Raw genomic sequence first — 55,463 nt, 5'->3', positions numbered from 1 at the left:
ACGGTCTGCGCGCCGGCCGGCACAGCGGACGCCTTCGCGGTGACGGTCGTCCACTTCTGCCAGCCGCCGGTCCGGACGATCGGGAAGCTGGCCAGCAGTGGTCCGTTCTGCGCGCCGAGGCGCAACTCGACAGTGCCACCGGCGGCGTTGTGCGAGGCGACCCGGGCCGTCAGGTCGACGCCAGTTACCGACACGCCGTCGAAGCGCAGCCAGTCGCCGCCGGCGAGCCAGCCAACGTTACGGCCGCCGTCGGCGTCGCCGGTGCCCTCGGTCTGCGCCCCCGACTGTGCCGCGAAGGCCTCTGCCTGCACCCGGCCGGGCACGACGACCTCTTCGGCCTGGGCGCCGGCGATGTAGATGCCGCTGCCGGCCAGCGCGGCGACGACAGCGGAGGCGAGCGTGATACGAGTGAGGCGACGGCGCTTTCGTGCCCGATCCGGCGGTGCGACGTGCGCGGGGGGAGTCCGCATTACCAGTGGTTTCCTTCGAGTCGACGATAAAGCTCTGTTGGAAGGAGTATGTGCACGTCAGGGGCCTGCATCAACTCGCAGGGAAAGAATTAAGGAGGCCGGTCGACAGGTGCCCTGGCAGCCAGCGTGACGGCTCCGGATGACAATTTTTCGGTCGTACAGTCTTAAGTTTCCGTTAAGTCCCGTCGCCCCGTTCTGGTTCGATGATTACGAGTTTCGCGTAACGAATTGCTGTCGAATTCTCGACCTCAGTAGCTGACCGGTTCGACGCGGATGGTCGGCGACAGCGCGCGTAGGAAGTCGGCCGCGTCGAACATCTCACCGGCGGAGGCGACGCCGCTGGTCCTCGTCCGACCATCGAGGACGCGCCCGACCGCTTCCACGGCCAGGGGCGCGCTGACGGCGTAGATGTCGCGACCACTGGCCACGACGCGGCGGCGCGCGTCGCCGCGACGCACGATGACGTCGACAGTGAACGTCTGCGCTGACCGGCCCCGCCCGTCGACCGCGACCGGCGCCGCCGCGGCGGTCAGGTCGGTGGCGGCGTCGACGGTCATGTAGGTGCGGACCTCGGGGATGGCCAGGTGACGGGGGATGGTGACGACGTCGGCCATGGTGAACTCCCCGAGAACGGTGCGCCGGCCCAGCGGCGCGGGAAAGTCCCAGTCCAGCCTCGGCAGCTCCCCGCCGGACCGGTACTCCAACCGGCCGCCGGTGTAGCGGACCCGGTGGCCTGCGCGACGCTCGCGGGAGACGACACCCGCGGCGACCGTTCCGGCCGTCGGGTGCCAGCTGTTCAGTCCGTACGCGACGTGCGCCTCGTCGGCCGACGTCCAGTCGCCCATCGCCGTCGTCGCGAGCAGGTCACCGAGCCCGCCGAAGAAGGCCATCGCGGGGACCACCGCGACACCGGCCACCCGGGCGCGCTCGGTGAAATGGGTGAACGTGTCGAGGTTGGCCTCGATCTCGGCCGCCACGTCCACGTAAGGGATCCCGGCGCGCAGCGCGGCCTCGATCACACCGGCCGCGGTCGACGCGAACGGGCCGGCGCAGTTGATGACCGCGTCCACGCCGCTCAGCGCCGCGTCGAGCGAGGCCGGATCGTCGGCCGACGCCACCCGGTAGCCGAGCCCGAACGCCGCCAGCCGGCGCGGGTCACGGCCCACCGGCAGGGCTTCGAACCCGCGCTCGCTCAGCTCCGCCATCACGAACCGTCCAGTGTGCCCGTACGCTCCGAACACCGCCACGCTGTGGCCCATCGCTGCCTCCTCGAAGATCGACTGGACCCAGCCTCCCGCAGCGGCCGGCGACCAACCAGTGTCGGGAACGCCAACTCCCGTACAGTTTCGGACATGGCCCTTGTCGCGATCGCCGCCACCGACGGGATGCTGCACTTCGAGCTGGCCCTGGCCTGCGAGGTCTTCGCCCACGATCCCTCCGGCCTGGCCGACCCCTGGTACGACGTGGCGATCTGCGGTCCCGGCCCGGTCCGGATCGGCCGCTTCCTGCTGGCGCCCGACGACGGGTTGGACCGGCTCGCTCGCGCCGACACCGTGATCGTCCCGTCGGTCGAGGACGTCGACGCTGATGTACCCCCCGACCTGCTCGACGCGGTCCGCGCGGCCCACCGGGCGGGCGCCCGGATGGTCTCGCTGTGCACCGGCGCGTTCGTGCTGGCCGCCGCCGGAGTGCTCGACGGGCTGCGGGCCACCACACACTGGGCGCACACCGAGGCGCTGGCCGCCCGCTTTCCCCGGGTACGGGTCGACCCGGACGTGCTCTACGTCGACAACGGCAGCGTGCTCGCCTCCGCCGGGAAGGCCGCCGCGATCGACCTGTGCCTGCACCTGATCCGCCGCGACCACGGCTCGACCGTCGCCAACGCCGTCGCCCGCCGCCTGGTCGTGCCTCCGCACCGCGCCGGTGGTCAGGCCCAGTACGTCACCACCCCGGTGCCCGCCCGTGACGACCACCCGCTGGCCACCCTGTTTCCCTGGGCGCTGGCCCGCCTGGACCGGCCGCTGACCGTCGAGGACCTGGCCCGGCAGGCGAACATGAGCGCACGCAACCTGGCCCGCCACTTCCGTTCGGTCACCGGCACCACACCACTGCTGTGGCTGTCGACGCAACGGGTCCGCCACGCCCAGGAGCTGCTGGAACGGACCGACGACAGCATCGACGCCGTCGCCGAGGCGGCCGGCATGGGCACCGCCGCGACGCTGCGTCGACACTTCCACCGCACCGTCGGCGTGCCCCCGGACGCGTACCGGCGCACCTTCCGCAGCGCCTGAGCGCACAGCCTCCCCGGCCGTCCACAGGACTGGACGGCCGGGGGAGGCCACCGGCAGGCCGACGGAGGCTGAATCGCTCAGACGGCGGTGCGGCCACCGTCGGCGTCCAGAATCACGCCGGTGACGAACCGTGCCTCGTCGCTGACGAGGAACGCGATGACGGCCGCGATGTCCTCGGGATCGGCGATGAAACCCAGCGGGGCCTGGGCCGCGAGCTGTTCCAGACCCTCGCCCAGGGCTTCGGATCCCGGAGTGCGGGTCGGGCCGGGACGCACGGAGTTCACGCGCACTCCCTGCGGGCCGAACTCGGCTGCCCAGCTCTTGGTCAGCAGGTCCAGGGCGGCTTTGCTCGCGCCGTAGACCGACAGTCCCGGAAGGGCGACTTCGGCGGCGAGGGTGGAGACGTTGACGATCGCTCCACCGCCTCGTGCCGCCATCGCGGGCGCAAGGTTCGCGACCAGATAGAACGGCGCCTTCAGGTTCGTGCCCAGCACCGCGTCGAAGGTCGACTCTTCGGTGCCCGCGGTCGGTCCGCCGGCTCCGATCGCCGCGTTGTTGACGAGGATGTCGAGGGTTCCGCCTGCGGACTCGGCGGCCTGGGTGGCCTTGGCCGCGAGTTCTCCAGCGGATTGCGCGTCGCGGAGATCGGCGGCGACAAAGTCGGCGTTGCCTCCCTCAGCGTGGATCTGCTCCACCACTGTCAGTCCTCGTTCGGCATTGCGCCCGGAGACGATGACACGGACACCAGCGCGAGCGAGCGTGAGTGCGGTGGCGCGGCCGATTCCACTCGTCGAGCCGGTGACGAGAGCGGTAGTGGTTTTCATGGGAACTCCTTGCCGGGCGGTCTCAAATGGGCTTGATGGGGAGACGATGCGGATACGTACAACGTACGTAAGCGTGACTCGCGTACGCTGTACGTGTCAAGTGACGTCGGGCACGTCGTCGGAGGAGCCAGCATGAGAGCCCGTTTCACACTCACCGACATCCAGCAGCACGCGCTGGTGATCGTCGACCGGGATGGCCTGGCCGGACTCACCATGCGATCCCTCGCGGCGTCCCTGAAGACCGGCGCCATGACCCTCTACAACTACGTCGACAGCCGCGAAGCCCTCGAGGAACTCGTGGTCGACGCCGTCTCGTCCCGCGTCCAGATCCCGGAGCCAACCGACGATTGGCTGGCCGACACGCGAGCCGTGGCCACCGCCATGTGGAGGACCTTCCGCGCACACCCGGCGGTCATCCCGCTCATCCTCACCCGTCGCACGTCCTCGCGAGCCAGCCTCGCTCCAGCCGAGGCGCTCGCGGCAGCCCTCGCTCGCGGAGGTCTGGACGGCCTCGACCTGTTCGTCGCGTTCCGCGCCGTCTCGGCGTTTGTCACTGGCATCGCGCAGAACGAGCTAGCCGGCGCGCTCAGCCACGAGCAGGATCCCGCCTCCGCCGCCCGTCGCATCGAAGCGCTGGCGCAAGGTGCTCTACCGACGCTCGCTGAACTAGCCCCGGTCGGGGCTGAGTTCACCGGCCAGGAATTCGAGCGTGGACTCACGCTCGTCCTCAACGGCATCACGCACACTCCCCGCCCGTTCAGCCCTCACGATCAGGCAGGTCGTTGACGCCGATCTCCTGCTGGGCGGACGTCGTGGTGGGACGCCGGGGCGTCGCCGACGCACCTGCGCGCCGAGTGGGAGGCCGACGAGCTGTGGGTGACCTGGCTCGACTGGCTCCGGCAGACGCGTAACCGCTGCGGCTTCACCGTCAGTTGAGCGTCTCCCTAGCGCTGGTCGGGGCGTTGGCGGGCGAACGCGTCGCGCTTGCCCCAACGGCCGGGGATGTCCAGGAGCGCGATCCGTCCGAAGGTGGCGGGTAGCGCCGGGTCCACGGCCAGGTGGTCTTCGTGCGGGTTGATACCGAGCATGGTGCGGATCAGCAGCATGGTGGCGCCGCTGGACCACGCCTGCGGACTGCCGGCGGTCGGGTACCGGATCGGGAACCGGGTGGTGTCGCGGTCGAACCCGCCGAACGCCTCGGGTAACCGACCCTCGAAGTAGGTGGCGGCGGAGAGGATGCCCTCGGCGATGCGGGCCGCCTCGTTGCCGAACCCGTAACGGCGCAGACCCCAGGCGATGAATGAATTGTCGAACGGCCAGACCGTGCCGTTGTGGTAGCCGAGCGGGTTGTAGCGACGCTGCCCCTCGGCGAACGTCCGCACCCCCCAACCGGAGAAGAGCGCCGGCCCCATCAGGTGCTCGACCACCCGTTCAGCCCGCTCCGGAGGCACGATGCCGCTCCACAACAGATGCCCGATGTTGGACGACAGGCTGTCCACGGCAGTGCCATCGTGGTCGAGCGCGAGGGCGTAGAAGCCGCGGTCCTCAAGCCAGAAGTCCCGGTTGAACCGGTCGTACAGGGCCGCCGCCTCGCTCTCCAACCGCTCGGCGTAGGCAGTGTCGCCCCAGAAGGTACGGGCCAGTCGTGCCCCCCGGATCTTCGCGTCGTAGGCGTACCCCTGGGTTTCGCAGGTGGCCCTCGGGAAGCCCGGCAGCCGGCCGTCGGCGTAGGAGATGCTGTCCCAGGAGTCCTTCCAGCACTGGTTGTCCAGGCCGGTGGCGCGGTTGCGTCGCTGGTACCAGACGTAGCCGGTGGAGGTCAGGTCCGCGTACCTGTCGATCCAGGCCAGGGCCGCGCGGACCTCCTGCTCCAACTCCATCACCAGCGCGGTGTCGCCGCTCCACCGCTCGTACTCGTCGAGCAGCACCACGAACAACGGTGATGCGTCCACGGTGCCGTAGTAGGGGGAGTGCGGCTGCTCCTCGAACGCGGCCGACTCCCCGTAGCGCAACTCGTGCAGGATCCGGCCCGGGTCCTCCTCCAGCACGTCGTCGGTCCGGACGCCCTGCAACGACGCGAGGATCCGCAGTGTCGGTGGGGTCAGCGACGGGGTGACGGGCAGGGTCTGCAAGCAGGTCAGAATGCTGTCGCGGCCGAACAGGGTCATGAACCAGGGCAACCCGGCCGCGGGTACGCTCGCGCCGCTGAGCGATAGCGGGGCGAAGCGCAGCGCCGCCAGGTCCACCAGGCTGCGGTGGTAGACCTGCTGGAGGCCGACGCTCTCGGTGTCCAGGGTCGGGGCCGCCGCGACCCAGGCACGCACGCTCGCAGGCAGAGTGGAGTCGTCCGGCCGTTGGGCGCGCAGGGCGGCGCGCAGGTCGACGCCGTCCGGACGCAACGCCAGCATGACGGCCTGCAACCGGGTCGACCACTGCTGCTCGGGGCGCAGCCGGACCGCGAACCGGAGGCCGCCCGAGTCGAACTCCGCGGGCTCGCTCGCCGACACGACGACCTCACGTCGGTAGGTGCCGCGCCGGTAGCCCAGGCGCAACTCGTTCGGGCCGACGTGCGTGTAGTGCTCGCCGGACTTGTCGCCGACGTCGAACTTGATCTCGAAGATGTCGGCGAAGTCGGCGGCCACCTCCAGACGTACGTCGAGCGTCATGTCCCGCTCGCCGTAATTGAAGATCGTCAGCGACTCGGTGAGGTCCGGGCCGATGCGCCTGCGCCGAATGGCCGACACGTCGGCCTCCACGTAGTCCACCGCCGCGCCCGGAACCGCGAAGAACGTGACCTCGAAGTACTGGCTGTCGTCCACCGACAGCGCGGTCATGCACTCGCCGTTGACGGTGAGCCGCCAGCGGGACAGGAAGCGCGTGTCAGCGGCGAAGAGGCCGACCGGGGTGCTCGGGGACGACTGCACGTCGCCGCTGGCGTCGGACACCATGAAGGTGTTCCCGTCGATGCACGCCACCGTGCCCGCGATGTCCCTCATCGGTCACGTCCCACCGTCGGGATCCTCGCGCTGAAGCCGCCCGGGCTCTCGCGGAAACAGCCGCCCGATACGCAACGCCAGAGCGAGATCACCGTCGACCATGATCTCGCCACGGGTGATCGCCGCCAGCCCGTTGACCTCGCCCCGCGCCATCGCCTCCGCGAGCTGCGCGGACACCTGGATCACAGTGGTGGCGGGGCCACCGCTTCGGGTCACCCGCATCCGGCCATGATCGATGTCGAGCAGCCACTGCTCCAGGTTGCCGTCGTCGCGGATGTCGAATCGCACGCTGCCGCAGACCTTGCTGAACCGTGGATCCTGGCCAGCGACCGTCAACCGCTCGAAGAAGGCGCTGGTCTCCGACATCCCCACCTCCTCCGGGCGCTGGTAAGAGCGGATGCCGGCTACCCGCTGCCGCGCACTCCTAACGCCGGGTGGTGCCCCCTTGTTCACTTTCGAGCGAGAAGCGGGTCCAGCTGGTCGCGTCCGTGGTGACGAGGAAGTGGTCCGGCTCGCCCGTCGACCCGTCGTCACGCCCGAAGAGCCAGGCGTAGCCGGGCGCGACACTGACCGCGCCGACGAGCCGGCCGTGCTCCCGGGCGAGGGTGAAGGTCCGCCCGTCGTCCCGGCTGACCAACAGTTGCGCGCGGCGGTCGGCTTCGGTGCCCCCACCGGCGGTGATCGCCAGCAGGGACCGGTCCGACCCCACAGTGAGGTCGTAGTGCAGCTGATCCGGCAGGTCGACGCCGGTGTCCGTCCAGGTCTTCGCGCCGTCGGTGGTCCGCAGCAGCCGCACCTCGCCACCCGCCGCCGACGACTGGGTCAGCGCGTACCCTTCCCGGTCGTCGAGCCCGACCGCCGTGATCACGTCCCCGTCGTCGCCCGCCTTCCAGGCGGTCCAGGTCGCGCCTCGGTCGGCGCTGCGCGCGACGGTCGAACCCTCGCCGCCTCCCGTCCGGTACGTGGCCCAGATGCTGCCGTCCGCTGCCGGGTAGAGGCTGAACAGCGGAAGCAGGCTGGGTGCCGTGGCGGTGAGGCGGTACACCGTTCCGCTCGACGGGTCCACCGCCAGCGGCTCTAGCACCGGCGCACAGCCGAACCCGCACAGGACCGGTCGGGCCGTCGCCGGGAACGTGGGTACGGCGACGATCGCGGAGTCCGCGTCCCGCCAGGTGCGGCCGTAGTCGGTGGAGAGGTGAGCCAGCCCGGAGTCGGTGACCAGGTAGGACCGCTCACTGAGCACGGAGGAGCCCATGCCGCTGCCCGGTGTCCCGGCGGCGGTGTCGGCCGCACATCGAGTGCCCTGGAAGCGCGCCGCGTCCCAGTCCGACCAACTGCGGCCGCCGTCGCCGGTGTACGAGAAGCGCACCACGCAGCCGTCCCGCCGCACGTCGACTCCGGAGTTCGGCCCCGTCAGCGTGAACTGGCTGAACTGCGCACCCGACGGTGCCGGCGGGCCGGCCGGCGCGACCCGGTCCGGCTTTGCCAGCAGCGGTACGACCGCCAGCCCGGCCAGTGCGACCAGTGCGGTCGTCACCGTCGCGACCGACCGGCGCCGACGGGATCGGGCGGTGGTGCGCAGCTCGTCGAGGGGCGGCTGCGACACGGCCTCGGTGACGGTGTCGACGTCGAACCCGGAGAACTCACGACCGGACATCGATCCTCCCGGTTTCCGTGGCGTCGCTTTCGGCGAGCAGCGCCGCCAGAGCGACCCTGCCCCGCGACAACCGGGACTTCACCGTCCCGGACGAGACGCCCAGCGTGGCGGCGACCTCGTCCACCGGCAGGTCGACGAGGTAGTGCAGGGCCAGCGCTTGTCGCTGCCCCTCGGGCAGCAGGCGCAGCGCGGCGAGCAGGGCGAGGTGCTCCGGGGAGTGGTCGGCGACGGCCGGCGGCGGCCCGATGCGGCGCAGCAGCCCGTCGAGCACTCGACGGCGGCGGAACCGGCTGCGGGCCCAGTTCACCGCGACCCGACGCAACCAGGCCTCCGGGTTCTCCAGCCCGGCGAACCGCCCTGGCGCCATCAGTGCTCGGGTGAACGCCTCCTGGACCGCCTCCTGCGCCTCGGTCAGGTCGCCGGTCACCGCGTACAGCTGGACGACCAGGCGTCGGAAACAGCTGGCGTAGAGCTCGGAGATCGGATCGCCGTCGGACACCGTCACCCCCCTTCTCCACCACTCCCACCAACGGGCCCGGGAGAAGGTTCCGGTGACCGGCCAGAATCCGGTCAGTCGAGGTTGAAGTCCACCACGACCGGCGCCCGGCGGACCCGCACGGCAGTCGCGGCGTCGAAGCCGGCGGCGTCGTGGTGCCAGACCGACGGGGCGTACGCGCAGTCGCAGCGCAGCTTCACCCGCTGCCCGGGGAGCAGGCGCAGGGCGTAACCGTCACCCACGTCCGCCACGCCGGCCAGGTCCCCGGTGGCCGCGTCGAACGCGATCACCTGGCCGTAGGTGAGCAGCTCGTCGACCCGTACCGCCCCGGTGAGCGGTGTCCCGGCGGGCAGCGCCTGATTCAGCGTCGCCGTCTGCTGGGCGCGGACCCGCACCGGCCGCGCCTGCTGTCGAGCGCCCACCCCACCGGACCACACAGTGGCCAGCCCGGCGGCGACGAACTGCACCGGCCAGTGGTACGGGCCGAGGCCGGTGATCGTGTAACGGCCGTCCTCGTCGGTGGTCGGGCCGTGGTCGTCGTACTTCGGGTGTGGCACGTAGGGCACCACCATGACCAGCGCACGGGGGATCGGCGCGCCCGTCGCCGCGTTGGTCACCACTCCGACGACGGTGCCCGGCGGGTCGAGCCGGATGGTCGGCGCGCTGGTCACCACGCCCGGCCGCACCTGAACCACCTGTGCCCGCTCGCGTTCACCGGTGCCGCCGTGCCGGCCGACCCACTGCATGCCGTACGCCGCCCTGTCGTAGGGGCTCACCAGCAGCCGGTACCTCCCCGGGGCGACGTCCCCGGTCACCAGGACGCCCTGCTCGTCGGCGCAACCCCCGTACCGTCCGAGTTGGTCCTCACCGATGCCGACCGCCGACAACGCAGCGGCGTCCACCGGGACGAGCGCGGCGCAGGCCCGGGGGACCGGCGCGCCGGTGGCCGCGTCGCGCACCACGGTGCGGACGCCGCCGGGCGCGGTCGACCCGGGGGTACGCGCGGCGGCCGGCGCGGCGGCCTCCACGACGAGCAGTGCGACGGCGACGGTGGCGGTGAGATAGCGCAGGAGAGCCCGGCTCATGGGGGTGTCCTTCCGGCGGCGCGGCGGGTTGGGCCGACGGTAACGGTGTTCATGTGATCCAAATCGGTCAATGTCGCGATGCCGACCGTCACGGCACCGCGTTCCCGCCCACACCGGCCGCAACGGATGTTCTGCCCCGAACCCGGCGCATCTGGCACCGGTACGACATAGCGTCACGGGGGCGGGGACCACGGCCGCCCCCGTCGACGAACCGGGCGGCGACGCCCACCGGAAGGGACCGGACATGAGTCGTGTCGACACTGTGCTCCTGCCGGAGCTGGACGGGCCGGTGCCGGCGACGCTGCCGAGCGCGCTCGGCCTGCTGAGCCTGGCCCTGGGAGTGGGCGCGCTGGTCGCGCCCGGACCCATCGCCCGGATGGCGGGGGTGGACGACTCCCCGGCCGCGCGCTCCGTGCTTCCGGCCATCGGCCTGCGCGAGCTGGGCAGCGCCGCCGGCCTGCTCAGCGGCCGTCGCCCGGCCGGCTGGGTTTGGAGCCGGGTGGCCGGCGACGCCATGGACCTCACACTGCTCGGGCGGGCCCTCGCTGACCGCGGCGGTGAACGGCGCAGCCGGGTCGCGCTGACCACCCTCGCCATCGCCGGCATCACCGCCGTCGACGTGCTCGCCGCCGTACGCGTCGGGCGCGCTCGACGGGCCCGCGCCCGGGTGATCAGGATGCAGATCGCGGTGACGGTGAACCGCTCGCCCGCCGAGGCGTACCGGTTCTGGCGGGACATGGAGAACCTGCCCCGGTTCATGGCGCACCTGGAGTCCGTCCGCGCCGACGACCTGCGCCGCTCGCACTGGATCGCCCGTGGTCCGGCCGGACGCCGCGTCGAGTGGGACGCCGAAATCATCGACGACCAGCCGAACAAGTCGATCACCTGGCGATCGCTGCCGGGGACCCGGGTGCCCAACGCCGGCCGGGTCCGGTTCGTGCCCGCGCCCGGCGACCGGGGGACCGAGGTGCGGGTGGAGCTGCGCTACGCGCCGCCGGCCGGCGCGTTCGGCCGAGCGGTGGCGAAGCTCTTCGGTGAGGAACCCGAGCAGCAGGTCCGTGACGACCTGCGCCGGTTCAAGCAGGTGTTGGAGACCGGCGAGGTCGTTCGCTCCGAGGGCAGCCCCAACGGCATCTCCGTACGCCAACAGGCCATGCAGCGACCCGCCCAGCCGCTGCCGGCGTCCCGTCGCTGACCGTCCGAGCTCTCCGAAAGGGACCGAGAATGAAGGCCACCGCCTGGATGGGCGCCGACAGCGTCAAGGTCATCGACGTACCCGACCCGAAGATCATGAACGCCCGGGACGCGATCGTCCGGATCAGCACCACAGCGATCTGCGGCTCCGACCTGCACCTCTACCACGGCTACATCCCCGCGATGCGCAAGGGCGACATCCTCGGCCACGAGTTCATGGGCGAGGTGGTGGAGGTGGGCCCGCAGGTTCGCAACCTCGCTCCCGGCGACCGGGTGGTGGTGCCCTTCCCGATCGCCTGCGGGCACTGCTCGTCCTGCCAGCGCGGCCTCTACTCGGTCTGCGAGAACTCCAACCCGAACGCCGGCATCGCCGAGAAGATCATGGGGCACTCGCCGGCCGGCATCTTCGGCTACTCGCACCTGCTCGGCGGCTACGCCGGTGGCCAGGCCGAGTACGCCCGGGTGCCGTTCGCCGACGTCGGCCCGGTCAAGGTGCCCGACGAGATCAGCGACGACCAGGCGGTCATGCTGGCCGACGTCTTCCCGACCGGCTACATGGGCGCCGAGATGTGCGACATCAAACCCGGGCAGGTGATCGCCGTCTGGGGCGCCGGGCCGGTCGGGCTGCTCGCCGCGGCCAGCGCCCGGCTGCTCGGCGCGGAGCGGGTGATCGTCATCGACCGGTTCCCGTACCGGCTGCGGCTGGCCGAGGAGCACATCGACGCCGAGACGATCAACTACGAGGAAGCCGACGTGCTGGACACCCTCAACGAGATGACCGCCGGTCGGGGCCCCGACGCCTGCATCGACGCGGTGGGCCTGGAGGGCCACCACGGCAACACCGCAATGTACGCGTACGACAGGGCCAAGCAGGCCGCGCGCGTCGAGACGGAACGGCCGTTCGCGCTGCGGCAGGCGATCCTCGCCTGCCGCTCCGGCGGGGTGGTCTCGGTCGTCGGCGCGTACGGCGGCTTCGTCGACAAGTTCCCGATGGGCGCGTTCATGAACCGCTCGCTGATCATGCGGACCGGTCAGTGCCACGTCCAGCGCTACACCCGGCCGCTACTGGAGCGCATCCAGCGCGGCGAGATCGACCCGAGCTTCATCGTCAGCCACCGGATGCCGCTACGCGACGCGCCCAAGGGCTACAAGATCTTCCAGAAGAAGCAGGACGACTGCACGAAGGTGCTGCTCAAGGTGTGACTGGCGGCCAGGTCTGCCGGCGGGGGAGTGCGTCGCGCGCTGCCTGTGGAGTTGATGTCGCAAACGATTCAGCTCCACAGGAGCCGACCACCACCCCGGGTCGCACTGCGCGAGGGCGGCCTACCAGCCCGACCACCGTTGCGATCAATGCACTAGTCGGGACCAACCAGGAGGACGAAGGCGCGTGCCAGGCCGAAACGGTCGGTACGCGGCCAGTCCAGGGCGGCGAGCGCCGCGGCGGACGGTTCGTGCCGCTGGCCGTTGATCCGGACCTCACACTCGGTGGAGTCACCGCCCTGGCCGAGGAGCATGCGAACGCCATTGAGGTACGGGCGGTCGAGCCCGGCCGCGATCACCGGCGCCAGGGTGGACCACGGCATCGCCTCGGCGAACCACTCCTGCTTAGCCTGCGATCCGTCAACGGACCACCCGGTCGCGCTGCCGACTATCGCGTGCCAGCCGGCGAAGCCGCCCTGGTCACCGGACCTGAAGTGGTTCGCCAGTCGCCCTTGTTGCTCGATCATCTCCAGGACCGTCACCAGGCAGGTCTCAATCCACGCCTGGATCGCCTGACGGGCCGCCTCGACCGGATCAGCCGCGAGGCCAAGCGTGCAGTCGACGACCGTTGGCACGTCCGGCCGGTCGACGTTCAGCAGGATCTCCAGGTCCAGGTGGCGGTAATCGTCGCTGTCCGACGGAAGAACCCGGACACCCAACGATCCCGACCGCAGCATCGGCCCTTCGGTCAGCAACCACTCGCCACCGACCTCGGCAAGCATCGGCGCGGCAAGCTCCAGCACACGCTCGGCAGGGAGGGGCTGTGGGGTCGGCCGCTGGTCGATCATGGATGCACAGTACCGGGCCGGCCGCGGCCGGTTGCCGAGCCCGACCCGGCGCGACGGCTACCCGCACAGCCGGTTGCGCGACGACCCGCCCCCCGGGGACCCCACGCCGCTGGTCTGAGGCCTAGCGCGGGCGGACCCCCGGCTCCACCGTCAGGGTGCCTGCCGTGGCGTCGATAGTGGCGCGCGAGCCCAGCGGAACGGTGAGCTGCCCGTTGCCGTGCCCCAGCCGTAGCCCGCCCAGGACCGGCACGCCAAGGTCGTACAGGCGGTCCTTGAGCACCGCAGCCGCGTCCCACTCGCCCGGTTCACCGACACTGTTGGTGATCTGGCCGATGACCACACCGGCGACCCTGTGCAGCACGCCCACCCGGCGCAGCTCGGTCAGCATGCTGTCGATGCTGTACGGAGCCTCGTCCACGTCCTCGAAGAAGAGGATCGCGCCGTCGAACTTCGGGGAGTCCTCCGCGCCGAGCGAGGTGGAGATCAGCGTCAGGCAGCCGCCGAGCAGCGGCCCCGATGCCCGCCCCGGCACCACCACGGAAGCGGCTGTCTCGGCCGGGTCCCGAGAGATCGTGACGGGTGCGGTGGTCATCACCGCCCTGCGAAGCGCCTCGGCCGACTCCGGGCCGGTGCGGTCGTCACTCCAGTTGACCATGGGGCCATAGAAGGTCACCAGGCCGGTGTCGCGCCAGAGCTTGCCGTGGATGCTGGTGATGTCGCTGAAGCCGACGACCACCCTGGGGTCCCGGCGCAGAACGGAGACGTCGATCCGGTCGACGATCCGCTGGGTGCCGTAACCGCCACGGGCGGCGAAGACGGCACGGATGCCCGGGTCGGTGAGCGCGGCGTTCAGGTCGGCCAGCCGCTGCGCGTCGGTGCCGGCCAGATAGCCGTACTTGGTGAAGACGTGCTTGCCCAGCTCGACCTCCAGGCCCCAGCTGCGCAGGATCTCGATGCCGCGGGCCATGTTCGTGGGGTCGGGCGTACTGCCGGGCGAGACGACCCGGACCCGGTCGCCGGCTGCCAGCGCCGGTGCCCGCAGGACGCGCTTCGCGCCAGCCGGCGCAGCCTGCGCGGACGTGGCCCCCGCCGAGCCGACGAGCACCGCGCCACCGGCCGCCGCCGCTCCCATCCGCAGCATGTGTCGACGGGACAGGGGCAACCGCGCGGGCCCCTCGATCGCGGCTGGGTCTGTTCCAGAAGTGGCCACCGGCGTCCCCTCATCGTGATCAGACGATGCGTGCGAGCTGCCACAGCCTACGACGATCGCCGATCCCGATGGGGGTCCACAAGGGACACCGCCAGCCGACCGAGTACGCGTGCCCCTGCGGCAGCGGGCCGGGCTTCCGACCTGGCCCGATCTGACTCAGCTCGCGACCCGAGTGACGTGACTGGCATGTTTGTGCGGCCCCGCCCACCGATGGCGAAAAGTCCGAATCCGCCCGTGACCCCGTTTGTCGCCAGGGAGCCTGGGAACTCGCCCCGTTCGTCCGCAGGCAGGCCTGACGGCTGGCCGACGAGACCGAAGGAGCGGGGCATGGAGTACGAGCAGATGATCGCCACGGTACGACAGCGCGCGGGCCTCGGTGAGAACGAGGCCGTACGGTCCATACAGGCCGTCCTGTCGGTGCTCGGTGAGCGGCTCGCCGGACAGGAGGCGGACCACCTGGCGGCACAGCTACCGGAGCGCCTGAACGGGTCCGTCACCCGCAACGCGCAGGGCCGCCGGTGGGACGTCGGCGAGTTCCTGAAGCACGTCGGGGACCGCGAACAGGTCGCGAACGCGGACCAGGTGCGTCAACACGCCCAGGCGGTGTTGCGTACCGTCGCCGAGGCGCTGAACGACGACGAGCGACACGACCTGCTCGCCCAGCTTCCCGGCGGCATCATCGACCTCTTCGGTGTGCCCACCCCGCGAGGCTGAGCCCCACGCCGACCGGGCCGACCATCCGGTGTGCTCAGGGGATCGGCCACTCGTGCACCGGCCGGTTGCTGTGCATCAGGTCGACGTAGTGTCGGACCACCTCGCGCAGCGCCTCCGGCCGGTCCAGGTGGTCGGCCGACTCCAACCGGTGCAGCGTCTCCACCTGCCAGGTCGCGCCGTTGCGGCCAGTCAGGCAGCGCTGCTCGATGATGCCGAGTAACCGGTCACGCTCGGTCGGGTCGAGCCCCCACCGGTCCAGGCCGTGATGCGCCATCGGCAGCAACCGGCGCAACACCAACTCGGTGACGGGCAGGTAGCCGAGACCGGGCCAGAAGACCTGCGCGTCGATGCCGTGCCGGGCGCAGCTGGTGAAGTTCTCCTCGGCGGCGCTGAACGACATCTGCGACCACAGTGGCCGGTCCGACTCGGCGAGGGCACGCACCAACCCGAAGTAGAAGGCGCCGTTGGCGATGGTGTCCAACACGGTCGGGCCGGCGGGCAGCACCCGATTCTCCACCCGCAGGTGCGGCCGGCCCCGTGACACGTCGTACACCGGGCGGTTCCACCGGTAGACGGTGCCGTTGTGCAGGCGCAACTCGGCCAGATTGGGCACCTCACCGGCCGCCAGGGCCTGCGCCGGGTCCTCCGGATCGCAGACCGGCAGCAGCGCCGGGAAGTAGCGCACGTTCTCCTCGAACAGGTCGAACACGCTGGTGATCCAACGTTCGCCGAACCAGACCCGGGGGCGTACCCCCTGGGCTTTGATCTCCTCCGACCGGGTGTCGGTGGCCTGCTGGAACAGCGGAATGCGGGTCTCGCGCCACAACTCCCGCCCGAAGAACAGCGGCGAGTTCGCGCCGACCGCGACCTGGATGCCGGCCACCGCCTGGGCGGCGTTCCAGTAGTCGGCGAACTGGGCCGGACTGACCTGGAGATGGAACTGGGTGCTGGTGCAGGCCGCCTCCGGGGTGATCGTGTCGGCGGTGACCGCCAGACGTTCCACCCCGCTGATGGCGATCGGCAGGTCCTCGCCGCGGGCCGCGAAGATCTGCTCGTTGAGCAGCTTGTAGCGGGGGTTGGCCGACAGCGTCTCGGCGGTCAGGTGCTCGGGGCGCAACGTCGGCAGGATGCCGATCATGACCATGTGCGCGCCGATCGCACGGGCCTTCACCTCGGCGGCGTTGAGGCTGGCGCGCACGTACTCCTCGAAGTCGGCGGTGCCGGTGCCGGTCAGCCGGCGCGGCGGCACGTTGATCTCGACGTTGAACTGGCCCAGCTCGGTCTGGAAGCTCGGGTCGGCGATGGCCGCCAGCACGTCGGCGTTGCGCATCGCCGGATTCGACGCCTCGTCGACCAGGTTCAGCTCGATCTCCACGCCGGTCATCGGCCGGTCGAGGTCGAAACGGGACTCGCGCAGCATCTCGGCGAAGACATCCAGGCAGCGGCGGACCTTGTCGCGGTAGCGGGCTCGATCCTCTCGACTGAAGGTTCGTACGCCGACGTCCTCGCCCATGGTCACCACCCCGTCACCGCTGGTCCCCCTAACCTCGCACGTGATCGGCGGGCGGGGGAAGACCCGAGGACCCTTTCCTACCCAACTGGCAGCCCCGTTAGCCCAGCCAGAGCGGACCGATAGCATTGCGGGCCGAGAGGTGGTGGCGTGCGGATGCGCGAGAAGGTGACCCGGCTGTTCGTCGCGGCGGCGATCGCCGAGGCCTGCTCCTGGCTGGCCCTGCTGGTCGGCATGCTGGTCAAGTACGGCCCGCCGGACAACGAGCTGGGCGTCAAGATCTTCGGGCCGATCCACGGCGGCCTGTTCGTCGCGTACGTCCTGCTGGTGCTTGCCGTGGCCCGGCTGCACCGGTGGAGCCTGCTGGCCACCGCGGTGGCCCTGGCCAGCGCGGTGCCGCCGTTCGCCACACTGGCCTTCGAGCGCTGGGCCCGCCGCCGGGGCATGCTCGGCGTCGACCGGCAGCCGGCCCGCGAGCCCGCCCCGGTCGGCTGAACTCGCCGACCCGTCGGCGCACCCCGTTGAGCTGAACCGCCGGGGCCGATCAGGTCAGCGCGGAGCAGGCCACGATGCCGGCCACCAGCAGCGTGCCCAGGAACGCCTGCAACAGCAGTGGCGGCCCGAGATGCGACCAGAGCGTCGCCGTGCGTGGCGTCAGCAGCTGCCCGGTGGTGAGGTTGACGATCCGCTCGATCCGGGGCGGTAGCTCCGGGTCGCGTTGCGCGCGCAGGGTGAGCTGCACCTGGTCCGCCGGGTGCAGGGCGCTCTGCGGCAGGTGACCGTGCAGCTCCACCTCGCAGAGCTGACCGGCGGTGTTGCGGAGCCGCACCGGGGTGACCAGATACTCCGGACCCTGCTTCAGCTCCTTCCAGCGACGGCGGGTGCCGCCGCCGCCGAACGAGAAGAGCGAGCGCAGCAGCAGGGCGGGTAGCCGGGCGAAGGCCGCCGCCGCGAGCACCGCCACCAGCACCGGCTGACCGATTCGTACCTCACGGGTGTAGCCGTCGAGCAGGCGGATCAGCCGCCCGGTGACGATTCGTTCCGTCGGGTGCACGATCCGTCGGGTATCAAGTCCGCTGTCCATCTCCACCACCGAGAGTCCGCTTGCGTTCACAGATCGTATCGACGTCCTCGGTTGAACGACGTGAATGAAACCTGGTCACGGGCTCACGGCCGCGAGGTGACATCCCCGGCGACCCGGGTAAGCGGGGGGCCGAGCTGGAAAGGGGTCGAGCATGCAGCTGTCCTTCCTGCGCCCGCTCTACGACCGTCCCGGGCCGTGGTGCTCGGTGTATCTGGACGCCTCCGCGGACACGGAGGACGCCCATCCCGCGTTGGATCTACGCTGGCGTGCCCTGGAACGCAGCCTGGCCGAACAGGGGGCGGACGAGGCGAGCATCGCCGCGCTGGACCGGGTGGTCCGAGGTCATGATCCGATGGTCGGGGACTACGGCCTGGCGCTCTTCGCAAGCCATGGACAGGTGGTGCTCTCCGAGTACCTGTCCGCGCCGCCACTGCGGGACCTGGCCCACGTCGGCCCGTTGCCGCACGTGATGCCGCTGCTCGCCCAGCGCGGCGAGCAGGTCGCCTGGGTGCGTGTGGTCGCCGACCGGCTCGGCGCCGACGCGATGGCGGTCAGCGCCGGCGGGGTGCCCCGACGAGCGCACGTCGCCGGCCGGGACGAGTACCCGCTGCGACGGGCGAAGCCCGGCGGCTGGTCCCAGTCGCGCTACCAGCGGGCGGCCATGGAGGCGTGGCACCAGAACGCCGGCGACGTCACCGCGGCGACAGTGCAGCTGGCCGACCGGGTTGGCGCGGACGTGGTGGTGGTCGCCGGTGACGTCCGGGCCACCGGAATGATCGCCGCCCAGATGCCGGAGCGCTGGCAGGACCTGGTGGTCCGTACCGATGCCGGGTCACGGGCCGGCGGCGCCGACCAGACGATGCTGGACGACCTCACGGTGCAGACCATCGCGGAGATCGCCGACCAGCGGATCAGCGACGCGCTGGACAAGTTCGGCGTGCAGGAGGACGTGGGCGGCGGGCTTGACGCCGTCGTCTCGGCCCTGCAACGCAACCAGGTCGACATGATGCTCATCGTGGACGACCCGTCGGCCAACGGTGAGCTGTGGATCGGCGCGCAACCCACCGAGATCGCCGTCGACCCGGGGCAGCTGGCCGCCATGTCGGTGGCCGACCCGCAGAAGGTACGCGCCGACGCGGCGCTCGTCCGGGCGCTCGTCGGCACGGACGCGGCACTGACAGTGCTCGGCGCCGACGAGGCGCCCGACCTCACCGACGGCGTCGGCGCGGTACTGCGCTACGTCGACCCCAGCACACCGGGGCGGGGCAATGGTTGACCGAACGGTTGCGGATGTCGTGGTGGAGCGGTTGCTGGCCTGGCGGGTGCCCCGCGCCTTCGGGTACCCGGGCGAGGCGATCGCTCCATTGGTCGACGCGCTGGACCGCACCGGCGGCGAGCCGGCGTTCATCCCGGCCCGACACGAGGAGACCGCCTCGTTCATGGCCACCGGGCACGCCAAGTTCACCGGCGGCATCGGGGTCTGCCTCGCCACCCAGGGGCCCAGCGCCGTCCAGCTGCTCAACGGCCTCTACGACGCCAAGCTGGACAGCAAGCCGGTGGTGGCCATCGTCGGGGAGGACATCTCCGGACCGCTCGGCGGCGCGCACCAGGAAATCGGGCTGAGCCGGCTCTTCGGGGACGTGTGCAACCAGTTCGTCCGGTACGGCCGCAGCCCCGATGAGGTGGGGGCGCTGCTGGACCAGGCGTTCCGGACGGCGGCGGCGACCCGCAGCCCGACGTGCGTGGTGCTGCCCCGGCAGTTGCAGGAGGCGCCGGTGCCCGACCTGCAGTCGTACGGTGCCGGGGTGATCACGGCGACCCCGGGCGAACCGCTGGCCCGGGTCCTGCCGCACGAGGTGGACCTGGACGCCGCCGCGCAGCTGCTCGGTGGCGGCCAGCGGACGGCGATCCTGGTGGGCCAGGGTGGTCGGGACGCGGCCGCCGAGATCATCGAGATCGCCGACCGGCTGGGCGCCGGGGTGGCCACCTCGCTGCTCGGCAAGCCGGTGCTCGACGAGCGGTTGCCGTTCCACACCGGGGTGCTCGGCGAGGTCGGCACCCCGGCGGCGGCCGAGCTGATGGGTGGTTGCGACACACTGCTGATGGTCGGCACCAACGACCCGTGGACCGACTACTTCCCGATGCCCGAGCAGGCGCGCACGGTGCAGATCGACATCGACGGTCGCCGGATCGGCACCCGCTACCCGGCCGACGTGCCGCTGGTCGGTGATGCCGCCGAGACGCTGCGGGCGCTGCTGAGCCGACTGCGCGGGCGGCCCGAACAGCAGTGGCGCGCCACTGTGGAGAGTTCGGTGGACCGCTGGCGGGAGGTGGCCGCCGAGCGGGCCGCGGCCGCCGCGGACCCGGTCAACCCGCAGCTCGTCCTGCAGGAGTTGTCCGCCCGGATGCCGGGCACCGGCGCGGTCGCCGTCGACGTCGGCTCGGTCCTCTACTGGTACGCCCGGCACCTCACCCTGCCGCCGGGGGTCAACGCGCAGCTGTGCGGAACCCTCGGCTCGATGGGCTGCGCGCTGCCGTACGCGGTGGCGGCCAAACTGGCCGCGCCCGACCAGCCGGTGGTCGCGCTGGTCGGTGACGGGGCGATGCAGCTCAACGGCCTCGCCGAACTGATCACCGTCTCGCACCTCTGGCAGCGGTGGCACGACCCACGGCTGGTGGTGCTGGTGCTCAACAACCGGGACCAGAACGGCATGGGCGGCGGGCGACAACCGTCGTCCGACCCGACCCACCGCCGCCCCGACGTGCCGTACGCCGGGTGGGCCCGGCTGCTGGGGCTGCACGGGGTGCGGGTGGACCGTCCGGAGCTCGTCGGCGCGGCCTGGGACGAGGCCCTCGCCGCGGACCGTCCCTGCGTACTGGAGGCGGTCGTCGACCCTGCGGTGTCGCTGGCGCCGCCGGAGCCCGCCTTCGCCGACCTGCGGGGCCTGTACGCCGAGGGCGCTCCGGCCCGGAAGGTCCGCGAGCAGGTGGAGGTCACCGCGAACGCCGACGACCTCGTTTAACCACCCTGGACCAGGGCATCAGTAGCGGCCCGACGACGCTGGAGGTCTTATGTCCGAGCCCGCCGACCGCCGCTACGGTCCCGCGACCCTGCCGACGGCCCGGGGTCCGCTCTCCGCGGCGGTCGTGGCGGCTCTGCGGCACCCGCCGCATGACCTGCCGGTCGATCTCGGCGTTGACCTCTACCCGTCGGACCCGTTCACCGACGAGGACCTGCAGCTGACGCTGTTCCTCTGCTACGAGCTGCACTACCGGGGCTGGCGCGGGGTGGACGAGTCGTGGGAGTGGCAGCCGACGCTGCTGGCGCTGCGGGCCCGCTGCGAACGGGTCTTCGAGGCGGCGCTGCGTCGGCTGGTCGGCGCGCCGTCGGTGCCCGCCGCCGGGGTGGCGGCCGGCCTGGCCGAGCTGGTCGCGGCCGACGACGGGCCGTCGCTGGCCGCGACGCTGCAACGCCGCGCCGACCTCACCCAGTTCCGCGAGTTCGTCACCCACCGCTCCGTCTACCACCTGCGGGAGGCGGACCCGCACAGCTGGGCGCTGCCCCGCCTCGGCGGTCCGGCCAAGGCCGCGCTCGTGGAGATCCAGACCGACGAGTACGGCAACGGGCGGCTGGACCGGATGCACGCCGAGCTGTTCCGGGGCACCCTCGACCGGCTGGGCCTGGACACCGCCTACGGCGCCCACATCGACGTGGCGCCGGCGGTGACGTTGGCGACCAACAACCTGATGTCGCTGTTCGGGCTGCACCGACGGTTGCGTGGCGCGCTGCTCGGGCACCTGGCCGCGTTCGAGATGACCTCCTCGCTGCCGAACCGACGCTACGGCAACGGGTTGCGCCGGCTCGGCTTCGACGAGGTGGCCACCCGCTTCTACGACGAGCACGTCGAGGCCGACGCGGTGCACGAGCAGATCGCCGCGCACGACATGTGCGGTGGCCTGGTCCGCGTCGAGCCGGCCCTCGCCCCCGATGTGCTCTTCGGCGCGGCGGCCGGGCTCGCCGTGGACCGGCTGTTCGCCGTGCACCTGCTGAACAGCTGGGCCGCCGGCCGTAGTTCGCTGCGCGCACCCGCAACGCCGGCCGTGCCGCCCACGGTCTCGATTGTCGCGTCGCCCGAGGTGGCCCCGCCCGCGCTCGTCTGAGCCGAGGGGCTTGGCGCATCCGGGAAGCCGTTCGGATCACGCGCGGGCGTATGGGGTCGGCAGGCATAGACGCCCGGCTGTCGGGTGGGGCCTGCCGTGCCCGGTCCGTCCTTTGCTCTGCACCCGCCCGCGCACCACGCACGGTCCGTAACTGGCGCATGGGCGGGTGCAGAGCAAAGGGGACGTGCCTCTGGTGTGGCCCCTCCGCGTCCTCCCGCACGCTGCCGCGGCGACGTGGGGTCAGCCCTCGCGGGTGGTGCCCGCGCGGAAGTTGATCGCCTTGTGGGTGCCGTCGCAGAACGGCTTGAGCGCCGACTTTCCGCACCGGCACAACGCCACAGTGCCCCGCCGCGCATCGATCTGCTCCCCGTCCGGGGTGACCAACGCGAAGTCGCCACGGACCAGCAGCGGTCCGTCCTCGTACGGGGTGATCGTGGCGGCGGCTGGCTCGCTGGTGTCGTCGGTGCGCATGGCCCCGGAAGTGCCCGTCCTGGCCCTGGCGAAACCCGCGCCGCCGAACGCCGGTGATGACCGGGGCACCCCGCTGACCAGCGGAATGTGCCGCCGGGTGGGTGATGCCCCGTTTGAACCCCATCGGGACGGGAAGCCGGGCCGCGTGGTGAGCGAACGAGGCAAGGTGGGGCCGGTGCACAAGGTGCACAAGGGGCTCACGGCCGATGGCGCCGGTCTCGCCGGCGACCGGGTCGTGGCCGCGGGCAGCTCCGCCCGGGTGCTGGTCGCCGCCACCGCCCGGGCGCTGCGCGGGGTCGACTGCGCCGACCTCGGGCACACCGGGCCGACGTCGCGGTTCCCCGGCGCCCCCGAGCCGGTACGTCGTGCCGCGGTCACCCGCGCCGCCGGCCGGGTCGCGCTCACAGTGGCCCAGATCGACGAGGTGGACGCCGCGAGGGTGGCCCGCTGGTTCGTCGACCAGTACCCCCGTCGCCGCTACCCCGGGGTGCTGATCGGCTCTCCGCACGGCGCGGCCGCGCACCTCGCGGTGGCCCTCGGCGTGCCGTGGCTGCCGGCGGGCTTCGAGATGACGGCGCACTGGTCCGACGGCGGGGTGGACCGCCCGGCGGACGCCGCGGAGCATGGCGCGGCACTCGCCACCCGGTTGCTCGCCGGCAACGCCGACCTGCACCTGCGCCAGGTGCACTGCCCGGCCAGCCGGGGCGCGCTGACCGGGGCGACCGTGTCGCTGACCGCCGCGTGGAGGGCCCTACCGGCCGCGTACGCGCGGTTCCTGGCCGACCTGCTGCTGCCGGGTGCCCCCGTGCTGCTGGTCCGCGACGCGCGCACCTGGCCGGCGCTGGAGCGTGGACCGGGGCACAGCTTCCAGGTCGGCTGCCCGGGCAGTGGGCTGGACCCGGTGGACTTCCACCCGGACAGCCACGCGTTGCGGCAGGTGCTGCGCTCCGCCGGCGGCGACGCGACCCGGTGGGAGCCGCCGGAGGTGACAGTGCCCTCCGCGTACGCCGAGCACGGCGTCGACTCGGGCTTCGAACTGGCCGCGCGGGACTGGTCCACCCGGCACCAGCACCCGCTGCACCGGGTGTTGGTGCCCCGGCCGGCGGCGCTGAGCGCGGGCGTGGCCGACCTGTACCGGCGGTGGCTGCGGCGCGCCGGCAAGACCGGTGACCGGTTGGTGGTGGAGTGCGGTCGACTGCTCGACCCGTGGCAGGTGGTGCGGGCGGGGCTGGTGCCGTACTGGTGTGAGAACGCCACCCGCCGCAACGTCGACGAGGCCGAGTGGTGGCTCGCCGGCAGCGAGGCGTTCAGCTCGGTGGACGTGCTGCCCGAGCCGCCCGGGGTGCGCTCACCCGCGCTGGCCGGGCTGCCGCAGTGGCTGGCCGTGGCCGGGTTCGGCCGGCGGCGTCGGGCGCTGGACCGCACCACCGCCCGGGGTTACCCGGTCACCTCGGTGCCCACCCGCCGGGCCACCGAGGTGCTGCGCGCCCAGCCGTACGACCTGCCCGCGCCGCCCCCGCTGGGGGTCGCCGAGGCACTGGCCGTGCTCCGCGACAGCGGCGGCCACCAGGGGTTGTTGGTCTCCTGAGACGGAGCACGCCGAAACATCCTCGCGAACCCGGGGTCCCGTGATTGAGTACCTACGGAGCGGGAACATCGCTGGCTGCGACGGCCTGATTGCGCTGCGCACATGCGGTGTCGCCCGCTGGCATCCCAGTCACTGACCCACTTTCCGGCCCGGTGCGTGGCTCGACCACGCGCACGACCGGTTTCCCGATCCGGGCGGGGGACCTTCCTGAGGGAGGCGCGGATGTTCGGACAGACGAGCACGACCACGACCACGACCCCACCACCACCCAACGATCGAGGTCTGGAGGATCTCGACGCGGCGGCGATGGCGTACGCGGCGCGGATCGCCGGGCTGCCGCCGGAGCGGCGGGGGGAGGCCCGGGACGACCTGGTGCGCTTCGCGCTGCCGTTCGCCGGCCGGCTGGCCCGCCGGTACCGGGGACGCGGGGAGCCACTGGAGGACCTGGAGCAGGTGGCCCGGCTGGGGCTCGTCAACGCCGTCGACCGCTATGACCCGGAACGGGGCTCGTTCACCGCGTACGCCGCGATCACCATCGTGGGCGAGATCAAACGGCACTTCCGGGACCGCACCTGGGGTGTGCACGTGCCCCGCCGACTGCGGGACCTGATCCTCGAGGTGGGGCAGGCCACCGCCGCCCTCACCAGCGAGCTGTCCCGGGCCCCGTCGGTGGCCGAGCTGTCGGCCCGACTGGAGACTCCGCAGGAGGAGATCCTCGCCGCCCTGGAGTCGGCGGCCGGCTACAGCCCGGCCTCGCTGAACGCGCCGGTGGGTGGGGAGAGCTCCGCCGAGTTCGGGGACCTGGTCGGCGAGTCCGACAACGCCCTCGAATCCGTCGACGACCGGGTGACGGTGAGCGGCCTGCTGCACCGACTGCCCTGGCGTGAACGCCGGATCCTCGCGATGCGCTTCTACGGCAACCAGACCCAGGCGGAGATCGCCGCCCGGTTCGGCATCTCGCAGATGCACGTGTCCCGGCTGCTGTCGCGGGCACTCACCTGGCTGCGCCAGGCGATGCTCGCCGACGCGCCGCCGCCCTGGCAGAACGGCGCCGCCGAACCCGACCCGGGCAAGACCCGGATCTCGGTCAAACAGAACGGCGACTCCGTGGTGGTCGAAGTCGGCGGCGAGATCGACCGCGACGGCGCGGACCAACTGCGCCGGGCCATGCTGGAGGCGGTCACCGGCCAGCCCAGCGAAGTGGTCGTCGACCTGGTCGGCGCGGGTGGCTTCGACGCCGGTGGGATCGCCGCGCTGATGGCCGGTCGGGACGCGGCGGAGCGGACCGGGGTGCCGCTGCGGCTGACCCGGGTCCAGCCCGCGGTACGCCGCTCGCTCACCGCCGCCGGCCTGTCGCCGGCCCGGGACTGACGCACACGGACAAGCGAAGGGCCGACACCCCGCGGGGTGTCGGCCCTTCCGCGCGTACCCCCGGTCAGTGCTCTTCGGGGTTGCCGTCACTGTGCGGGTGGCGCCAGCGCTCGTGCGGCTTCGGCGCGTCCTCGGCGTCCTGCGGTGGGTCGCTCTGCTCGAAGCTCGGCCGGCGAACGCCCTCGGGCTCCGGCACGTCCACCGGCCGGGCGCCGGAGCGCGGCGCCGGCTGGTAGTCGACAGCGTCGCGGGCGCCGTGCGCGCCCTCGGCGGACGGCGACTCCGGGGCGTGGTGCTCCATCCGGAACTCCTCGGCGAACTGCTGTGGCGGCTTGGTGGTGCGCTGCGGCAGGTCGCGGCCCAGATCGGCGACGAGCGGGCCGTACTTCAGGTCGAAGGCGGGGCGCTCGGAGCGGATCCGGGGCATCCGGTCGAAGTTGCGCAGCGGCGGCGGGCAACTGGTGGCCCATTCGAGGGAGTTGCCGAAGCCCCACGGGTCGTCCACCGTCACCACCGCCCCGTACCGCCAGGACTTCCAGGCGTTGTAGATGAAGAAGAGGGTGGACAGGCCGAGGATGAACGCGAAGATGCTGGAGATCGTGTTCAGGGTGGTGAAACCGTCGGTGGGCAGGTAGTCGGCGTACCGACGCGGCATGCCCTCGCTGCCCAGCCAGTGGTGCACCAGGAAGGTGCCGTGGAAGCCGATGAACATGGTCCAGAAGTGCGCCTTGCCGAGCCGCTCGTCGAGCAGGCGCCCGGTCATCTTCGGCCACCAGAAGTAGTAGCCGCCGAACAGGGCGAAGACCACTGTGCCGAACACCACGTAGTGGAAGTGCGCCACCACGAAGTAGCTGTCGTGGGTGTGCCAGTCGACCGGCGGGCTGGCCAGCAGGACGCCGGTGAGGCCGCCGAGCAGGAAGGTGACCAGGAAGCCGATGGCGAACAGCATCGGCGTCTCGAAGGTGAGCTGGCCCTTCCACATGGTGCCGATCCAGTTGAAGAACTTCACGCCTGTGGGCACCGCGATCAGGTAGCTCAGGATGCTGAAGAACGGCAGCAGCACCTGGCCGGTGGCGAACATGTGGTGCGCCCAGACCGTCATGGACAGCACGGTGATCGCGATGGTGGCCAGCACGATCCCCGTGTAGCCGAAGAGCGGCTTGCGGGAGAAGACCGGGATGATCTCGGTGATGATGCCGAAGAACGGCAACGCGATGATGTAGACCTCGGGATGGCCGAAGAACCAGAACAGGTGCTGCCAGAGCATCGGGCCGCCGGTGGCCGCGTCGTACACGTGCGCGTTGAGCAACCGGTCTGCCGAGAGCGCCAGCAGCGCGGCGGCCAACAGCGGGAAGACGAGGATCACCAGCACGCTGGTGAACAGCATGTTCCAGGTGAAGATCGGCATCCGGAACATGGTCATGCCGGGCGCGCGCAGGGTGAGGATCGTGGTGATCAGGTTGACCGCGCCGAGGATGGTGCCGAGCCCGGAGACGACCAGGCCGAGCACCCACATGTTCGCACCCACGCCGGGGCTGTTCTCGACGCTGCTCAGCGGGACGTACGCGGTCCAGCCGAAGTCCGCCGAGCCGCCCGGGGCGAGGAACCCGCCGACCACCATGAGGCCGCCGAAGAGGTACAGCCAGTAGGCGAGCGCGTTGAGGCGGGGGAACGACACGTCCGGCGCGCCGATCTGGATCGGCACGATGTAGTTGGCGAACCCGAACGCCGCCGGCGTGGCGAACAGCAGCAGCATCACCGCGCCGTGCGAGGTGAAGAGCTGGTTGTACTGCTCGGAGGAGAGGAACTGCATCCCCGGGCGGGCCAGTTCGGCCCGGATCAGCATCGCCTCCAGACCGGCCAGCAGGAAGAACCCGAAGGAGGTCAGCAGATACAGCAGGCCGATCTGCTTGTGGTCGGTGGTGGCGAGGAACTTGATCAGGGAGTTGCCGGGGATCGGCGCCCGTACCGCTCCCGGGAAGCCCCCGAAACGTGCCGGTGCCAGGATCGCCGGGCCCCGATCGCGACCGGGTTCCGTGGTTACCCGCTTGGGCATGGCTGCTCACCCCGTCGTGACGGCAGAAAGGACGGGCGTGCCTACCCGACCCTCGCACCATGTAACCAGGCCAGAGCGGTAAATTCGGTCAGAACGCTGGTACCGGGCGCAAGCGCCTCGAACGCTCAGGTTGCCGGCAGCATCGCCCAGACGGCCTTGCCCTGACCGGCCGGCACGCTGCCCCACCGCTGGGTCAGCTCCCGGACCAGCATCAACCCTCGCCCACCCTCGGCGTGCAGGTCCGTCCCGCCCGCACGGGCCTGGGCGCTGCTGCCGTCCACCACCGCCAGGTGCAGATACGGCCGGCGCAGGGTCACCGTCACGTGCATCGGCGTGCCGGCGTGGCGCACCACGTTGCCCACCAGCTCACTGAGCACCAACGCGGCCGGGCCGGACGCGTCCGGCAGGTTCCACCGAGCACACGCCTCGGTGACCAGCTCCCGGGCCCGTCGGCAGGCCCCGGCTACCGGCTCCAGCCGGGCCCGCATCCGCAACGTGGACGTCGTGCCGGCCAACCGGGTCGCCTCCGCGCAATCCGCGGAGACCGAAAGCACCCGGCACGTGGTCGACTCGGCCAGCCATCGTGCGGCGACCGGCGACGGGGAGCAGAGCAGCACCGGCACCGCCGGCCACTCCTCGGCCCGGCGGGCGGTCGCGGCGAACACGGACAGCGCCAACCGGTCCTCCACGCTCACCCCGGCCATGTCGACGACCAGCGCCTCCGGCTGGTCGACCAGCGCGTCGCTGAGCGCCCGGTGCACCGAGCGCATCGTGCCCAGGTGCAGCGGGCCGGTGAGCCGGACGACCGCCACCGGTGCCGTGGTACGCACCTCGCAGGTGATCCCGCTCGACATCGGCGCCTCAATTCGCTGCTGGGTCGGGATCTGCCAACTACCCGAGGCCGCTCCCGACGAAACCGGGACCGACGGCTGGGCGACGCAGGTCACGGTGCGCAACACCCAGGTCACGGACGCGATCGGCCGGTCTGGCAGGGGCTCGGCGGTCAGCGACGGGGTCGGCCGGTCAGGAGGCCCAGTGCGATCATCCCGACGCCGAGCCCCAGGTGCAGCCAGCCGTCGGCGTCGTTGACCGGAAGCACGTTCGCCCCGGTGTCGTGATCCACCGCCAGCCCGTAGAGCCACAGCACCAGGTAGACCGCGCCGCCGCCGATCAGGAACGCCCGAGCGCCGGTGACCGTCCGGGCCAACAGCAGACCCACCACCCCGTACGCCAGGTGCACCAGGTTGTGCAGCACCGACACTTGGAAGACGCCGAAGAGGAACGCGCCCGAGTCGTGGCCGGCGAAGCGCAGCGCGTCCATGCCGGTGGTGATCCCCGGCACGAAGCCGAGCACGCCGACCAGCAGGAACAGCACCCCCACCGTCGCCGCCGCGCGACGGACCGGCGGTTTGCCGTCGGCCGGGTTCGGTCGGGCCCGCGAGTGCGCCATCGGTCCGACCATTCCCGGCTCCTCGTCGCGCGGCGGGCATGAGCGCTGCCGGCTACCCGCTGGCGCGACCGGCAAACCGGCCGGCTCCGCCGTCGGTCAGGCCGGCAGCAACCTCGGCACGCTCGCCGACTGCCGGACCCGCTCGTACAGCTCGACGTAACGCTGCGCCATGACCGCGGGCGTGAAACGCTGCGCGGCCACCCGCCGGCACTCGTCGGGGTCGAGCAACTCGGCGGCGAGGACGAGGTCGCCCAACTCCTCCTCGTCGGTGGTGAGCAGCCCGGTGCGGCCGTGCTCGATCAGCTCCGGCAGGCAACCCCGGGCGGTGGCCACCACCGGCGTACCCAGGGCCAGCGACTCGACGACCGCAGTGCCGCCCGGCTCTTCCCACCGCAGCGGGAACAACGACGCGCGGGCGCTGGCGAGCAGGTCGTCGCGCTCCTGGCCGGCCACGGTGCCGACCCAGCGGACCAGGTCACCGTCGACGTGCGGTGCCACCTCGTCGAGGAAGAACCGCACGTCCGGGTTCTGCCGGGCCTCGTCGCCGGCCGCGGCCAGGTCGGCCGGCCGATGGTACGGCCCGACGGGGCCGGCCAGCACCAGCGGAATACCGACCCGGTGCGCGAGCCGGGCGCCCACGTCCTGCCCCTTGCCCGGGTTGATCCGGCCCAGGATGAGCAGGTGCTCGCCCTTGTCCGGTCGGGGCCGCCGGTCGGCGTCGACGGCGAGCGGCGTGGACAGGTGCACGTGCCCCACCGAGTGCTCCCGCAGCGCCAGTGGGGCGCGAGCCAGCTGCGACGCGGAGACGCCGTTGACCCGGACCCGGTCGCCGCCGTCCAGGCTGCCGTAGAGCGCCGGATGCTTGGCCAGGTCCCAGTGCAGGGTGTGCAGGGTCGGCGGTCCGGCCGGCCCCATCGCGGCGAGGGTGGCCAGGCCGACCGCCTCGACGTGATCGTGCACCAAGTCGATGTCGTCGCGGGAGTGCAGCTCCCGGACCACCCCGGCCAGGTGCGCCTGGGCGATCCCGCAGACCTGGTTGTACGGCCGCTGCAACGCGGCGAACTGCCCGTCGGCGAACACCGAGAGCTGCTCGTCCACCGGCAGGGTGCTGCTGCCCACCGAGGAGAGCACCACCCGTACGCCGAGTCGCCGCAGCTCCGGCACCAGCGTGGCGATGACGTTCTCGATGCCCCCGTAGCCGGGCGGTGGCACCGACAGCCACGGGCCGGCGTTCATCAGCACGGTGAGGCTCGTCGCGCTCACGCGGCGGCCACCCGGCGGCGGGGCACCCGGTGGCGCAGTTCGGCCAACGGCGGACGCTCCTCGATCGACACGTCGCTGACCACGATCTCGCGGTCCAGGTTGGGCAGGGTGTCCGAACCACCGCGACGGAACTGGGTCAGCAACGCCTCCGGCGTGAACCCGGGGGTCGCCCACCCGCGCCGCTGCAGCCGGGACCAGGCGGTCAACATGATCTGCGCGGACATCCGACCCAGGGCGGCGGTGTCCTGGTGGCGGTGCTTGCGCTCACCGAGGTCGACCTGCGCCAGCGCGTCCAGACCGACCAGGTCCAGCAGGTCGATCATCATGGCCGTCTCCACCCCGTACCCGGAGACGAACGGCACCTGGGCCAGCACGTCCCGGCGAGCCGCGTACTCACCGGCGAGCGGCTGCACGAAGCCGGCCAGCTCGGGCCAGAAGAGGTTGAGCAGCGGCCGGGCCATCAACTCGGTCACCCGGCCTCCGCCGTCCTGCTCCACGCTGGCGGTGCCCACCAGGGGCCGGTGGTAGAAGCCCTTCACGAAATCGACCGACGGGTCGGTCAGCAGCGGGCCGAGCAGCCCGCTCACGAAGTGCGGTCGGAACTCCCGCAGGTCGGCGTCGATGAACGCCACCACGTCTCCCTCGGCGGCGGCCAGCCCGGCCCAGAGCGCGTCGCCCTTGCCGGTGAGCCGGGGCAACCCCCGGGTCATCGCGTCCTGACTGACCACCTCCGCGCCGGCGGCGCGGGCCACCTGGGCGGTCCGGTCCGTCGAGCGGGAATCCACCACGATCAGCTCGTCGACCAGGGCCACCCGATCCATCAGGTGCTCCCGGATGGTCGACACGATCGCGCCGACCGTGGCCTCCTCGTTGCGCGCCGGCAGCACCACGCTGACCCGGGTCTCACCCTTGGCGCGCATCAGCCGACGGGTCGGCCAGTCCGCCGCGGATGTCGTCCGGTACGTGGCCCACGCCTCCACCACCGGCGACACACTCGATGTCATATCCCGCACGGGCACCCCTCCGTTCGTGCGTGGAAAAACCGAATTTGGTTGTTCCCATTTCTCGTCACGCGCTAACCGCATTCTCGGCAACAGCTTGATCACAGAGGTGACGACAATTCGTTCCCGGGGGATGAACGTTTGATTGCGCACAGCCCAGGGGACTGCTCCCATCGCACATGAAACGTCTTCGAAGGGGTGTCGGGATGCGGAAATGCCGGGTGGGTCTGGTCGGGGCCGGCGGCGTGGCACAGCGTCACGCGCGGGTGCTGACCGGGTTCGACGACGTCGAGCTGGTCGGGGTCACCGACGTCGCGCCGGAGGCCGCGTCCGCGCTGGCCGCACAGCACGGTGGGCGGGCCTGCGCCGACGTCGCCGAGCTGCTGGCCGTCGATCTGGACGCCGTGTACGTCTGCGTGCCACCGTTCGCGCACGGTCCGGCTGAGGAGGCGGTGATCGAGGCCGGGCTGCCGATGTTCGTGGAGAAGCCCGTCGCTGTCGACCTGAGCACCGCCGAGCGGATCGCCGACCTGGTCGCGCGGCGTGGGCTGCGCACCGCCGTCGGCCACCACTGGCGCTATCTGAGCGTGCTCGACCAGGCCCGCGACCTGCTCGCCGACCGTCCGGTACGGATGGTCAGCGGCGCCTGGCTGGACAAGGTGCCGCCGGTGGCGTGGTGGTCGCGGCGGGACCGCTCCGGCGGGCCCGTGGTCGAGCAGGCCGCGCACGTGCTCGACCTGATCCGCGTGCTGGCCGGAGAGGTCACCGAGGTCACCGCGTACGGCAACGGCACCCCACCGCCGGTCGACGGCGCCGACATCGACTCGGTGACCACCGCCGCGCTGCGCTTCGCCGACGGCGCGGTCGGCACGCTCAGCGCCGCCTGCGTCCTGGGCTGGAAGCACCGCGCCGGCCTGGAGATCCTCGCCGACGGGCTGGCCCTCGCGATCACCGAGGACGGGCTGTCGATCCGCGACGCCGACGGCGAACGGCACGTCCCGGCCGACCCCGAAGCCGCCCGGGTGGCGGTGGACCGCGCCTTCGTCGACGCCGTCCGCGGCATCGGCGACGACGTGCGAGTCCCGTACGCCGAGGCCCTCGCGACCCAGCGCCTGGCCCTCGCGGTGTCCGACTCGGCCCGTACCGGCACCACGGTGCGGCTCGCCACCGCGACCGCGCCGGCGGCGCTCGCGACGGGGGTGTCAGTCGATGCGTGACAAGGTCGTGGTGGTCACCGGCCCCGGCCGGGTCGACCTCGTCGAGCAGGACGCCGCCCCGCTGCGCCCCGGCACGTTCCGGGTCGAGACGCTGTTCAGTGGTGTCTCCGCCGGCACCGAGCTGAGCTACGTCAAGGGCACGAACCCCTACCTGAACGTCACCTGGAACGCCGACCTGGGCCTGTTCCAGCCGGGCGCGGCCAGCACGCCCTACCCGGTCACCCGACTCGGCTACATGCAGGTCGGCCGGGTGGTGGAGAGCGAGACCCCGGCCGTCGCGGTGGGAACTGTCGGCGCGATGACGTACGGGCACCGCACCGGCTGGCTGGCCGACCCGGTCGCCGAACGGTTCGTGGCGCTGCCCGACGACCTGGACCCGCTGCTCGGCGTCTACGTCGCGCACATGGGGCCGATCTGCGCCAACGGTCTGCTGCACGCCGCCGCCGACCTGCACGGCACCGACGTCCGCACGCTCGGCGACGGGGTACGCGGCCGACGGGTCGCCGTCGTCGGCGCCGGTGTCGTGGCGCTGCTGACGGCGTTGTTCGCCCGGCGTAACGGCGCAGCGTCGGTGGTGGTGCTCGACCCCACCCCACATCGCCGCCAGGTCGCCGAGGCGCTCGGCCTGGAAACCCTCGACCCCGACGCTGACGACCCGGCGGTGGTGCTCAAGACCCGTTGGGCGCACACCGCCGGCGACCGGGGCGCCGACGTGGTGTTCCAGTGCCGGGGGCAGGCGTGGGCGCTGCACCTCGCCCTGCGGCTGCTGCGGCCCCAGGGCACCGTCATCGACCTCGCCTTCTACCAGGGCGGCGCGGACGCGGTCCGCCTCGGTGAGGAGTTCCACCACAACGGGCTGTCGCTGCGCTGTGCCCAGATCGGCCGGGTTCCGCGCGGGCTCGCACCCACCTGGGACCGCGAACGGCTCTCCGCCGAGACCGTCGACCTGCTCAGGACGTACGGCGACGGGATCCGCAAGCACCTCGTCTCGGCGGTGGTGCCGTTCGACGAGGCGCCTGCCCTCCTGACCGGCCTGGCCGACCGTCGTCGCCAGGAGCTTCAGGTGGTGCTCGCCGTCTGACCCGCCGTCGCCGCGTGCCGGGGGCGGCTACCGTTCGCGACATGAGCACCGTGCAGGACCGGCCGGTTCCCGGCGACACCTCGACCGACCGACCGGCCGGCGACAAGCCCGCGGACCGGTCGGTCGGCCTGGCCGCGTTGCTGCCGTACCTGCGGGAGCACCGCGGCACCCTGGTGGTGGTGGGCGCGCTGTCGCTGATCGGCTCGGCGGCGTCGTTGGCGCAACCGCTGCTCACCCGCTCGGTGCTCGAGCGGATCGGCGGCGAGCAGGGCGTGTCCCGGCTGGTGGCGGTGCTGGTGGCCCTGGTGGTGCTCGGCGCGGCGATCGGTGGGCTGCGCGACTACCTGCTGCAACGCACCGCCGAGGGAGTGGTGCTGGGCACCCGGCGTCGGCTCGCCGGTCACCTGCTGCGGCTGCCCATCGCCGAGTACGACCGCCGACGTACCGGCGACCTGCTCTCCCGGGTCGGCTCGGACACCACGCTGCTGCGCGCCGTCGTCACCTCCGGGCTGTTCGAGACGGTCACCGGGGCGGTGACGGTGGTCGGCGCCGGCACGGCCATGGTGCTGCTCGACCCGCTGCTGTTCGGCGTCACCCTGCTCGGGGTGGCGCTGGGGTTGGTCTTCGCCGCCACCTTCGCCCGCCGGGTCCGGGCGCTGGCCCGGGTCGCCCAGGAGCGGATCGGCGAGATGACCTCGGCGGTGGAGCGGGCCATCTCGGCGGCCCGGACCATCCGCGCCAGCCGCGCCGAGAGCCGGGAGACGGAGACCGTCACCGGCAGCGCGCGGGAGGCCTACGCGGCGGGGCTGCGGGTGGCCCGGGTGCAGGCGCTGGTCGGCCCGATCGGCTCGGTAACCGTGCAGGGCGCGTTCCTGCTGGTGCTCGGCATCGGTGGGGCGCGGGTCGCCGCCGGGGCGATCTCCGTCGGGGACCTGGTCGCGTTCGTCATGTACCTGTTCCTGCTGGCGCTGCCGTTGGGTCAGGTGCTGCGGGCGTACACCCAGTTGCAGTCCGGCCTGGGCGCCCTCCAGCGGATCGAGGAGATCCTCGACGTGCCCGCGGAGGGCGCTGACGACCGCCCGGCGTCCGCCGCCGCGACGGCGACCCCGCGCCGTCCGACCCCGATGATCGAGTTCGACCGGGTCGGCTTCGGCTACCCGGGCGGTGAGCCGGTGCTGCACGAGGTCAGCTTCGCGGTCCCCGCCGGCACCCGGACCGCCCTCGTCGGTCCCTCCGGCGCCGGCAAATCCACACTGCTGGCCCTGGTCGAACGCTTCTACGAGGTGAGCGCCGGCGCGGTCCGACTCGACGGCACCGACGTACGGGACCTGCCCCGCGACGCGCTGCGGGCCCGCCTCGGCTACGTCGAGCAGGAGGCTCCCGTGCTGGCCGGCACGCTGCGGGAGAACCTGCTGATCACCACCCCGGACGCCACCGACGACCGGTTGCGCGACGTCCTCGACGAGGTCAACCTGGGCCACCTGGCGCAGCGCACCGCGCTGGGCCTGGACGTGCAGGTGGGTGAGGGCGGCGTGCTGCTCTCCGGAGGTGAACGGCAGCGCCTGGCCATCGCCCGCGCGCTGCTCGCCGGCCCGCCGGTGCTGCTGCTCGACGAGCCGACCAGCAACCTCGACTCCCGCAACGAGGTCGCGCTGCGCCGCGCCATCGACGCCGTGGCCGTTCGCCGGACCCTGTTGATCGTGGCGCACCGGCTCGCCACGGTGGTCGACGCCGACCAGATCGTCGTCCTCGACGGCGGCCGGGTGGTGGCCGTGGGCACCCACGCCGAACTGACCGCCACCGACCCGCTGTACCGGGAACTCGCCAGCCACCAGCTGCTGGTCGGCTGACCGCGCCCCAGGAAGGCCGACTTGCCGGGCGGCCGGGCCGCGCGCGCCGCCCGGAATCGCGTACCGTTGCCGCTCATGGGTGTGTCGCAACGGTTCAAGAGCAAGTTCCGGCGGTTCCTCCAGCGCCCCGGCTCGACCGTGGATCTTGCTCCACTGGAGAAACTGCTCCCGGCGATCGAGGCGCGCGAGGCTGAGCTCACCGCGCTCGACGACGCCGAGCTGACCTCGGCCGCGGGTGCCGCCGTCGGTTACGAGGAGATCTGCGCCGTCGGCCGTGAGGCCGCCCGCCGTGGCCTCGACCAGCGGCCGTACGACGTGCAGCTGCTCGGCGCGATGTCGCTGCTCTCCGGCAAGGTCGCCGAGATGGCCACCGGTGAGGGCAAGACACTGACCGCCACTGTCGCCGCGTACGGGCACGTCCGGCTCGGCAACGGCCCGGTGCACGTGCTCACCATCAACGACTACCTCGCCCGCCGCGACGCCCAGTGGATGGAGCCGGTCTACACCCTGCTCGGTCTCACCGTCGGCTGGGTCAACGAGGCCTCCACCCCGCAGGAGCGGCGCGACGCGTACGCCTGCGACGTCACCTACGTCTCGGTCAGCGAGGCGGGCTTCGACTACCTGCGCGACCAGCTGGTCACCGACGTGGAAGACCGGGTGCAGCCCGCGCTGACCACCGCCATCGTCGACGAGGCCGACTCGATCATGATCGACGAGGCCCGGGTGCCGATGGTCCTGGCCGGCGCCGTGCCGGGCGAGCAGGACCCGGTGCACGCCGCCGCCGCGCTCGTGCGCGGCCTGCGCAAGGACAAGCACTACACGGTCGCCGAGGACGGGCGCAGCGTGGCGTTCACCTCCGCCGGCCTGGCCGCCATGGAGGCCAAGCTCGGCATCGACCTGTACGACGAGGAGCACGTCGCGCAGCTCTCCGCGGTCAACGTGGCGCTGCACGCGCACGCCCTGCTGCACCGTGACGTGGATTACATCGTCCGGGACGGCTCCGTCGAGCTGGTCGACGAGATGCGCGGCCGGGTGGCCCAGCGCCGCCGTTGGCCGGACGGTCTCCAAGCCGCCGTCGAGGCCAAGGAGGGGCTGGACGCCACCGCCGAGGGCGAGGTGCTCGGCACCATCGCCATGCAGGCGTACATCGCGCTCTACCCGAAGGTCTGCGGGATGACCGCCACCGCGGTGCTGGTCGGCGACCAGTTGCGGGAGTTCTTCGACCTCGAGGTCGCGGTGATCCCGCCGAACACCCCGTGCATCCGCGAGGACGAGCCGGACCGCATCTACGCCACCCGGGCGGAGAAGGACGAGGCGCTGATCGACGAGATCCAGCGTTGGCACGCCAAGGGGCGGCCGGTGCTGGTCGGCACCCTGGACGTCAAGGAGTCCGAGGGGTTGGCCGCCGGGCTGAACGCCGCCGGGGTGCCCTGCGTCGTGCTGAACGCCAAGAACGACGACGAAGAGGCCGCGATCATCGCCGAGGCCGGCGCGTACGGCGCCGTGACCGTCTCCACCCAGATGGCCGGCCGGGGCGTCGACATCCGCCTAGGCGGCAGCGACCAGACCGACCAGGAGCGGGTCGCCGAGCTGGGCGGGCTCTACGTGATCGGCAGCGGCCGGCACGACAGCCGCCGGGTGGACGACCAGCTGCGCGGTCGGGCCGGCCGGCAGGGCGACCCGGGCGGCTCGGTCTTCTTCGTCAGCCTGGAGGACGACCTCGTCGTCCGGCACGCCGCCGACTCGGTGCCGGCCTCGCCGCGGATGAACGCCGACGGTCTGGTGACCGACGAGCAGGTCGACTACGCCGTGGAGCACGCCCAGCGTGTCGCCGAGGGCGTCAACCACGAGATCCACCGCAACACCTGGCGCTACAGCGTGGTGATCGAGCAGCAGCGTAAGGCGCTCGCCGCGCGCCGCGAGCGGTTGCTGACCAGTGACGTGGCCGCGGTGATGCTGCTGGAGAAGGAGCCCGAGAAGGCCGGCGAGATGGACGAGGACCTGCTCGCCCGTGCCGCCCGGTCGATCGCGCTCTACCACCTGGACCGGCTCTGGGCCGAGCACCTGGCCGAGCTGTCGGAGGTCCGCGAGGGCGTGCACCTGCGCGCGCTGGGCCGGCTCGACCCGCTGGACGAGTTCCACCGGGCCGCGGTGCCGGCGTTCAACGACCTGATCCCGGAGATCGAGGCCCGCACCATCGCCACCTTCACCGAGACCGAATTCGATGAGGACTGGCAGCCCGACGACGGCACCCTGGTCCGGCCCACCGCCACCTGGACGTACCTGGTGCACGACAACCCGTTCGGGTCCGAGCTCGACCGTCTGATCGCGTCGATCGGGCGGCGGCTCAGCGGCGCCTCGCGCTGACGTATCGACCATCGGGGCCCCGACCGCGCCTCCGCGGGCGACCGGGGCCCCGATTTACGCCGTTTCGACCCAGGTTTCCCAGGGTAGTAGGGCTGGTCGGTCGAGTCGGGAGAGAGCAGACGATGACACAGGTGACGATGCGTGCCGGGCAGGCGCGAGACGGCACGGAGGCTGCGAACCGGTGAATCTCGACACGCGCGAACCGGTGGTGCACACCCTCGGCGTCCTGGAAGCAGCCGCGCTGTTACGGGAGCTGACCGCCGGGCTGATCGCCCTGACCGACTTTGATGAGGCGCTGCTGGCCCTGGTCCGGGTCACCCGGGACGCCGTCGCCGGGGTGCGCTGGTGCGGGTTCACCGCCCTGCGGGCCGGCGAGCCGGCCGGGGTGGCCGCCTCCGACGAGGGGCTGGCCGGCCTGGACGACCTTCGACACGGGCCGGACACGCCCGCGCTGAGCGCGATCCACCGCCGCGAGATGATCCTCGCCGCCGACCTGACCGGTGAGCCCCGCTGGCCGGCCTGGACGGCGCACGCCCGCGACCTCGGCGTACGCGGGGTGATCTCCGCACCCGTCGACATCGACGACCAGGTCATCGGGGCGATCAACCTGTACGCCGCCGCGCCGGACCTGTTGACCCCGCAACACCAGTTGACCGCCATGCTGCTCGCCGAACACGCCGGCCTGCTGCTCGCCGCCGTCCGCGACCGCAACCGACAGCTCACCCTCGCCGGTGAACGGGACGCCTCACTCCTGCACGACGGGGTGGTGGGCCAGGCCGTCGGCGTGATCATGACGCAGCGCGGATGCCCACCAGCCGAGGCCCTCGACGTGCTGCGTACCGCCGCCTCGTCGCTGGACATCCCGCTGCGCGAGGTAGCCGAGCGCCTGGTCCGGACGGTCTCCCGCCAACGCGACAACTGACCCCGGCGGCGTCCTTCCCGTGGCCCCCGTCGGCCGGTCGGCCCGTCGGCCCGCCGGCCGCGTGGGCCCCGTCGGCTGGGTCGGCCCCGTGGGCCGTTGAGTCGCGTCGACGGGGTGACCGACTCGGTTTTCAGCAAGTCGGGGTGTCACGGGCCGACGGACGCCCCGACGTCCTGAAACCCGAATCGACTGCCCCTCCCGCTGGCCCCCACCCTGAACGGTTGATCATGAAGTTATTGCCCTCCGCTGCGGCGAGTCGCGGCAATAACTTCATGATCAACGGGGTGGGGGCGGGGGGTGACCTTTCCGGAGACGTTTACAGTTGTCGGTCTGGCCGTCCGGCCTTGGCAGGCGGCCGTGGTGCCCGTTCTCCCTGCCGGCGGCGAGTCGGGCGGCATCGTTTCGCCTCAACCGGCCCCGGGTAGCACTCTGGTCAGGTGAGCTGCGCCGACCCGGGGGAGGACCGATGCAGAGCCGGCTGCGGGTGCAGGGGCAACCGATCCAACCGATGCTGGTGACGTTCCCGCTCGGGCTCTTCGTCAGCGCCACCGTCTTCGACCTCACCGACGTGATCGGGGGGCCCGCGTTCCTCGGGGAGGTCGGCTACTGGACCGGCGTCGCCGCCCTCGTCGCCGCCGCGCTGACCGCCGTGGCCGGCATGGTCGACCTGTGGGACGTGCCGGGCGACCGTACCCGCCGCACCGCTGTCGCCTTCAACCTGGTGAACGCGGTGATGGCCGCGATGTTCCTGCTCACCTGCCTGGTCCGGTCGCACTCCCCGCAGCGCGGCGCGTCGGTCGCGATCCTGGTCACCGAGCTGGTCGCGCTGGCCGTCGGCGGGGTCGGCGTGCACCTGGGTGCCCGCCTGATGCGTCAGTTCGACAGCAGCCGCGCCGAGACCGGCGGCCTGGAGGCGCTGGCCGGCTCCACCGGCGAGATCGCCCGCCCCTGACCGACCTGCCGCCCGACCTGCCGCCCTGGCCCGACCCACCCGTCGGGCCTGCTCGACCTGCTGCCCGCCCTGCCGCCCTGGCCCGACCCGCCTGTAGGGCCTGCTCGACCTGCTGCGCGACCTGCTGCCCTGGCCCGACGCGCCCGTAGGGCCTGCTCGACCCGTGAGCCGGGCGGTCGGCCGGTCGGCGGGCCTGGTGCGCGGGGCCGGTAACCGTGCGACTGGTCGGTTTACCATCCCCGGATGACCTCCTCTCTGGACACGCTTCCGAAGATCGGCGCGCCCGCCACCCGGGCCCTGCACGGCGCCGGCTACACCGCGCTGCGCCAGCTCGCGGGCGTTCCTCGGACGGACCTGGCCGCGCTGCACGGCATGGGCCCGAAGGCGCTCGGGATCCTCCAGGCGGCCCTCGAGGAGCACGGGCTCGGCCTCGGCTGAGATCCACCGCGGACGCCCCGGCCGGACGCAGGCAAATGGGTTGCCGGCCGGGTGAGCGGCCGCAAGGCTGAGCGCCATGACCGCTGAGCGTGACGCAGAGGACGTGATCGCGGAGGCCGCCGCCGCGCCCGTCGATGGTTGGGGCTTCGGCTGGCTGGCCGGCCGGGCCACCGAGGAGCGTCCACAGTGGGGGTACGCCCGGCTGGTCGCCGCCCGGATGGCGCGGGCCGACGCGGCGCTGGACGTCGACACCGGCGGCGGGGAGGTGCTCGCCGAGGTGCCTCGTCCACCGAAGCTGCTGACGGCGACCGAGGCGTGGCCGCCGAACGTGGAGGTTGCCCGACGAACCCTGCGCCGGGTTGGCGCGTCGGTGGTCGCGGTCGCGCCGGACGGGCCGCTGCCGTTTCGTGACGCCTCATTCGACCTGGTGGTCAGTCGGCATCCGGTGCGTACCGACTGGGTTCAGACGGCGCGGGTGCTGCGGCCGGGCGGGACGTTCCTGTCGCAGCAGATCGGGGCCGGCACCATGCGGGAGCTGAGTGAGGCGATCCTCGGGCCGCTGCCGCCTCCGACCCAGCGGCACCCCGAGCACGCGGTCGCCGCCGCCGAGGCCGCTGGCCTGCGGGTGGTCGACCTGCGTCGGGCCACGCTGCGGGCGACCTTCGCCGACATCGGCGCGGTGGTCTGGTTCCTGCGCAAGGTGATCTGGACGGTGCCCGGGTTCACTGTCGACCGCTACCGCGCACCACTGCGCGACCTCCACCACCGCATCGCCAGAGAGGGACCTTTCGTCGCCCACGCCCACCGCTTCCTCATCGAGGCCACCCGCCCCTGACGGCCCACCCCCACCCGTCGATCTTGCACTTTCGGCACTCGCAAATGCCGCTGAACTGGGCAATTCGACAACCGAAACTGCAAGATCGGCGGAGAAAGGGCGAGGGCGTGGGTGGGGCGGGGCGGGGGTGAGGGCGGGAGTGAGGGTGAGGGTGAGGGCGGGGTTAGTGGTGGTGGGTTTGGTGGTGGGTTGCTAGGACGTCGGCGCCGAAGTCGCTGGCGGGGCGGCGCAGCACGGTGTGTGCGTGGTTGCCGTCCGCGGTGGTGTTGTCGTACTCGATCAGCAGGTCGTCGCCCTGCACCCGGTAGTAGTGCCGCCGCCCGGGGTGGGTCGGGCCGGCCCAGGCGAAGTGCAGCGGGCCGGCGTCCAGTCGGGTCGCCTCCCGGATGGCCAGCTCGGGCGGCAGCCGGTCGAGGTAGAGGGCAACCACCTGGTCGAGTAGCGCGCGGCCGGTCGGTCCCAGCCGCTCCGCCGGTACGCCGAGGGGCTCCAACGGCGCGTCGACCCGCCCACGGGTGGCGCTGATGATGTCCGCCGGCGCCTCGTCGGCGATGATCGCGGCGGCCCGCTCGGCGGGGCCCAGCGCGTCGAGCAGGGCGCGGGCCAGGTCCTCCTCCACACCGAGTGGGCGGGAAACCGGCCGGCCGGCGTAGCGGACCGCGGCCGGGTTGGCGCCGAAGAAGATCGGCGCGGGGGAGACCTGGCCGTCCACCACTGTCATGTTCACCGACAGGTGGTGCCCTTCGAGTCGCCACGCCCAACAGTCGTCGCGCGCCGGGTCACCGAACACGGCCACCCAGTAGTCGGCACTGTGCCGCCCGCGCTGCCAGCCCTCGGCCCGGTCCAGCACCTCCTCCAGCGAGATGATCGCCATCGCCTGTGCGTACGCCGAGGAGCTGAGTGCGGTGGCCAGCAGCCGGTGGGCGGCCTTGCGGGCGGTGACGTCGAGCTCGGCGAGGCAGACGCCCGGTCGGGGTCGGGGCCGGTATTCCAGCCAGCGTCGGGCCGCCTCGTCGTCGAACGCGTGCACGGCGCTCTCGCGGGCGGCGGGGTCGAGGGCGGTCAGCAGCGCGGTCGCGGCGGCCCGCATCTGCTCCGGCAGAGGATCTTCCACCGACCCTGTATACCGGCCGGCCGTGCCGGTGTCAGCCGACGCGCAGCAGCTCTGTCATCTCCGGCAGGTCGAAGAAGCGCGCGGTCTCGACGGCCGACGGGTTGCCGTGTGCCGGATCCGCGCCGGCGGCGAGGAGCGCGCGGACCGCTTCGGTGCTGCTGCGGAAGACTGCCGCCGCCAACGCTGTCTGACCTCGGTCGTTGGCGCGGGTGTGGTCGGCGCCGCGGCTGAGCAGGGCGGCCACCGTGTCTGGCTGGGAGTGGTACGAGGCCAGGATGAGCAGTGTGTCGCCCTTGTCGTTGGTGAGGTTTACCGGCAGGCCGGCGTCGATCTGCGCCGCCAGTTCGTCGGTGGCGCCGGCTCGGGCCAGGTCGAACATCCGGTGCGCGAACGCCAGCGTCTCGGCGTCGAGGTTCTCGGTCACCGGTCCAGGATAGGACGTGTCTTTCGGATCTTCGCCGGCCTACGACGGGCCCGGACGACGCCGTCCAGCCGCCTTGCCGGATCGCCGTCGGGGCCTCGTCTCGGCGCGACGAGATCCGGGAGACACGCCCCAGCCACACCGGTCCTGATAGGTTGCTCGGCCGGTGCGCTGGGGGAGGGTCCGATGGGTGAGACGGTGTACGTGGGCAACGCGGGCGTCGACGGCGCCACCAACGCTGGTTGGTTGCTCGGGCACTTCGCGCCGCCGGGGGAGATCCGGCACAGCACCGACGTCGAGGTGAAGTGGGGCGTGCATCCGCCCGGGCAGGCCCGGTCGCGGTGGGCGACCGGTGAGGTGCGCACCACTCTGCTCGTACTCGTCGAGGGGTGTTTCCGGGTGGAGTTGCCGGACCGGACGGTGCGGCTGGCCGCGCCGGGCGACTACGTGGTGTGGGCCCGTGGGGTGGACCATTCCTGGTTCGCCGAGCGGGCGTCGGTGGTGTTGACGGTGCGTTGGCCCTCGTTGCCGGGTTACCGCGCGGACCCACCGGTGCTGCGCTGATTCACCCGAGCGGCTGACCCTGCGTCCCATCAGACGGAATTACCTACTAAACCTATAGGCTTTGCCGTCTAGAGTACGAGGGCACCCCGCCGAACGACCCGCGAGGAACCGCCATGACGCACCACCGTCCGGAGCCCGACCTGCTCACCGTTGCCGCCGGATGGGCCGAACCGGCTTGCTGGCCAGTCGCGCTGCGTTTCGACCCCGCCGAGCGTTGGTACGCCCGCCTCGCCGTCACCGACGAGCACGAGGTGTGGGCGCTGAGCTGGCTGCCCGGGCAGGGCACCGACCTGCACGACCACGGCGGCTCCTCCGGGGCGTTCCGAGTGGTCAACGGCGCGCTCACCGAGGAGACGGTCAGCGCCGGTCGACTACGCCCCCGACTGCTGCCGGCCGGCGCGGGCCGCCGCTTCGGCCCCCGGCACGTGCACCGGGTGACCAACCGAGGCGTCGATCCAGCGGTCAGCGTGCACGTCTACCGGCCGGCGCTGCTGCGGATGACCCGCTATCACCTCCTCGACGGGCGGCTGCGGGTCGCCGAGGTCGCCGAGGCCGGCCGGTCCTGGTAGCCCGCGCACACCGAGAACCCCTGTCACCGGAAGGAACCGATAATGCAGACAACCGCCGAGCACTGTCCCGCCCCAGTGCCGCCACCGGGCTCCCGGGGCATCGACGAGATCCTGGCCGCCGCGCGGGCCCGGCTGCGCCGGCTGGACCCCGAGCGGGCGCACCTGGCGTACCGGGCCGGAGCGCTGCTGGTCGACATCCGCCCCGCCGCGCAACGGGCCGCGCACGGCGTGGTGCCGGGCTCGCTCATCGTCGAACGCAACGTGTTGGAGTGGCGCTTCGACCCACGCTGCGCGGCCCGGCTGCCGCAGGCAGTCGACTACGAACTGCCGGTGGTGATCCTCTGCCAGGAGGGCTACACCTCGTCGTTGGCAGCCGCCGCGTTGCAGGACGTCGGCCTGCACCGGGCCACCGATGTGGTCGGTGGGTTCGCGGCCTGGCGGATCGCGGGCCTGCCGGCCCTCGGCCCGACCCCACTGCACCACCCCTCTCCCCTCGCGTCCCCGGTCAACGCCGGCTGGGCGCGCCGCTGACCGTCACGCCACACCCGGCGTGGCGCGCGTACCGCCACTCAGGAGGCACCATGTCCGTCGTCGCCATCCCCACGCGCCGCCACCCCGGCGTGCGCCCGCCGGCCCGTCCGCGCACCAGCCCGACCCTGACCATCACCCTCGACCTCGTCCCCGGGCCGCTGAGCCCTCGGCTGGCCCGGCTGGTGCAGCTGCTCGGCGAGCTGGCCGAGTCGGGGGAGGGCCAACTGCGTGCCGTCGAGGACCCCGCGTCGGGGCCGCGACCGGCCCCGCGCCCCGCCGCGCCGCCCGCCGCACCGGACCACGTCCGCATCCTGGCCGGCTCGCGGATGGTCCGCCAAGGCGACCAGGTCATCGCGCTGACCCGCATCGAGTACGAGCTGCTGCTGTTCCTGGCCGAGCGGCCCCGCCGGGTCTTCACCCGCCTGCAACTGCTCTCCAGCGTCTGGGGCTACGAGCACGCGGTGGCCCGGACGGTGGACGTGCACGTCCGCCGGCTGCGGGCCAAGCTGGCCGGCTCGGAGGTGGTCACCACCGTCTACGGCGTCGGCTACCGGCTGGCCGACGAGGCGCCGATCAGCGTGGATCACAGCAGCTGAGCCCTGGTCCGGCGGCGATGTGACCGCCTGGTGAACCGGTCGGGGACCCCCGTAACGGGGCATCTCGACGACTCTGCTGTAATCATCAGGCCTCGTACGCAGAGCGAGCATTTGGCTCCGATGTGTTCGTCAATTGTCACATTCATGCAACGTAGCCGCCTCTTGACCCTCGCCCAGGCGCCGGGAAGCATCGATGAAGCGGCGTCCCGGGCCGTGGGGAGATACCCGGACCAGCCCAAGGAGGACCATGTCGGTCAGCCCCGCCTCGTCGCGCGCCGGATGGCATACGTCCCAACCCGCGGTGCCCGGTCGACCTCCCGGCGGCCAGCGTCGCCCGGCGAACACCGCAGCGCCCGTGCTCACCGTGACGCTGTCCATCCCACTGGCCTGTGAGGAGTCGCTGACCCCGGCGGCGCGCCGGCTGTTGGAGGCCGCTCGCGAGATGCTCGAGCGCGGCGAAGGCGTGATCATCGGCTCGGTCCCGGCCGAACGCCGCCCCGACCAGGCGCCCGCCAACCGGTCGCCGTCCCGCCCGATCAGCCCGACCATTCCCGCCCTGCACATCCTCGCCTCGTCGCGCTCGGTGCTGCGTGACGAGGAGCCGCTGCCGCTGACCCGGCTGGAGTTCGACCTGCTGCTGCATCTGGTCGCCCACCCGCGCCGGGTGTTCACCCGGCTGCAACTGCTCAACGCCGTCTGGGGCTACGAGCACGCCGGCGTGCGTACCGTCGACGTGCACGTGCGTCGGCTTCGCGGCAAGGTCGGCGTGGACGTCCCGCTGGTCACCACCGTCTACGGCGTGGGCTACCGGCTGGCCGACGACGCGCGGGTCACCATCGACCGCAGCGGCTGACCGGCGGCACCGCCGTACCCGGCGCGGGGCAGGATGGTCCGGTGCGCATCCGCCCCATCTCGCCCGACCTGCTCGTCACCGAGCTGACCGGCCGGCTGGCCGACGCGGCGACCCGCGCCGCCGCCGGTCCCGCGCGGCTGCGGGTGGCAGTGGACGGCGCCCCCGCCGCCGGCGTCGACGACCTGGCCGCGGCGCTGGTCGACCCGCTGCGCGCCCAGGGTCACCCGGTGCTGCACGTCCGCGCCACCGACTTCCTGCGCCCCGCGTCGCTGCGCTTCGAGTTGGGGCGCACCAACCCGGACTCCTTCTACGAGGCCTGGGTCGACGAGGCCGGGCTGCGCCGGGAGGTGCTCGACCCGGCCGGTCCGGGCGGCAGCGGCCGGCTGCTTCCGTCGCTCTGGGACGCCGACGCCGACCGGGCCAGCCGCGCCCGCTACGTCGACCTGGCCCCCGGCGGTGTCGTCCTGGTCAGCGGCTCGCTGCTGCTCGGCGGTGGCCTGCCCTTCGACGTGACCGTCCACCTGGAGGTGTCCCCGGCGGCGCTGCGCCGGCGCACCGAGCCGGCCCAGCAGTGGGCGCTGCCGGCCTTCGACAGGTACGCCGAGGAGGTCGTCCCGGCGAGCTTCGCCGACGTCGTGGTACGCGCCGACGACCCCCGCCGACCGGCGCTCGTGGAGCCCGGCGGGAACGACTGACAACAACCGAGAATTTGTCGGTTTGCACTGCTGATTCGGCGGGTACTCGCCCGGCTCACAGAGCACGGGTGACCGCCCGCGCGCCGAACGCGACAGTGACCGGGGCCCCGCGCCGCCGGCACCCGGTTCACCTTGAGCCACAGGCCCAGGAAAGGCAGGCAGCGATGCTCGTCCACGACACGGTCGGTACGACCCGGTCCCAGACGGAGATCGATCAGATCCGACAGTCGCTCCAGGCGCGCTACGACGAGCTGACCGCGGAGTACGACCAGGCGGTGCTCCAGAGCCAGGTGCTGCGGCTGGTGGAGGTCGGCGACACCGCCGGCGACGACCAGGCCGACAGCGGCACCAAGACCGCCGAGCGGGACACCGCCCAGTCCCTGCTACGGACCATCCTCGACCGCCGCGCCCAGTACGAGCACGCCCTCGGCCGGCTCGAGGAGGGCACCTACGGCTGGTGCGAGGGCTGCTCGGCGGCGATCCCGGTGGAGCGGCTGGAGATCTTCCCGTCCGCCACCACCTGTGTGACGTGCAAGCAGACTCGCGAGCGGCGGGCGGCCTGAGCCACCCCAGCGGTTGCCGGTCGGTCCGCGACGCGATGGACTTCCACGATGGGTGACATCCTCGTGGGCACCGCGTCCTGGACCGACCGCACACTGCTGGACTCGGGGTGGTATCCGCAGACCGCCGACACCCCGGAGAAGCGGCTGGCCTACTACGCCAAGCAGTTCCCGCTGGTCGAAGTGGACGCCACCTACTACTCGCCGCCCGCCGAGGCGACCGCGCGGCTGTGGGCCGAGCGCACCCCGGCCGGCTTCACCTTCAACATCAAGGCGTTCAGCCTGCTGACCGGGCATCCCACCCGGGTCAGCGCGCTCTACAAGGACCTGCGCCCGGAGACCGACAAGAAGAACGTCTACCCCGACGACCTGCCCGCGCAGTCGTACGAGGAGGTGTGGACGCGCTTCCTGTCGGCGCTGGACCCGCTGGTCGAGGCCGGCAAGCTGGGCGCGCTGCTGTTCCAGTTCCCACCCTGGTTCACCATCAAGCGGGCCAACAAGCAGTACCTGCTGGAGGTGGCGAAGCGCTGCGCGCCGCTGCGCCCGGTGTACGAGTTCCGGCACGCCTCCTGGTTCGACGGCGACAACGCCGACGAGACCCTGGCCTTCCTGCGCGAGCACAAACTGCCGTACGTCTGCGTGGACATGCCGCAGGGCCACCGCTCGTCGCTGCCTCCGGTGCTGGCCGCCACCGCGGACCTCGCCGTCATGCGCTTCCACGGGCACAGCGACAAGTGGACCAGCAAGGACATCCACGAGAAGTTCGGCTACCACTACTCCAAGCGGGAGTTGGCCGACTGGGCGCCGAAGCTGCGCGAGCTGGCTGACGAGGCCGGGCAGACCCACGTGCTCATGAACAATTGCTACCGCGACTATGCGCAGACCAACGCAAAAACCCTCGCAGGTCTCCTCGACGCCGGCTGACCTCACCCGATCCGGGTGGGGCCGCCTCACCCGCTGCGCGGGCATGGTGGACGCGGTGGGTACGGCCGTCCGTCGACGGCCGACGCCGGAGACGACACGGAGGTGACGGGGATGACGGCTCGAGTGGTGACGGATCGACGGCGTGGTGCCGTCCTGCACGTGGTCGGCACGGCCGACAACGCCCGGCGCGCCCCGCAGGGCAGCCCGGTGCGGGCCCGCCGTGGGCCGGTGGGGCCGCCCCGCCGCGCCGACGACCGACGGTGGGACACCACGGAACGGGGGTCGACCGATGGCTGACGCGATGATCTCGGCGTTCGAGTCCTCGCTGGACAAGACGAACCTCATTCTCAAGGACATCGAGAACGCCTACGGCTGGCCGAAGGAACGGCGCAACCAGTCGTACGCGGCGCTGCGCACGGTGCTGCACCTGCTGCGCGACCGGCTGCCGGTGGACGAGAGCGTGGAGTTCGCCCAGCAGTTGCCGGTGCTGGTGCGGGGCATCTACTTCGACGGCTGGGTGCCGTCGGACGTGCCGATCAAGCTCAACCGCGACGACTTCCTCTACGAGGTGCGGCAGGGCTTCCCGTACGACGCGGAGGGTGGCCCGGAGCGGGTGACGCAGGTGGTGCTGGACACGCTGCGCCGCCACGTCACCCAGGGTGAGTGGCAGGACGTGAAGGACACCATGCCCAAGGACCTCGCCACGATGATGCCGTGACAGCCCGACACCGCGAGCCCGCCCGACCGACGTCGGGCGGGCTCAGTCGTCATCGGCGACGGTCGTGGGCACCCGCGACACCGGGTGCCCGGCCTGCCGGGCCAGCGCGGCGAACGCCACGGCGTCCACGATCGCGGCGCCGCCCGGATCGTTGTTGAAATAGACGTACGTCGGCTCGTCCGCGCCAAAGGCGTCGGTCAGCCGACCGACCCACGACCGCAGCGCGGCCCGACCGTAACGCGGCCACGGCCGTGCCCGCCCCTCGTGCAGCCGCAGGTAGCCGAAGTCGGTGGTGCGCCATCGCGGGGCGATCGGGCGGCCCAGCCGGTCCGCCCAGACCAGCGCGGCCCGACGCCGCTCCAGCACCGCCCGGGTGGCGTCGGTCCACCAGGAGGGATGCCGGGGCTCGACCGCTACCCGCACCTGCGCCGGGAACAGTCGCAGCGTCGCGTCCAGCGCCTCGACGTCCGCCCGCAGGTTCGGTGGCAGTTGCAGCAGCACCGGGCCGAGCCGGTCACCGAGCGCGGTGGCGCGGCCGAGGAACCGGGCCACCGGCTCCGCCGGGTCACGCAGTCGCTTGATGTGGGTGAGGTAGCGGCTCATCTTCACCGCCACGCAGAAATCCGCCGGGGTGCGTGCCCGCCAGGCGGCGAAGGTGTCCCGCTCGGGCAGCCGGTAGAAGGCGTTGTTGACCTCGACAGTGGCGAACCCGGCCGCGAAGTGCTCCAGCCAGAGCCGCTGCGGCAGCCCCTGCGGGTAGAAGCGGCCGCGCCAGTCCCGGTACTGCCAGCCGGACGTGCCCACCAGGATCACCACCCCATCCTGGCACTCTCCGCCGCCGCCCGCGAACTGCCCGTGTCGCCCCGGTTCGGCGTCTACGGTGAGGGTTAGAGAAGATCGCGCGTGGGGTACCACCCGCAGCACGACGGACCCCGGCGTACGGCGGGGCGGCACACCCGAGGGAGTACCGATGGCACTCAACGATGACGACATGCAGACCACCGGCGGCGGCGGCGCGGAGGGCCCGGCCGACGGCGGCGCGACGCCCGGTCAGCACGACGGTGGCGCCGATGGTGGCGCGGAGGGTCCCGCCGACGGTGGTGCCACCCCGGGCCAGCACGATGGTGGCGCCGACGGCAGCGCGGAGGGTCCCGCCGACGGCGGTGCCACCCCCGGTCAGCACGACGGTGGCGCCGATGGTGGCGCGGAGGGTCCCGCCGACGGTGGTGCCACCCCGGGCCAGCAGGACGGCGGCGCTGACGGCAGCGCCCGGTAGCGGCTCGCCATGACCTACCTCGACCCGCCGGGCGGCCACCACGGCCGCCCGGCGGTTCCGTCCCCCGAGGCCACCGCGGCGCTGGCCCGCTGCGTCTCGGTCGAACCGGCCAAGTTCGCCGCCGCGCACTGGGGGCACACCCCGCTGCTGTCCCGAGCCGCCGAACTACCCGACCCGGCCGGCTTCACCGACCTGCTCAGCCCCGCCGACGCCGACGAGTTGCTGAGCCGGCGCGGCCTGCGTACCCCGTTCCTGCGCGTCGCCAAGGACGGCCAGTTGGTCGCGGCGTCGCGCTGGACCGGCGGCGGCGGCGCGGGAGCCGAGATCGGCGACCAGGTGCTCGACGAGCGGGTCCTGGAGCAGTACGCGTCCGGGGCGACCCTGGTGTTGCAGGGGCTGCACCGGATCTGGCCGCCGCTCGTCGACTTCGCCCGCGACCTGGGCCTCGCGCTCAACCAGCCGTTACAGATCAACGCCTACCTGACCCCGGCCGGCAGCCAGGGCTTCGCCACCCACTACGACACCCACGACGTGTTCGTGCTCCAGGTCGACGGCCGCAAGCACTGGCGGATCCACCAGCCGGTGCTGCCCGACCCGCTGGAGAAGCAGCAGTGGGGTGGGCGCGCCGACGAGGTCGGTGCCACCGCGCAGGGCCCGGCCGCGCTGGACGTGGTGCTCGCCCCCGGTGACGCCCTCTACCTGCCCCGGGGGTGGCTGCACAGCGCGCAGGCGCAGGACGCCAGCTCGTTGCACCTGACAGTGGGCATCCGCGCGCTCACCCGTTACGCCCTGGTCGAGGAGTTGTTGACGCTGGCCGCCGAGGACCAGCGGCTGCGGGCCAGCCTGCCGTTCGGCACCGACGTCGCCGACCCGGACGCCATCGAGCCGGAGCTGACCGAGACCGTGGAGGCGTTGCGGGACTGGCTGCTGCGCGCCGACCCGGCCGCCGTCGCCGCGCGACTGCGGCAACGGGCCTGGCCGGCCGCCCGCCCGGCGCCGATCCGACCGCTCGCCCAGGCCGACGCGCTGGCCACCCTGGACGCCGACACCCGGGTCGCCCTGCGTCCCGGCCTGCGCTGGCAGTTGGTGCCGCACGACTCGGACACGGTGGCGCTGCGGCTCTTCGACCGCACCATCACCCTTCCGGCGACCTGCGAGCCGGCCGCCCGCGCAGTGCTCACCGGCACTGTCACCCGGGTCGGTGACCTGCCCGGCCTGCCCGACGACGCCGACCGGGTCACCCTGGCCCGCCGACTGCTCCGCGAGGCTGTCCTGGTTCCGGCCTGAGCTACCCGGCGGTGGCCGCGACCAGCTCGATCCTGAGCGTGTTCGTGATCTCGTCGGTCAGCTCGCCCTCGGCGCCGACCGAGATCGTGCCCTGCTCGGTGACCCCGAAGACGAGTTCCACAGCGCCGGCCTTCAGCACCAGCGGGTCGTCACCGCCGCTGCCGGCGGCGACCACCGCGCGGATCGTGGTGATCGCGTCCACCAGGGTCGCCGCGACCGCGCTGTGCCGCAGCTCGTGCCGATCCTGGAGATCCTCCGCGACGAGCGTGATGTCGATCGTGTGGGTCTTCTGGTGGGAGCGGCTGCCACCCACCTTCACCTTCCAGCCGATCACCGGGACCCGGAAGTCCACGCCACCGCCGGCCTTCGTGGTGACGACCGCGCTCAGGATCAGCTGAACGGAGGCGACCCGAAGATCCCGGCCCTCGTCGGTCGTGGAGATGCCGGCTTGCTCCACCGCGTACTTCACCGCCGACACCAGTTCCGCGACGGGCACGCTGTAGTCGGTCACGTCCATGCCGCAACACCCTTCTGCACGAGTTGACTTGCCGGCCGCTCAGACGGCGGCGGTGGCAAACGGGTCGCCGTACACGGTGTAGGCCAGCCAGGTCGGGTCGAGCGGGTCGTCCTGCTGCTCGATCCGTGCGGCGAGGGCGGCCGCCCCGAGCGTGGCGCCGTCGGCGAGGGAGCGGTAGAACGCTGTCGCGAAGCGCGCCGAGCTGTCCGAGCGCACCGCCCAGAGCGTGCCGACGAAAGCGCCCGCTCCGGACGACATGAACTGCTGCGCCCAGCCGAGCATCTTGGTGTACGTCGGGGCCACGCCCGCGCTCCGGCACGCGTTGATGAACACGAGGGGACCGGTCTCCGCCAGCAGTTTGCGAATGCTGGCCTCGGCGAGCAGGGTCGGCTTGAACCGGCCGCCGTCCATGTCGATGTATGAGCCGTCCGCCGAGAAGGTGTTGTGGCAGGCGAAGTGGGTCGCTCCCAGCGCCCCCGAATTGATCAGGGTGAGGAGTTCGTCGGCCCTGGTGATGGGCTCGCTGTGGGCCGCGCCGAGGATCGCGCGGATGGCGGTGATCTCCTCGTGCGCGCCGGTGGGGGCCTTCGCCGGCACGACGAAACGCGGGTTGCGCAGGCCGACCTTCGCGTTCCGGTGTTGACCGTAGGTGCGACGGACCACGGGGACCTGCTCGACCAGGAAACCGGCATCGCGTTGGGCGCTGAGCGGATAGAGCAGTTCCCACGGGACCACGTCGTGGTCGGTGGCGATCGTGAAGGCGCTCATGTCGCCGCCGACCTGCCAGAACTGGTCCTGCACGTCGGCCGGCACCAACTCCGACCACAGCTGGATCCCCGCCGACCGGATGACCTCGCGGGTCATCGCCGCGGTGTAGCGGGAACCACCGCCGGCCAACTGCTGCATCTCTCGGATGGCGTTCTCCACCGCGGCGTTGGGCGTGTTCGTGACCGACTCGACGACCGGGGCGAACAGCGCCGCGTCGGACCGCAACTGGAACGTGTACCGGCTGCCGTCGAACCGGACCTCCATGGTGACCTCGCCCGGCCGTGCCCGCGGGGCACCCAGCGGCGCGACCTTCGGTTGTCCGTCGCGGAACGGCCCACCGTCGGCGACCGAGACCTCGACCGAAACCTCGGTGAGGAACGTGCCGCCGGCCCAGGCGGTCACGTCGACGCGATGCAACCCTGGGGTACGCGCCCCGAAACCGAACCGGATCGGGTCCGGATCGTCGTCCGGCGTGACCAGCACGGTCTGCTGGAGTGGGCCCTCGGCGTGCAGGCCGGCGGGCGCGTGGACGGTCACGGTCACCGGTGTGCCGGCCTCTGCGACGAGGAAACTCCGCATCCGTGCCGCCACGGCGTCTGCGGGAACCGATCGTCCCTCGGTGACGAGCCGGACCTCGACGCTCAGATCCTGCCCCGCCGGGACCTGCGTGGGTGCGCGTGCCACCAACAGCCGCTCTGCTTTCGGAATGGTCTCCGAGGAGGGAGGTCTCGCCCCTGGCTCCGATCCCACGCTCTGCCAGGGCGCGCCGCTGCCCGCCGTGTGGGGCAAGGTCGGTGGTCCGGTGAACGTCGGTGTCGCCCCGATTTCGACGTTCACCGCACGGTCCGCCTGGACATTCGCCCAGAGGCTCAGCCTCCGCGCCTCCCATCGCTCCAAGGGGTGCTCGGCGCGTTCGCGCATGGCGTCTGTTTGCCGCTTCGACGTGCGCTCGCGCACATAGCGACTGGTGCGATCGTCGAGGGACAGCCGGGTGCTGCTCAGGTGGAGGGTGATGCCGCCGAGCGCCGAGGCGTCGTCGGTGAGCCGTCGGTCCAGGGCGGTCTGGGCCGCGAAAATCTCGTCGATGGCGTACTGCGCACTGATCGGCCGGCAGGTGTCCAGCAGGAACTCGCGGACCAGGACCCCGGCGTCCGTGATCGCGTGTCGGACGATCAGCGCCGGGTCGGTCACCCGGAGGCCGACGGTGATCGACGCCTCGAAGTGGTACGCGGCGGTCCCGGCCGGGAGCCGGAGGTTGACGACGATGGAGTGGTCACTGGTGTCCACCTCGTAGCGCGTCGAGTAGTGGGCCACGAACCCGGGGTGCCACCACCTCAGCCGGTCACTGTCGGCGGCCTCCAGATCACCCGTGCGGGTCGAGTAGACGATCGCCGCCGAGGGCCCGTGGCTGGGGGGCGGCATGAGCCCTCGCACCGGCTCTACGCTGAGGATCAGCGGGATCGCGGGCCCGGCCGGTGCGGCCTCCCGACCGAAGGCCGTCGCGAGGTCGTCGACCAGGTGGTCGATGTCCGCTTGGACGCTGCTCGTATGGATCCGCCGGTAGTGCTGCTGGCCGAGCGGTCTGCGCGCTTCGGGCAGGGGCCCCGCGGATGGCAGTTCGGCGTCGTCCACAAGCACCGGAATGACCGGAACCTGCTGTCTGAAGGCGGCGGCGATCGTCCGGCGGCTGAAGCCCGGTAGGCGGTCCACGCGGCCTGCCGACTCGCCGCGCGAGGGAGTTTCGATCACGACGATGAGCGCCGCCGAGGCAGACAGGCGGCGCCCAAGCTCGGCGAAGGGCAGGATCACGCGGGGATCGTCGCGAACGACACTGTCGCTGCCGAATCGAGTGGTCAGCACGTCATCGAGCAGGCGCGCGACGGGGTGATCGTCGTCGGAGCGGTAACTCATGAAGAAGCTGACCATTTGACGTACCGTATCGAAGATCGCGCCCTGATTTTCGCCGCGCCGACGGTCGGCTTCTCGACAACCCTCTGTGGACGCTCCGACCGGCTCAGCGGCCGATTGCCAGCAGCAACGCGGTGGTCAGCAGGCCCGCCCCGAGCACCACGGTGATCGGTCGGGGGCCGAGCACCGCGTGCCGGCGGTCGGCCAGCACCCGCGCCGGCGCCAGCCCGACCAACGGCCCGAACAGGGTCACCACCAGCGCCAGCACCGGCAGTCCGACCGCCAGGTCGCCGCCATACCCGACGCCCAACGCCCGCGCCCCGACCCCCAGCGCGTACGCGAGCACCGCGCCGCCCACACCGCAGAGCGCCAGCAGGGGATTTACCGAGCCCGGCAGCTCGCCCGGTTGCCCGGCCCGGTCGAGCAGGTCACGGGCCTTGGCGAGCAGCGGCACAGCGTCGGTGGCGCCCACCCCGTTCGCCGGTGCGGGCGGGCCGCCGAGGCGGCGGGCACCGAGGCGCGAGCGGACCTGCTGCCACAGGTGCGCCACCTCGGCGTCGACCCGTTCCTGCTGCTCCCGGGCGGCGACGAGCTCCTCCTCGGCGCTCTGGAGCTGCTCGACCGCGTCGGCGACGGCCCGCTCGGCGGCGGCGCACTGCCGCTCGTGCCAGGTGTGCGCCTCGGCCCGCTGCTCACCCACCCGCGCCGTCAGCTCGGCCAGTCGCCGCAACTGCGCCGCGTACGTCTCACTGGCCACCGGTTCGTTCATCGCGTCGGTCCATAAGGGATGATCACCTGTCCGGTGCGGTGCACCGCCCGGTCGAAGAAGAGCCCCCGCCAGGGGCGGGGATACCAGTCCGGGCCGCCGGTGCCCGGGTAGAGCGACGAGCCCAGCTCGCCGCCGTGCGCGTCCAGGGCCACCCAGGCGCCGATCTGGTCGGTACGGGCGGCCGGCCCACCGAGATCGGCGCGCATCCGGGCCACACCCCGCCACCAGGCCAGCACGTGCGTGCGTCGTTCCGGCCCGTCGTGCATGATCCGGCGCAGCTGCTCCAGCCCGGTACGCCGACCCGCGCGGGCGGCCAGCGCACCCGCTGCCGCGTCGACAGCGAACAGCAGCAGGTAGTGCGGGCTTCCCGGGCCGCCGAGCCCGTCGGCCGTCTCGGCCATCAGCTCGCCGACCGTTTCCTCGTCGTACCAGGCGGCGTCGTCGGCCAGGTCGTCGTAGAGGGCGCGGGCGATCGGGTCGGCGTCCGGGTCGAGGCAGGCGATGGAGAACCGGGCGGTGCCCGGCGGGTGCTGACGGGCCAGCGACCGGGCCGCCGCGTCGAGCACCGCGCACGCCTCGTCGACCCGGGTGCCGAGCACAGCGAGGTTGCGGCCCGGTGCGCGCGGCAGCCGCAGTGACGCCGAGCGGGACTGCACGTCGATGATCTCGCCGAGCAGGGCCACCGGGTTGCGCGGCACGGTCCCGTCCGGCGGTACGGCGAGCGCCCGGTAGTCCGGGGCGTCCGCCAGTCGGGGGATCGCGTCACCGTCGAAGAGCCGGGCCGGTGCCGC

The 55,463-nt window shown here is 72.2% G+C and carries 56 protein-coding genes (2 of these 56 only partly in view); 31 read left to right on the top strand and 25 right to left on the bottom strand.

Annotated features, from left to right (window positions below; translation table 11 throughout):
* Together NIE111_RS20560 and NIE111_RS20555 are read right to left on the bottom strand one after the other, a co-directional pair.
* On the bottom strand, positions 1–470 hold the 5' portion of the coding sequence (locus NIE111_RS20560; RefSeq protein WP_238685914.1) for a DUF1996 domain-containing protein. It extends 1,045 nt beyond the left edge of the window; the window shows 470 of its 1,515 coding nt (coding positions 1–470); it begins with the start codon at positions 468–470; its stop codon lies off the left edge, out of view.
* Between the two features lie 248 nt (positions 471–718).
* Entirely contained in the window at positions 719–1,729 is a 1,011-nt protein-coding gene (locus NIE111_RS20555; protein WP_238685913.1) for a saccharopine dehydrogenase NADP-binding domain-containing protein, read from the bottom strand.
* Between the two features lie 93 nt (positions 1,730–1,822).
* Between NIE111_RS20555 and NIE111_RS20550 the strand changes: the two genes are divergently transcribed.
* Complete coding sequence (locus tag NIE111_RS20550; protein WP_238685912.1) at positions 1,823–2,761, top strand: helix-turn-helix domain-containing protein; 939 nt, start codon at positions 1,823–1,825, stop codon at positions 2,759–2,761.
* 77 nt (positions 2,762–2,838) lie between these two features.
* Here the strand turns inward: NIE111_RS20550 and NIE111_RS20545 are convergent, their stop codons facing one another.
* Complete coding sequence (locus NIE111_RS20545; RefSeq protein WP_238685911.1) at positions 2,839–3,585, bottom strand: SDR family NAD(P)-dependent oxidoreductase; 747 nt, start codon at positions 3,583–3,585, stop codon at positions 2,839–2,841.
* Between the two features lie 132 nt (positions 3,586–3,717).
* Between NIE111_RS20545 and NIE111_RS20540 the strand changes: the two genes are divergently transcribed.
* A complete protein-coding gene (locus NIE111_RS20540; protein WP_238685910.1) occupies positions 3,718–4,371 on the top strand; it encodes a TetR/AcrR family transcriptional regulator in 654 nt (217 codons plus the stop codon).
* A gap of 158 nt (positions 4,372–4,529) precedes the next feature.
* Here the strand turns inward: NIE111_RS20540 and NIE111_RS20535 are convergent, their stop codons facing one another.
* From NIE111_RS20535 to NIE111_RS20515, 5 genes are all read right to left on the bottom strand, one after another.
* On the bottom strand, positions 4,530–6,581 hold the full coding sequence (locus NIE111_RS20535) for an amylo-alpha-1,6-glucosidase (protein WP_238685909.1): 2,052 nt from the start codon (positions 6,579–6,581) through the stop codon (positions 4,530–4,532).
* Positions 6,582–6,584: 3 nt separating this feature from the next.
* The gene (locus tag NIE111_RS20530) at positions 6,585–6,947 is read right to left on the bottom strand and encodes an SCP2 sterol-binding domain-containing protein (protein ID WP_238685908.1); all 363 of its coding nucleotides are present in this window, start codon (positions 6,945–6,947) and stop codon (positions 6,585–6,587) included.
* Between the two features lie 58 nt (positions 6,948–7,005).
* Positions 7,006–8,238 carry a sialidase family protein gene (locus NIE111_RS20525; protein ID WP_238685907.1) on the bottom strand — a complete coding sequence of 411 codons (1,233 nt, stop codon included), beginning with the start codon at positions 8,236–8,238 and terminating at the stop codon, positions 7,006–7,008.
* Positions 8,225–8,743 carry an RNA polymerase sigma factor gene (locus tag NIE111_RS20520; protein ID WP_372488379.1) on the bottom strand — a complete coding sequence of 173 codons (519 nt, stop codon included), beginning with the start codon at positions 8,741–8,743 and terminating at the stop codon, positions 8,225–8,227. The genes NIE111_RS20525 and NIE111_RS20520 overlap by 14 nt, the downstream gene beginning before the upstream one ends.
* Before the next feature lie 65 nt (positions 8,744–8,808).
* Entirely contained in the window at positions 8,809–9,819 is a 1,011-nt protein-coding gene (locus NIE111_RS20515; RefSeq protein WP_238685906.1) for a carboxypeptidase-like regulatory domain-containing protein, read from the bottom strand.
* A 244-nt stretch (positions 9,820–10,063) separates the two neighbouring features.
* Between NIE111_RS20515 and NIE111_RS20510 the strand changes: the two genes are divergently transcribed.
* Both NIE111_RS20510 and NIE111_RS20505 read left to right on the top strand, forming a co-directional pair.
* Positions 10,064–11,014: an SRPBCC family protein gene (locus NIE111_RS20510; RefSeq protein WP_238685905.1), complete on the top strand. Its 951-nt coding sequence runs from the start codon at positions 10,064–10,066 to the stop codon at positions 11,012–11,014.
* 29 nt (positions 11,015–11,043) lie between these two features.
* Positions 11,044–12,216 (top strand): zinc-dependent alcohol dehydrogenase, encoded by a 1,173-nt coding sequence (locus NIE111_RS20505; RefSeq protein ID WP_238685904.1) that lies wholly within the window; start codon positions 11,044–11,046, stop codon positions 12,214–12,216.
* 152 nt (positions 12,217–12,368) lie between these two features.
* Here NIE111_RS20505 and NIE111_RS20500 read toward each other — a convergent pair whose 3' ends face one another.
* Both NIE111_RS20500 and NIE111_RS20495 read right to left on the bottom strand, forming a co-directional pair.
* The gene (locus tag NIE111_RS20500; protein ID WP_238685903.1) at positions 12,369–13,061 is read right to left on the bottom strand and encodes a DUF6348 family protein; all 693 of its coding nucleotides are present in this window, start codon (positions 13,059–13,061) and stop codon (positions 12,369–12,371) included.
* Positions 13,062–13,182: 121 nt separating this feature from the next.
* Positions 13,183–14,202, bottom strand: coding sequence for a S66 peptidase family protein (locus NIE111_RS20495; RefSeq protein WP_238685902.1), 1,020 nt, complete (start codon positions 14,200–14,202; stop codon positions 13,183–13,185).
* Between the two features lie 396 nt (positions 14,203–14,598).
* On the opposite strand from NIE111_RS20495, the gene NIE111_RS20490 reads away from it, so the two are divergent.
* A complete protein-coding gene (locus tag NIE111_RS20490) occupies positions 14,599–14,985 on the top strand; it encodes a DUF2267 domain-containing protein (protein ID WP_167457772.1) in 387 nt (128 codons plus the stop codon).
* Between the two features lie 34 nt (positions 14,986–15,019).
* Here NIE111_RS20490 and NIE111_RS20485 read toward each other — a convergent pair whose 3' ends face one another.
* Positions 15,020–16,498, bottom strand: coding sequence for a glutamate-cysteine ligase family protein (locus NIE111_RS20485; RefSeq protein WP_238685901.1), 1,479 nt, complete (start codon positions 16,496–16,498; stop codon positions 15,020–15,022).
* A 153-nt stretch (positions 16,499–16,651) separates the two neighbouring features.
* On the opposite strand from NIE111_RS20485, the gene NIE111_RS20480 reads away from it, so the two are divergent.
* Positions 16,652–16,990 (top strand): DUF3817 domain-containing protein, encoded by a 339-nt coding sequence (locus tag NIE111_RS20480; protein ID WP_112602008.1) that lies wholly within the window; start codon positions 16,652–16,654, stop codon positions 16,988–16,990.
* 49 nt (positions 16,991–17,039) lie between these two features.
* On the opposite strand, the gene NIE111_RS20475 is transcribed toward NIE111_RS20480, so the two are convergent.
* Positions 17,040–17,588, bottom strand: a complete 549-nt coding sequence (locus NIE111_RS20475; protein ID WP_238685985.1) for a hypothetical protein — start codon at positions 17,586–17,588, stop codon at positions 17,040–17,042.
* A gap of 142 nt (positions 17,589–17,730) precedes the next feature.
* Here NIE111_RS20475 and NIE111_RS20470 point away from each other — a divergent pair, with 142 nt between their 5' ends.
* Genes NIE111_RS20470 through NIE111_RS20460 form a run of 3 tightly spaced genes read left to right on the top strand, consistent with a single transcriptional unit; the run spans position 17,731 to position 21,740 of the window.
* Positions 17,731–18,855: a baeRF2 domain-containing protein gene (locus NIE111_RS20470; RefSeq protein WP_238685900.1), complete on the top strand. Its 1,125-nt coding sequence runs from the start codon at positions 17,731–17,733 to the stop codon at positions 18,853–18,855.
* The gene (locus tag NIE111_RS20465) at positions 18,848–20,602 is read left to right on the top strand and encodes a thiamine pyrophosphate-binding protein (RefSeq protein ID WP_238685899.1); all 1,755 of its coding nucleotides are present in this window, start codon (positions 18,848–18,850) and stop codon (positions 20,600–20,602) included. Before NIE111_RS20470 ends, NIE111_RS20465 begins: the two co-directional genes overlap by 8 nt.
* Before the next feature lie 49 nt (positions 20,603–20,651).
* Positions 20,652–21,740 (top strand): iron-containing redox enzyme family protein, encoded by a 1,089-nt coding sequence (locus NIE111_RS20460; RefSeq protein WP_238685898.1) that lies wholly within the window; start codon positions 20,652–20,654, stop codon positions 21,738–21,740.
* Between the two features lie 240 nt (positions 21,741–21,980).
* Here the strand turns inward: NIE111_RS20460 and NIE111_RS20455 are convergent, their stop codons facing one another.
* Entirely contained in the window at positions 21,981–22,211 is a 231-nt protein-coding gene (locus tag NIE111_RS20455; RefSeq protein WP_238685897.1) for a CDGSH iron-sulfur domain-containing protein, read from the bottom strand.
* 145 nt (positions 22,212–22,356) lie between these two features.
* On the opposite strand from NIE111_RS20455, the gene NIE111_RS20450 reads away from it, so the two are divergent.
* Both NIE111_RS20450 and NIE111_RS20445 read left to right on the top strand, forming a co-directional pair.
* Positions 22,357–23,799 (top strand): hypothetical protein, encoded by a 1,443-nt coding sequence (locus tag NIE111_RS20450; RefSeq protein WP_238685896.1) that lies wholly within the window; start codon positions 22,357–22,359, stop codon positions 23,797–23,799.
* A 222-nt stretch (positions 23,800–24,021) separates the two neighbouring features.
* A complete protein-coding gene (locus NIE111_RS20445; protein WP_238685895.1) occupies positions 24,022–25,170 on the top strand; it encodes a SigB/SigF/SigG family RNA polymerase sigma factor in 1,149 nt (382 codons plus the stop codon).
* A gap of 64 nt (positions 25,171–25,234) precedes the next feature.
* On the opposite strand, the gene ctaD is transcribed toward NIE111_RS20445, so the two are convergent.
* The 5 genes from ctaD to NIE111_RS20420 form a co-directional block, all read right to left on the bottom strand.
* Positions 25,235–27,226, bottom strand: a complete 1,992-nt coding sequence (gene ctaD / locus NIE111_RS20440) for an aa3-type cytochrome oxidase subunit I (RefSeq protein WP_238685894.1) — start codon at positions 27,224–27,226, stop codon at positions 25,235–25,237.
* A gap of 125 nt (positions 27,227–27,351) precedes the next feature.
* Entirely contained in the window at positions 27,352–28,080 is a 729-nt protein-coding gene (locus NIE111_RS20435; protein WP_238685893.1) for an ATP-binding protein, read from the bottom strand.
* Positions 28,081–28,229: 149 nt separating this feature from the next.
* Positions 28,230–28,688, bottom strand: a complete 459-nt coding sequence (locus tag NIE111_RS20430; RefSeq protein WP_372488378.1) for a DUF4383 domain-containing protein — start codon at positions 28,686–28,688, stop codon at positions 28,230–28,232.
* A gap of 84 nt (positions 28,689–28,772) precedes the next feature.
* Positions 28,773–29,912 carry a glycosyltransferase gene (locus NIE111_RS20425; protein ID WP_238685983.1) on the bottom strand — a complete coding sequence of 380 codons (1,140 nt, stop codon included), beginning with the start codon at positions 29,910–29,912 and terminating at the stop codon, positions 28,773–28,775.
* A gap of 23 nt (positions 29,913–29,935) precedes the next feature.
* The gene (locus tag NIE111_RS20420) at positions 29,936–30,943 is read right to left on the bottom strand and encodes a glucosyl-3-phosphoglycerate synthase (RefSeq protein ID WP_274531325.1); all 1,008 of its coding nucleotides are present in this window, start codon (positions 30,941–30,943) and stop codon (positions 29,936–29,938) included.
* Positions 30,944–31,146: 203 nt separating this feature from the next.
* On the opposite strand from NIE111_RS20420, the gene NIE111_RS20415 reads away from it, so the two are divergent.
* The 8 genes from NIE111_RS20415 to NIE111_RS20380 all read left to right on the top strand — a co-directional run bounded on the left by NIE111_RS20415 (position 31,147) and on the right by NIE111_RS20380 (position 40,602).
* Complete coding sequence (locus NIE111_RS20415; protein WP_238685891.1) at positions 31,147–32,157, top strand: Gfo/Idh/MocA family protein; 1,011 nt, start codon at positions 31,147–31,149, stop codon at positions 32,155–32,157.
* Entirely contained in the window at positions 32,150–33,238 is a 1,089-nt protein-coding gene (locus NIE111_RS20410; RefSeq protein ID WP_238685890.1) for a zinc-dependent alcohol dehydrogenase, read from the top strand. The genes NIE111_RS20415 and NIE111_RS20410 overlap by 8 nt, the downstream gene beginning before the upstream one ends.
* Before the next feature lie 41 nt (positions 33,239–33,279).
* Positions 33,280–35,088: an ABC transporter ATP-binding protein gene (locus NIE111_RS20405; RefSeq protein ID WP_238685889.1), complete on the top strand. Its 1,809-nt coding sequence runs from the start codon at positions 33,280–33,282 to the stop codon at positions 35,086–35,088.
* A gap of 75 nt (positions 35,089–35,163) precedes the next feature.
* Complete coding sequence (secA2, locus tag NIE111_RS20400; protein WP_238685888.1) at positions 35,164–37,455, top strand: accessory Sec system translocase SecA2; 2,292 nt, start codon at positions 35,164–35,166, stop codon at positions 37,453–37,455.
* A gap of 181 nt (positions 37,456–37,636) precedes the next feature.
* Positions 37,637–38,377 (top strand): GAF and ANTAR domain-containing protein, encoded by a 741-nt coding sequence (locus NIE111_RS20395; protein WP_238685887.1) that lies wholly within the window; start codon positions 37,637–37,639, stop codon positions 38,375–38,377.
* A 466-nt stretch (positions 38,378–38,843) separates the two neighbouring features.
* On the top strand, positions 38,844–39,329 hold the full coding sequence (locus tag NIE111_RS20390; RefSeq protein WP_238685886.1) for a DUF2231 domain-containing protein: 486 nt from the start codon (positions 38,844–38,846) through the stop codon (positions 39,327–39,329).
* 243 nt (positions 39,330–39,572) lie between these two features.
* Positions 39,573–39,767: a helix-hairpin-helix domain-containing protein gene (locus tag NIE111_RS20385; RefSeq protein WP_238685885.1), complete on the top strand. Its 195-nt coding sequence runs from the start codon at positions 39,573–39,575 to the stop codon at positions 39,765–39,767.
* 76 nt (positions 39,768–39,843) lie between these two features.
* Complete coding sequence (locus tag NIE111_RS20380) at positions 39,844–40,602, top strand: class I SAM-dependent methyltransferase (protein WP_238685884.1); 759 nt, start codon at positions 39,844–39,846, stop codon at positions 40,600–40,602.
* 163 nt (positions 40,603–40,765) lie between these two features.
* Here NIE111_RS20380 and NIE111_RS20375 read toward each other — a convergent pair whose 3' ends face one another.
* Together NIE111_RS20375 and NIE111_RS20370 are read right to left on the bottom strand one after the other, a co-directional pair.
* Positions 40,766–41,716, bottom strand: a complete 951-nt coding sequence (locus NIE111_RS20375) for a DUF3500 domain-containing protein (protein WP_238685883.1) — start codon at positions 41,714–41,716, stop codon at positions 40,766–40,768.
* Positions 41,717–41,747: 31 nt separating this feature from the next.
* On the bottom strand, positions 41,748–42,140 hold the full coding sequence (locus tag NIE111_RS20370) for an ankyrin repeat domain-containing protein (protein ID WP_238685882.1): 393 nt from the start codon (positions 42,138–42,140) through the stop codon (positions 41,748–41,750).
* A 183-nt stretch (positions 42,141–42,323) separates the two neighbouring features.
* On the opposite strand from NIE111_RS20370, the gene NIE111_RS20365 reads away from it, so the two are divergent.
* From NIE111_RS20365 to NIE111_RS20320, 10 genes are all read left to right on the top strand, one after another.
* Positions 42,324–42,701: a signal peptidase I gene (locus NIE111_RS20365; RefSeq protein WP_030490949.1), complete on the top strand. Its 378-nt coding sequence runs from the start codon at positions 42,324–42,326 to the stop codon at positions 42,699–42,701.
* Positions 42,702–42,814: 113 nt separating this feature from the next.
* Complete coding sequence (locus tag NIE111_RS20360) at positions 42,815–43,270, top strand: cysteine dioxygenase (RefSeq protein WP_238685881.1); 456 nt, start codon at positions 42,815–42,817, stop codon at positions 43,268–43,270.
* A gap of 42 nt (positions 43,271–43,312) precedes the next feature.
* Positions 43,313–43,801, top strand: a complete 489-nt coding sequence (locus tag NIE111_RS20355) for a rhodanese-like domain-containing protein (RefSeq protein ID WP_238685880.1) — start codon at positions 43,313–43,315, stop codon at positions 43,799–43,801.
* A gap of 50 nt (positions 43,802–43,851) precedes the next feature.
* Positions 43,852–44,397 carry a winged helix-turn-helix domain-containing protein gene (locus NIE111_RS20350; protein WP_238685879.1) on the top strand — a complete coding sequence of 182 codons (546 nt, stop codon included), beginning with the start codon at positions 43,852–43,854 and terminating at the stop codon, positions 44,395–44,397.
* Between the two features lie 247 nt (positions 44,398–44,644).
* Positions 44,645–45,250, top strand: a complete 606-nt coding sequence (locus NIE111_RS20345) for a winged helix-turn-helix domain-containing protein (RefSeq protein ID WP_238685878.1) — start codon at positions 44,645–44,647, stop codon at positions 45,248–45,250.
* A 41-nt stretch (positions 45,251–45,291) separates the two neighbouring features.
* Positions 45,292–45,945, top strand: a complete 654-nt coding sequence (locus tag NIE111_RS20340) for a nucleoside/nucleotide kinase family protein (protein WP_238685877.1) — start codon at positions 45,292–45,294, stop codon at positions 45,943–45,945.
* 164 nt (positions 45,946–46,109) lie between these two features.
* A complete protein-coding gene (locus tag NIE111_RS20335; protein ID WP_091408390.1) occupies positions 46,110–46,508 on the top strand; it encodes a TraR/DksA family transcriptional regulator in 399 nt (132 codons plus the stop codon).
* 48 nt (positions 46,509–46,556) lie between these two features.
* The gene (locus NIE111_RS20330) at positions 46,557–47,429 is read left to right on the top strand and encodes a DUF72 domain-containing protein (protein WP_238685876.1); all 873 of its coding nucleotides are present in this window, start codon (positions 46,557–46,559) and stop codon (positions 47,427–47,429) included.
* Positions 47,430–47,540: 111 nt separating this feature from the next.
* Positions 47,541–47,726, top strand: coding sequence for a hypothetical protein (locus NIE111_RS20325; protein ID WP_238685875.1), 186 nt, complete (start codon positions 47,541–47,543; stop codon positions 47,724–47,726).
* Positions 47,719–48,147, top strand: a complete 429-nt coding sequence (locus NIE111_RS20320) for a DUF2267 domain-containing protein (protein WP_124775985.1) — start codon at positions 47,719–47,721, stop codon at positions 48,145–48,147. The genes NIE111_RS20325 and NIE111_RS20320 overlap by 8 nt, the downstream gene beginning before the upstream one ends.
* Before the next feature lie 42 nt (positions 48,148–48,189).
* Here the strand turns inward: NIE111_RS20320 and NIE111_RS20315 are convergent, their stop codons facing one another.
* Positions 48,190–48,960 (bottom strand): DUF72 domain-containing protein, encoded by a 771-nt coding sequence (locus NIE111_RS20315; RefSeq protein WP_238685874.1) that lies wholly within the window; start codon positions 48,958–48,960, stop codon positions 48,190–48,192.
* Positions 48,961–49,117: 157 nt separating this feature from the next.
* Here NIE111_RS20315 and NIE111_RS20310 point away from each other — a divergent pair, with 157 nt between their 5' ends.
* Both NIE111_RS20310 and NIE111_RS20305 read left to right on the top strand, forming a co-directional pair.
* Entirely contained in the window at positions 49,118–49,423 is a 306-nt protein-coding gene (locus NIE111_RS20310; protein ID WP_091408405.1) for a hypothetical protein, read from the top strand.
* A 9-nt stretch (positions 49,424–49,432) separates the two neighbouring features.
* Positions 49,433–50,710, top strand: a complete 1,278-nt coding sequence (locus NIE111_RS20305) for a cupin domain-containing protein (protein ID WP_238685873.1) — start codon at positions 49,433–49,435, stop codon at positions 50,708–50,710.
* Between the two features lies 1 nt (position 50,711).
* On the opposite strand, the gene NIE111_RS20300 is transcribed toward NIE111_RS20305, so the two are convergent.
* The 4 genes from NIE111_RS20300 to NIE111_RS20285 all read right to left on the bottom strand — a co-directional run.
* Positions 50,712–51,227, bottom strand: coding sequence for a trypco2 family protein (locus NIE111_RS20300; protein ID WP_238685872.1), 516 nt, complete (start codon positions 51,225–51,227; stop codon positions 50,712–50,714).
* Positions 51,228–51,266: 39 nt separating this feature from the next.
* The gene (locus tag NIE111_RS20295) at positions 51,267–53,921 is read right to left on the bottom strand and encodes a CHAT domain-containing protein (RefSeq protein ID WP_238685871.1); all 2,655 of its coding nucleotides are present in this window, start codon (positions 53,919–53,921) and stop codon (positions 51,267–51,269) included.
* Between the two features lie 88 nt (positions 53,922–54,009).
* Complete coding sequence (locus tag NIE111_RS20290; RefSeq protein WP_238685870.1) at positions 54,010–54,672, bottom strand: hypothetical protein; 663 nt, start codon at positions 54,670–54,672, stop codon at positions 54,010–54,012.
* On the bottom strand, positions 54,669–55,463 hold the 3' end of the coding sequence (locus NIE111_RS20285; protein WP_238685869.1) for an FtsK/SpoIIIE domain-containing protein. The gene runs 1,881 nt beyond the window's last position; 795 of the gene's 2,676 nt are visible here — the last part of the coding sequence; its start codon lies off the right edge, out of view; it ends in the stop codon at positions 54,669–54,671. Before NIE111_RS20285 ends, NIE111_RS20290 begins: the two co-directional genes overlap by 4 nt.

The organism is Micromonospora hortensis (genome assembly GCF_022230935.1).
Lineage (GTDB): Bacteria > Actinomycetota > Actinomycetes > Mycobacteriales > Micromonosporaceae > Micromonospora > Micromonospora hortensis.
Note: the sequence above shows the minus strand (reverse complement) of the source record. Positions and strands in the feature narration are given on the sequence as shown.

Bases quoted from the DNA above. Each gene is read 5' to 3' on its own strand.
- NIE111_RS20525 (WP_238685907.1), bottom strand. From the start codon at position 8,238: ATGTCCGGTCGTGAGTTCTCCGGGTTCGACGTCGACACCGTCACCGAG.
- NIE111_RS20530 (WP_238685908.1), bottom strand. From the start codon at position 6,947: ATGTCGGAGACCAGCGCCTTCTTCGAGCGGTTGACGGTCGCTGGCCAG.
- NIE111_RS20480 (WP_112602008.1), top strand. From the start codon at position 16,652: ATGCGCGAGAAGGTGACCCGGCTGTTCGTCGCGGCGGCGATCGCCGAG.
- NIE111_RS20465 (WP_238685899.1), top strand. From the start codon at position 18,848: ATGGTTGACCGAACGGTTGCGGATGTCGTGGTGGAGCGGTTGCTGGCC.
- NIE111_RS20355 (WP_238685880.1), top strand. From the start codon at position 43,313: ATGCAGACAACCGCCGAGCACTGTCCCGCCCCAGTGCCGCCACCGGGC.
- NIE111_RS20490 (WP_167457772.1), top strand. From the start codon at position 14,599: ATGGAGTACGAGCAGATGATCGCCACGGTACGACAGCGCGCGGGCCTC.
- secA2 (WP_238685888.1), top strand. From the start codon at position 35,164: ATGGGTGTGTCGCAACGGTTCAAGAGCAAGTTCCGGCGGTTCCTCCAG.
- NIE111_RS20290 (WP_238685870.1), bottom strand. From the start codon at position 54,672: ATGAACGAACCGGTGGCCAGTGAGACGTACGCGGCGCAGTTGCGGCGA.
- NIE111_RS20545 (WP_238685911.1), bottom strand. From the start codon at position 3,585: ATGAAAACCACTACCGCTCTCGTCACCGGCTCGACGAGTGGAATCGGC.
- NIE111_RS20380 (WP_238685884.1), top strand. From the start codon at position 39,844: ATGACCGCTGAGCGTGACGCAGAGGACGTGATCGCGGAGGCCGCCGCC.
- NIE111_RS20515 (WP_238685906.1), bottom strand. From the start codon at position 9,819: ATGAGCCGGGCTCTCCTGCGCTATCTCACCGCCACCGTCGCCGTCGCA.
- NIE111_RS20540 (WP_238685910.1), top strand. From the start codon at position 3,718: ATGAGAGCCCGTTTCACACTCACCGACATCCAGCAGCACGCGCTGGTG.
- NIE111_RS20320 (WP_124775985.1), top strand. From the start codon at position 47,719: ATGGCTGACGCGATGATCTCGGCGTTCGAGTCCTCGCTGGACAAGACG.
- NIE111_RS20430 (WP_372488378.1), bottom strand. From the start codon at position 28,688: ATGGTCGGACCGATGGCGCACTCGCGGGCCCGACCGAACCCGGCCGAC.
- NIE111_RS20445 (WP_238685895.1), top strand. From the start codon at position 24,022: ATGTTCGGACAGACGAGCACGACCACGACCACGACCCCACCACCACCC.
- NIE111_RS20420 (WP_274531325.1), bottom strand. From the start codon at position 30,943: ATGACATCGAGTGTGTCGCCGGTGGTGGAGGCGTGGGCCACGTACCGG.
- NIE111_RS20345 (WP_238685878.1), top strand. From the start codon at position 44,645: ATGTCGGTCAGCCCCGCCTCGTCGCGCGCCGGATGGCATACGTCCCAA.
- ctaD (WP_238685894.1), bottom strand. From the start codon at position 27,226: ATGCCCAAGCGGGTAACCACGGAACCCGGTCGCGATCGGGGCCCGGCG.
- NIE111_RS20485 (WP_238685901.1), bottom strand. From the start codon at position 16,498: ATGGGCGAGGACGTCGGCGTACGAACCTTCAGTCGAGAGGATCGAGCC.
- NIE111_RS20365 (WP_030490949.1), top strand. From the start codon at position 42,324: ATGGGTGAGACGGTGTACGTGGGCAACGCGGGCGTCGACGGCGCCACC.
- NIE111_RS20360 (WP_238685881.1), top strand. From the start codon at position 42,815: ATGACGCACCACCGTCCGGAGCCCGACCTGCTCACCGTTGCCGCCGGA.
- NIE111_RS20460 (WP_238685898.1), top strand. From the start codon at position 20,652: ATGTCCGAGCCCGCCGACCGCCGCTACGGTCCCGCGACCCTGCCGACG.
- NIE111_RS20390 (WP_238685886.1), top strand. From the start codon at position 38,844: ATGCAGAGCCGGCTGCGGGTGCAGGGGCAACCGATCCAACCGATGCTG.
- NIE111_RS20455 (WP_238685897.1), bottom strand. From the start codon at position 22,211: ATGCGCACCGACGACACCAGCGAGCCAGCCGCCGCCACGATCACCCCG.
- NIE111_RS20300 (WP_238685872.1), bottom strand. From the start codon at position 51,227: ATGGACGTGACCGACTACAGCGTGCCCGTCGCGGAACTGGTGTCGGCG.
- NIE111_RS20295 (WP_238685871.1), bottom strand. From the start codon at position 53,921: ATGGTCAGCTTCTTCATGAGTTACCGCTCCGACGACGATCACCCCGTC.
- NIE111_RS20505 (WP_238685904.1), top strand. From the start codon at position 11,044: ATGAAGGCCACCGCCTGGATGGGCGCCGACAGCGTCAAGGTCATCGAC.
- NIE111_RS20500 (WP_238685903.1), bottom strand. From the start codon at position 13,061: ATGATCGACCAGCGGCCGACCCCACAGCCCCTCCCTGCCGAGCGTGTG.
- NIE111_RS20470 (WP_238685900.1), top strand. From the start codon at position 17,731: ATGCAGCTGTCCTTCCTGCGCCCGCTCTACGACCGTCCCGGGCCGTGG.
- NIE111_RS20350 (WP_238685879.1), top strand. From the start codon at position 43,852: ATGTCCGTCGTCGCCATCCCCACGCGCCGCCACCCCGGCGTGCGCCCG.
- NIE111_RS20495 (WP_238685902.1), bottom strand. From the start codon at position 14,202: ATGCTGCGGATGGGAGCGGCGGCGGCCGGTGGCGCGGTGCTCGTCGGC.
- NIE111_RS20305 (WP_238685873.1), top strand. From the start codon at position 49,433: ATGACCTACCTCGACCCGCCGGGCGGCCACCACGGCCGCCCGGCGGTT.
- NIE111_RS20415 (WP_238685891.1), top strand. From the start codon at position 31,147: ATGCGGAAATGCCGGGTGGGTCTGGTCGGGGCCGGCGGCGTGGCACAG.
- NIE111_RS20550 (WP_238685912.1), top strand. From the start codon at position 1,823: ATGGCCCTTGTCGCGATCGCCGCCACCGACGGGATGCTGCACTTCGAG.
- NIE111_RS20310 (WP_091408405.1), top strand. From the start codon at position 49,118: ATGGCACTCAACGATGACGACATGCAGACCACCGGCGGCGGCGGCGCG.
- NIE111_RS20555 (WP_238685913.1), bottom strand. From the start codon at position 1,729: ATGGGCCACAGCGTGGCGGTGTTCGGAGCGTACGGGCACACTGGACGG.
- NIE111_RS20510 (WP_238685905.1), top strand. From the start codon at position 10,064: ATGAGTCGTGTCGACACTGTGCTCCTGCCGGAGCTGGACGGGCCGGTG.
- NIE111_RS20335 (WP_091408390.1), top strand. From the start codon at position 46,110: ATGCTCGTCCACGACACGGTCGGTACGACCCGGTCCCAGACGGAGATC.
- NIE111_RS20385 (WP_238685885.1), top strand. From the start codon at position 39,573: ATGACCTCCTCTCTGGACACGCTTCCGAAGATCGGCGCGCCCGCCACC.
- NIE111_RS20435 (WP_238685893.1), bottom strand. From the start codon at position 28,080: ATGTCGAGCGGGATCACCTGCGAGGTGCGTACCACGGCACCGGTGGCG.
- NIE111_RS20535 (WP_238685909.1), bottom strand. From the start codon at position 6,581: ATGAGGGACATCGCGGGCACGGTGGCGTGCATCGACGGGAACACCTTC.
- NIE111_RS20325 (WP_238685875.1), top strand. From the start codon at position 47,541: ATGACGGCTCGAGTGGTGACGGATCGACGGCGTGGTGCCGTCCTGCAC.
- NIE111_RS20425 (WP_238685983.1), bottom strand. From the start codon at position 29,912: ATGAACGCCGGCCCGTGGCTGTCGGTGCCACCGCCCGGCTACGGGGGC.
- NIE111_RS20405 (WP_238685889.1), top strand. From the start codon at position 33,280: ATGAGCACCGTGCAGGACCGGCCGGTTCCCGGCGACACCTCGACCGAC.
- NIE111_RS20410 (WP_238685890.1), top strand. From the start codon at position 32,150: ATGCGTGACAAGGTCGTGGTGGTCACCGGCCCCGGCCGGGTCGACCTC.
- NIE111_RS20330 (WP_238685876.1), top strand. From the start codon at position 46,557: ATGGGTGACATCCTCGTGGGCACCGCGTCCTGGACCGACCGCACACTG.